Source organism: Kitasatospora sp. MAA4 (assembly GCF_029893355.1).
GTDB lineage: Bacteria > Actinomycetota > Actinomycetes > Streptomycetales > Streptomycetaceae > Kitasatospora.
The window spans coordinates 112,749-168,255 of the sequence record NZ_JARZAI010000018.1 but is presented as its reverse complement, the minus strand read 5'-3'; the positions used below and the strand labels follow the sequence as shown (position 1 = coordinate 168,255).

At 71.3% G+C, this 55,507-nt stretch carries 53 protein-coding genes, 1 tRNA gene and 1 pseudogene (2 of these 55 only partly in view); 17 read left to right on the top strand and 38 right to left on the bottom strand.

All coding sequences use genetic code 11. The features are described from left to right. From P3T37_RS24180 to P3T37_RS24120, 13 genes are all read right to left on the bottom strand, one after another. Positions 1-553, bottom strand: the 5' portion of a protein-coding gene (locus P3T37_RS24180; protein WP_280725916.1) for a helix-turn-helix transcriptional regulator. Its footprint begins 263 nt before the window's first position; the window shows 553 of its 816 coding nt (coding positions 1-553); the start codon lies at positions 551-553; the stop codon falls past the left edge of the window. A gap of 114 nt (positions 554-667) precedes the next feature. Then, on the bottom strand, positions 668-2,239 hold the full coding sequence (locus tag P3T37_RS24175) for a long-chain-fatty-acid--CoA ligase (protein WP_280725915.1): 1,572 nt from the start codon (positions 2,237-2,239) through the stop codon (positions 668-670). After that, a complete protein-coding gene (locus tag P3T37_RS24170) occupies positions 2,175-2,342 on the bottom strand; it encodes a hypothetical protein (protein ID WP_280725914.1) in 168 nt (55 codons plus the stop codon). The genes P3T37_RS24175 and P3T37_RS24170 overlap by 65 nt, the downstream gene beginning before the upstream one ends. A gap of 2 nt (positions 2,343-2,344) precedes the next feature. Further along, a complete protein-coding gene (locus P3T37_RS24165) occupies positions 2,345-3,841 on the bottom strand; it encodes an APC family permease (RefSeq protein ID WP_280725913.1) in 1,497 nt (498 codons plus the stop codon). Positions 3,842-3,910: 69 nt separating this feature from the next. Further along, on the bottom strand, positions 3,911-4,141 hold the full coding sequence (locus P3T37_RS24160) for an acyl carrier protein (protein ID WP_280725912.1): 231 nt from the start codon (positions 4,139-4,141) through the stop codon (positions 3,911-3,913). Positions 4,142-4,171: 30 nt separating this feature from the next. Further along, on the bottom strand, positions 4,172-5,200 hold the full coding sequence (locus P3T37_RS24155) for a beta-ketoacyl-ACP synthase III (RefSeq protein WP_280725911.1): 1,029 nt from the start codon (positions 5,198-5,200) through the stop codon (positions 4,172-4,174). A gap of 10 nt (positions 5,201-5,210) precedes the next feature. Further along, on the bottom strand, positions 5,211-6,182 hold the full coding sequence (locus P3T37_RS24150) for a VlmB-like protein (protein WP_280725910.1): 972 nt from the start codon (positions 6,180-6,182) through the stop codon (positions 5,211-5,213). Positions 6,183-6,219: 37 nt separating this feature from the next. Then, positions 6,220-6,771, bottom strand: a complete 552-nt coding sequence (locus tag P3T37_RS24145) for a flavin reductase family protein (RefSeq protein WP_280725909.1) — start codon at positions 6,769-6,771, stop codon at positions 6,220-6,222. After that, the gene (locus tag P3T37_RS24140; protein ID WP_280725908.1) at positions 6,768-7,265 is read right to left on the bottom strand and encodes a hypothetical protein; all 498 of its coding nucleotides are present in this window, start codon (positions 7,263-7,265) and stop codon (positions 6,768-6,770) included. The genes P3T37_RS24145 and P3T37_RS24140 overlap by 4 nt, the downstream gene beginning before the upstream one ends. Positions 7,266-7,276: 11 nt before the next feature. Beyond that, positions 7,277-7,768: an SRPBCC family protein gene (locus P3T37_RS24135; RefSeq protein ID WP_280725907.1), complete on the bottom strand. Its 492-nt coding sequence runs from the start codon at positions 7,766-7,768 to the stop codon at positions 7,277-7,279. A gap of 1 nt (position 7,769) precedes the next feature. Further along, entirely contained in the window at positions 7,770-9,059 is a 1,290-nt protein-coding gene (locus tag P3T37_RS24130) for an aminotransferase class III-fold pyridoxal phosphate-dependent enzyme (protein ID WP_280725906.1), read from the bottom strand. A gap of 43 nt (positions 9,060-9,102) precedes the next feature. Beyond that, on the bottom strand, positions 9,103-10,242 hold the full coding sequence (locus tag P3T37_RS24125) for an acyl-CoA dehydrogenase family protein (RefSeq protein ID WP_280725905.1): 1,140 nt from the start codon (positions 10,240-10,242) through the stop codon (positions 9,103-9,105). A gap of 43 nt (positions 10,243-10,285) precedes the next feature. Beyond that, a complete protein-coding gene (locus P3T37_RS24120) occupies positions 10,286-11,899 on the bottom strand; it encodes an aldehyde dehydrogenase (protein WP_280725904.1) in 1,614 nt (537 codons plus the stop codon). Positions 11,900-12,175: 276 nt separating this feature from the next. On the opposite strand from P3T37_RS24120, the gene P3T37_RS24115 reads away from it, so the two are divergent. Together P3T37_RS24115 and P3T37_RS24110 are read left to right on the top strand one after the other, a co-directional pair. After that, the gene (locus tag P3T37_RS24115; RefSeq protein ID WP_280725903.1) at positions 12,176-13,174 is read left to right on the top strand and encodes a DUF2156 domain-containing protein; all 999 of its coding nucleotides are present in this window, start codon (positions 12,176-12,178) and stop codon (positions 13,172-13,174) included. Positions 13,175-13,192: 18 nt separating this feature from the next. After that, on the top strand, positions 13,193-13,339 hold the full coding sequence (locus P3T37_RS24110) for a hypothetical protein (protein ID WP_280725902.1): 147 nt from the start codon (positions 13,193-13,195) through the stop codon (positions 13,337-13,339). Between the two features lie 52 nt (positions 13,340-13,391). Here the strand turns inward: P3T37_RS24110 and P3T37_RS24105 are convergent, their stop codons facing one another. From P3T37_RS24105 to P3T37_RS24055, 11 genes are all read right to left on the bottom strand, one after another. Next, positions 13,392-14,273: an AfsR/SARP family transcriptional regulator gene (locus P3T37_RS24105; protein WP_280725935.1), complete on the bottom strand. Its 882-nt coding sequence runs from the start codon at positions 14,271-14,273 to the stop codon at positions 13,392-13,394. Positions 14,274-14,389: 116 nt separating this feature from the next. Beyond that, the gene (locus P3T37_RS24100) at positions 14,390-15,208 is read right to left on the bottom strand and encodes a helix-turn-helix domain-containing protein (protein ID WP_280725901.1); all 819 of its coding nucleotides are present in this window, start codon (positions 15,206-15,208) and stop codon (positions 14,390-14,392) included. Between the two features lie 195 nt (positions 15,209-15,403). Next, positions 15,404-15,489 (bottom strand) — tRNA-OTHER (locus tag P3T37_RS24095). Positions 15,490-15,596: 107 nt separating this feature from the next. After that, positions 15,597-16,571 carry a carbohydrate kinase family protein gene (locus P3T37_RS24090; protein ID WP_280725900.1) on the bottom strand — a complete coding sequence of 325 codons (975 nt, stop codon included), beginning with the start codon at positions 16,569-16,571 and terminating at the stop codon, positions 15,597-15,599. 31 nt (positions 16,572-16,602) lie between these two features. Then, positions 16,603-17,796, bottom strand: a complete 1,194-nt coding sequence (metK, locus tag P3T37_RS24085; protein ID WP_280725899.1) for a methionine adenosyltransferase — start codon at positions 17,794-17,796, stop codon at positions 16,603-16,605. Positions 17,797-17,834: 38 nt separating this feature from the next. After that, positions 17,835-18,854 carry a methyltransferase gene (locus P3T37_RS24080; RefSeq protein WP_280725898.1) on the bottom strand — a complete coding sequence of 340 codons (1,020 nt, stop codon included), beginning with the start codon at positions 18,852-18,854 and terminating at the stop codon, positions 17,835-17,837. Between the two features lie 26 nt (positions 18,855-18,880). Next, entirely contained in the window at positions 18,881-20,821 is a 1,941-nt protein-coding gene (locus tag P3T37_RS24075) for an FAD/NAD(P)-binding protein (protein ID WP_280725897.1), read from the bottom strand. A gap of 35 nt (positions 20,822-20,856) precedes the next feature. Beyond that, on the bottom strand, positions 20,857-22,263 hold the full coding sequence (locus P3T37_RS24070) for a methylaspartate mutase (RefSeq protein WP_280725896.1): 1,407 nt from the start codon (positions 22,261-22,263) through the stop codon (positions 20,857-20,859). Beyond that, positions 22,260-22,763 carry a cobalamin-dependent protein gene (locus P3T37_RS24065; RefSeq protein ID WP_280725895.1) on the bottom strand — a complete coding sequence of 168 codons (504 nt, stop codon included), beginning with the start codon at positions 22,761-22,763 and terminating at the stop codon, positions 22,260-22,262. The genes P3T37_RS24070 and P3T37_RS24065 overlap by 4 nt, the downstream gene beginning before the upstream one ends. A 70-nt stretch (positions 22,764-22,833) precedes the next feature. Beyond that, positions 22,834-23,979 (bottom strand): fatty acid desaturase, encoded by a 1,146-nt coding sequence (locus P3T37_RS24060; RefSeq protein WP_280725894.1) that lies wholly within the window; start codon positions 23,977-23,979, stop codon positions 22,834-22,836. Between the two features lie 723 nt (positions 23,980-24,702). Then, the gene (locus P3T37_RS24055; RefSeq protein WP_280725893.1) at positions 24,703-25,968 is read right to left on the bottom strand and encodes a helix-turn-helix domain-containing protein; all 1,266 of its coding nucleotides are present in this window, start codon (positions 25,966-25,968) and stop codon (positions 24,703-24,705) included. A gap of 593 nt (positions 25,969-26,561) precedes the next feature. Here P3T37_RS24055 and P3T37_RS24050 point away from each other — a divergent pair. Both P3T37_RS24050 and P3T37_RS24045 read left to right on the top strand, forming a co-directional pair. Then, positions 26,562-27,953, top strand: a complete 1,392-nt coding sequence (locus P3T37_RS24050) for an MFS transporter (protein ID WP_280725892.1) — start codon at positions 26,562-26,564, stop codon at positions 27,951-27,953. Positions 27,954-27,997: 44 nt separating this feature from the next. Next, a complete protein-coding gene (locus tag P3T37_RS24045; protein ID WP_280725891.1) occupies positions 27,998-28,972 on the top strand; it encodes a quinone oxidoreductase in 975 nt (324 codons plus the stop codon). Between the two features lie 11 nt (positions 28,973-28,983). Here the strand turns inward: P3T37_RS24045 and P3T37_RS24040 are convergent, their stop codons facing one another. Beyond that, positions 28,984-29,550, bottom strand: coding sequence for a helix-turn-helix domain-containing protein (locus tag P3T37_RS24040; protein ID WP_280725890.1), 567 nt, complete (start codon positions 29,548-29,550; stop codon positions 28,984-28,986). A 92-nt stretch (positions 29,551-29,642) separates the two neighbouring features. Here P3T37_RS24040 and P3T37_RS24035 point away from each other — a divergent pair, with 92 nt between their 5' ends. The 3 genes from P3T37_RS24035 to P3T37_RS24025 all read left to right on the top strand — a co-directional run bounded on the left by P3T37_RS24035 (position 29,643) and on the right by P3T37_RS24025 (position 33,358). Then, complete coding sequence (locus tag P3T37_RS24035; protein ID WP_280725889.1) at positions 29,643-31,100, top strand: MFS transporter; 1,458 nt, start codon at positions 29,643-29,645, stop codon at positions 31,098-31,100. A gap of 31 nt (positions 31,101-31,131) precedes the next feature. After that, on the top strand, positions 31,132-31,509 hold the full coding sequence (locus P3T37_RS24030; protein ID WP_280725888.1) for a DUF427 domain-containing protein: 378 nt from the start codon (positions 31,132-31,134) through the stop codon (positions 31,507-31,509). Positions 31,510-31,642: 133 nt separating this feature from the next. Then, the gene (locus tag P3T37_RS24025; RefSeq protein ID WP_280725887.1) at positions 31,643-33,358 is read left to right on the top strand and encodes a proline--tRNA ligase; all 1,716 of its coding nucleotides are present in this window, start codon (positions 31,643-31,645) and stop codon (positions 33,356-33,358) included. 66 nt (positions 33,359-33,424) lie between these two features. On the opposite strand, the gene P3T37_RS24020 is transcribed toward P3T37_RS24025, so the two are convergent. Beyond that, positions 33,425-34,372 (bottom strand): alpha/beta fold hydrolase, encoded by a 948-nt coding sequence (locus tag P3T37_RS24020; RefSeq protein ID WP_280725886.1) that lies wholly within the window; start codon positions 34,370-34,372, stop codon positions 33,425-33,427. A 168-nt stretch (positions 34,373-34,540) separates the two neighbouring features. After that, a complete protein-coding gene (locus tag P3T37_RS24015) occupies positions 34,541-35,473 on the bottom strand; it encodes a MarR family transcriptional regulator (RefSeq protein ID WP_280725885.1) in 933 nt (310 codons plus the stop codon). Between the two features lie 292 nt (positions 35,474-35,765). Between P3T37_RS24015 and P3T37_RS24010 the strand changes: the two genes are divergently transcribed. Next, positions 35,766-36,326 carry an AAA family ATPase gene (locus P3T37_RS24010; RefSeq protein WP_280725884.1) on the top strand — a complete coding sequence of 187 codons (561 nt, stop codon included), beginning with the start codon at positions 35,766-35,768 and terminating at the stop codon, positions 36,324-36,326. A gap of 130 nt (positions 36,327-36,456) precedes the next feature. Continuing rightward, complete coding sequence (locus P3T37_RS24005) at positions 36,457-37,089, top strand: flavin reductase family protein (RefSeq protein WP_280725934.1); 633 nt, start codon at positions 36,457-36,459, stop codon at positions 37,087-37,089. On the opposite strand, the gene P3T37_RS24000 is transcribed toward P3T37_RS24005, so the two are convergent. After that, positions 37,086-37,277, bottom strand: coding sequence for a DUF397 domain-containing protein (locus tag P3T37_RS24000; protein ID WP_280725883.1), 192 nt, complete (start codon positions 37,275-37,277; stop codon positions 37,086-37,088). The two genes, P3T37_RS24005 and P3T37_RS24000, sit on opposite strands and share 4 nt — an antisense overlap. Positions 37,278-37,690: 413 nt before the next feature. Between P3T37_RS24000 and P3T37_RS23995 the strand changes: the two genes are divergently transcribed. Further along, complete coding sequence (locus P3T37_RS23995; RefSeq protein ID WP_280725882.1) at positions 37,691-38,110, top strand: ATP-binding protein; 420 nt, start codon at positions 37,691-37,693, stop codon at positions 38,108-38,110. Positions 38,111-38,288: 178 nt separating this feature from the next. Here the strand turns inward: P3T37_RS23995 and P3T37_RS23990 are convergent. Further along, positions 38,289-38,387 (bottom strand): annotated as a pseudogene (locus tag P3T37_RS23990) (DNA-binding response regulator); the annotation flags it as partial. Between the two features lie 212 nt (positions 38,388-38,599). Here P3T37_RS23990 and P3T37_RS23985 point away from each other — a divergent pair. After that, positions 38,600-41,332, top strand: a complete 2,733-nt coding sequence (locus P3T37_RS23985; RefSeq protein ID WP_280725881.1) for a right-handed parallel beta-helix repeat-containing protein — start codon at positions 38,600-38,602, stop codon at positions 41,330-41,332. Between the two features lie 752 nt (positions 41,333-42,084). On the opposite strand, the gene P3T37_RS23980 is transcribed toward P3T37_RS23985, so the two are convergent. The 3 genes from P3T37_RS23980 to P3T37_RS23970 are packed head-to-tail and all read right to left on the bottom strand — an operon-like array spanning position 42,085 to position 43,768. Beyond that, entirely contained in the window at positions 42,085-42,615 is a 531-nt protein-coding gene (locus tag P3T37_RS23980; RefSeq protein WP_280725880.1) for a GNAT family N-acetyltransferase, read from the bottom strand. Next, the gene (locus tag P3T37_RS23975) at positions 42,612-43,181 is read right to left on the bottom strand and encodes a Uma2 family endonuclease (RefSeq protein ID WP_280725879.1); all 570 of its coding nucleotides are present in this window, start codon (positions 43,179-43,181) and stop codon (positions 42,612-42,614) included. The genes P3T37_RS23980 and P3T37_RS23975 overlap by 4 nt, the downstream gene beginning before the upstream one ends. Positions 43,182-43,201: 20 nt before the next feature. Further along, positions 43,202-43,768, bottom strand: a complete 567-nt coding sequence (locus tag P3T37_RS23970) for a Uma2 family endonuclease (RefSeq protein WP_280725878.1) — start codon at positions 43,766-43,768, stop codon at positions 43,202-43,204. Positions 43,769-44,099: 331 nt separating this feature from the next. On the opposite strand from P3T37_RS23970, the gene P3T37_RS23965 reads away from it, so the two are divergent. Then, positions 44,100-45,692, top strand: a complete 1,593-nt coding sequence (locus P3T37_RS23965) for a protein kinase (RefSeq protein WP_280725877.1) — start codon at positions 44,100-44,102, stop codon at positions 45,690-45,692. Here P3T37_RS23965 and P3T37_RS23960 read toward each other — a convergent pair. Continuing rightward, complete coding sequence (locus P3T37_RS23960) at positions 45,668-46,348, bottom strand: MerR family transcriptional regulator (RefSeq protein WP_280725876.1); 681 nt, start codon at positions 46,346-46,348, stop codon at positions 45,668-45,670. The genes P3T37_RS23965 and P3T37_RS23960 overlap by 25 nt on opposite strands. Before the next feature lie 123 nt (positions 46,349-46,471). On the opposite strand from P3T37_RS23960, the gene P3T37_RS23955 reads away from it, so the two are divergent. Next, on the top strand, positions 46,472-47,467 hold the full coding sequence (locus P3T37_RS23955; protein ID WP_280725875.1) for an MmcQ/YjbR family DNA-binding protein: 996 nt from the start codon (positions 46,472-46,474) through the stop codon (positions 47,465-47,467). A gap of 6 nt (positions 47,468-47,473) precedes the next feature. On the opposite strand, the gene P3T37_RS23950 is transcribed toward P3T37_RS23955, so the two are convergent. Beyond that, on the bottom strand, positions 47,474-48,133 hold the full coding sequence (locus P3T37_RS23950) for a zinc ribbon domain-containing protein (RefSeq protein ID WP_280725874.1): 660 nt from the start codon (positions 48,131-48,133) through the stop codon (positions 47,474-47,476). A 286-nt stretch (positions 48,134-48,419) separates the two neighbouring features. On the opposite strand from P3T37_RS23950, the gene P3T37_RS23945 reads away from it, so the two are divergent. Continuing rightward, on the top strand, positions 48,420-49,730 hold the full coding sequence (locus tag P3T37_RS23945) for a histidine kinase (RefSeq protein ID WP_280725873.1): 1,311 nt from the start codon (positions 48,420-48,422) through the stop codon (positions 49,728-49,730). Between the two features lie 41 nt (positions 49,731-49,771). Further along, on the top strand, positions 49,772-50,464 hold the full coding sequence (locus tag P3T37_RS23940) for a response regulator transcription factor (RefSeq protein ID WP_280725933.1): 693 nt from the start codon (positions 49,772-49,774) through the stop codon (positions 50,462-50,464). On the opposite strand, the gene P3T37_RS23935 is transcribed toward P3T37_RS23940, so the two are convergent. The 3 genes from P3T37_RS23935 to P3T37_RS23925 form a co-directional block, all read right to left on the bottom strand. Beyond that, positions 50,428-51,768: a hypothetical protein gene (locus P3T37_RS23935; protein WP_280725872.1), complete on the bottom strand. Its 1,341-nt coding sequence runs from the start codon at positions 51,766-51,768 to the stop codon at positions 50,428-50,430. The two genes, P3T37_RS23940 and P3T37_RS23935, sit on opposite strands and share 37 nt — an antisense overlap. Before the next feature lie 176 nt (positions 51,769-51,944). Next, positions 51,945-52,226: a Sec-independent protein translocase subunit TatA gene (tatA, locus tag P3T37_RS23930; RefSeq protein WP_280725871.1), complete on the bottom strand. Its 282-nt coding sequence runs from the start codon at positions 52,224-52,226 to the stop codon at positions 51,945-51,947. A 191-nt stretch (positions 52,227-52,417) separates the two neighbouring features. After that, the gene (locus P3T37_RS23925; protein WP_280725870.1) at positions 52,418-53,995 is read right to left on the bottom strand and encodes an MFS transporter; all 1,578 of its coding nucleotides are present in this window, start codon (positions 53,993-53,995) and stop codon (positions 52,418-52,420) included. Positions 53,996-54,091: 96 nt separating this feature from the next. Between P3T37_RS23925 and P3T37_RS23920 the strand changes: the two genes are divergently transcribed. Both P3T37_RS23920 and P3T37_RS23915 read left to right on the top strand, forming a co-directional pair. Further along, positions 54,092-54,676 (top strand): helix-turn-helix domain-containing protein, encoded by a 585-nt coding sequence (locus tag P3T37_RS23920; RefSeq protein ID WP_280725869.1) that lies wholly within the window; start codon positions 54,092-54,094, stop codon positions 54,674-54,676. Between the two features lie 77 nt (positions 54,677-54,753). Beyond that, positions 54,754-55,017, top strand: coding sequence for a hypothetical protein (locus P3T37_RS23915; protein ID WP_280725868.1), 264 nt, complete (start codon positions 54,754-54,756; stop codon positions 55,015-55,017). Here the strand turns inward: P3T37_RS23915 and P3T37_RS23910 are convergent. Further along, positions 55,014-55,507, bottom strand: partial view of a class I adenylate-forming enzyme family protein gene (locus P3T37_RS23910; RefSeq protein WP_280725867.1) — the final stretch only. It continues 1,213 nt past the right edge of the window; 494 of the gene's 1,707 nt are visible here — the last part of the coding sequence; its start codon lies off the right edge, out of view; its stop codon occupies positions 55,014-55,016. The two genes, P3T37_RS23915 and P3T37_RS23910, sit on opposite strands and share 4 nt — an antisense overlap.

Below are 55,507 nucleotides of genomic sequence, written 5' to 3'. Positions count from 1 at the left end.
GCAGCCGGATGTCGGCGGCCGCGCGCCGGCGCAGTCGGCCCAGCAACTTCGCGCGCCACACACCGTGGTTGATGATCCGGGGGGCCATGCCGTCCGGGTGCAGCACCAGGCGCAGCGCGTTCACCGGCGGCTCCAGCAGCTCGGCGGAGACCCCTTCGGTGAACAGCGCGAAGCTGGCGTTGGTGTCGACCAGGTTCCAGTCGCCGTCGACGACCAGCGCGGGGTACGGATCGTGGCCGTGCAGGATCTGCCGGACGGCATCGAGCACCGGGCTCATCACGGGCTCTGCCAAAGGGGTTTCGGCATACACGGGGGCGTAACCGGCCGCGAGCAGCAGGGGGTTGCGGTCGCGCATGGGGACGTCCAGCTGCTCGGCCAGGCGCAGCACCATGGCCCGGCTGGGCTTGGCCCGGCCGGTCTCCAGGAAGCTGACATGCCGGGCCGACACCCCTGCCTGCAGGGCGAGTTCGAGCTGGCTCAGTCGGCGCCGCTCACGCCACTCCCGCAGCAGCGGGCCCACCTGGGACTGCACGCGGGGCTCCGACACGGTCATCCGCGGCACTCTCTCCCCCTGAGTGAGACGACTTCTGCCGTCAAGTATGGCAGCTCGACGGCCGGAACGGGCCGCCGAGCTGTCACAGCGTCAGATTGTCGCGGGGTCGGATCCTCACGAACTCGGCGTGAGGTCGGGGCGGATCGGGTCGCGCAGTTCGCGGCGCAGCACCTTCCCGGTGGGGTTGCGCGGCAGGCTCTCCACGAACTCGTACTTCGTCGGGATCTTGAAGTCGGCGATCCGGCCGCGCAGCGCCACCATGATCTCGCGTCCGGTCAGTTCGTGCCCCGGGCGCAGCACCACGACGGCCTTGGCGATCTCGCCCCAGCGCTCGTCGGTGACGCCGACGACCGCGACGTCCGCCACCGCCGGGGCGGCGGCGCGGACGGCGTTCTCGACCTCGACGGGGTAGATGTTCTGCCCGGCCACGATGATCATGTCGTTGATCCGGTCGCAGACGAAGAGGTAGCCGTCCTCGTCGAGGTAGCCGGCGTCCGGCATGTCCAGCCAACCGTCGTGCAGGACCTGCTCGGTGGCCTTCGGGTTGCCCCAGTACTCCACGAAGTGCGCGGGGCTGCGGACCGAGATCTGGCCGATCTCGCCCTGCGGCAGCGGGCGTCCCTCGCCGTCCAGGATCCGCACCTCGTTGCCGGGGCAGACCCGGCCCGCCGACATGGCCTTGGGCCCGCCCGGCACGTGCTCGGCCGAGGTGAGGCAGGTGACCACGCTCCCGGTCTCCGCCGAGGCGTACATCTGCGCGAGCTCGCAGCCGAACTCGGCGATGAAGCGGCGCATCAGCAGGGCCGGCATGGGCGCGCCGCCGTAGGTGACCTTGCGCAGCGAGGCGAAGGCCTCCGGGCCGGCAGCGGGTTCGTCGAGCATCATCTGCAGCATGGCGGGGGCGCAGAAGGTGGTGGTGACCCGGTGCTCCCTGATCAGCCGGACCGCCTCCTCGGGGATGAACATCGGCATCACCACGTTGGTGGACCCGGCGACCAGGCCGAACATGAACCAGGCCATCCCGCCGGAGTGCAGACCGGGGAAGGTGACCAGCGCGACGTCCTGCGGCAGCCAGTCGATCCAGTCGAGGCCGGCCCGCGCCATGTTCGCCTGGAAGGTGAAGTAGGTGCGGTGGGCCAGCACCACGCCCTTGGGCAGCCCGGTGGTGCCGCTGGTGTACATCTGCAGGATGGCGTCGTCGGTGTGGGCCGCGAGCTCGGGATCGGTGTCCGAGGCGCCCGCCTTCCAGGCCAGGAACCCGGCCACCGGGCCCTCGGCCGCGTCCAGTTGGACGATCTCGGCGAGCCCGGGCAGCTCCTCCCGGATCCGGTCCACGGCTGCCCGGAACCTGGACTCCACGAAGAGCAGCCGGGCACCCGAGTCGCGCAGCACATGGTCGATCTCGCGTGCGGTGAGCCGCCAGTTGATCGGGACCAGCACCACCCCGGCCTTCAGCGCCCCGAGGACGATGTCGTAGTAGTGCTCGGACTCCCGGCCGAGATAGGCGACCCGGGTGCCGGGAGTCAGCCCGGCGGCGCGCAGCGCCTGGGCGGTGCGGTTGCTCGCCCGGTGCAGCTGGGCGTACGTCACCTGGCGGCCCTCGCAGATGATCGCGGGGTGCTCAGGCCGCTCGGCGGCGTGCCGGCGCAGCCTCGCGGTGATGGTGGCGCTGTCCTGAATGGCCATCGGGAACTTCCTCACCCTTCTGTTCGATTTCCTTGAGCCGGAGCCGGACCGCCTCGTTGAGCAGCGTCAGCAGGTCGCCGACGCTGCAGACCATGGCGTCCACCGCTATCTCCGCACCGGGGTACCCGGCACCGGAGCGTCTGCCTGGGCCTGCCACTGGCTCTGGACGTCCCTGGTCTCCACACCGGCGAGCAGCGCGTAGCGCTCCGGGCGGGCGGCGCGCAGCCAGTACGCGTAGCCGACGCCGCCGACCGCGCAGGCCAGCACCAGCCACGGCAGCGCGGCGACCACGGGGTTCCTGGTGCCGGTCATGGTGTCGAAGTTGACCACCACCAGGACGGTGGCTGCGGCCAGGCCGGCGAAGCCCAGCGCCGGTGCGAGCGCGGTGCGCCACCAGTGCCCGTCGGACCGCCGCCGGAAGAAGCCGATGACGGAGAGGCAGGCCAGCGCCTGGAGCACGACGATGCCCAGGGTGCCCACGCCGAGCATGCTGGTGGTCAGCCCCAGGTAGGGGTCGAGGCCGGCGACGGCGAAGGCGGCCGCCATCACCAGGCTGAACACGGTCTGGGTGATGCTCGCCCGGTGCGGAGCGGCGTGGCGCGGGTGCACGGCGTCCAGCCAGCGCGGCAGTACCCGCTCGCGACCGAGCACGAACATGTAGCGGTTGGCCGCGTTGTGCAGGGCCAGCCAGCCGGCGAACAGGCTGAGGCAGAGCAGGATCTGCATGACCGTGGTGAGCGCACTGGTGAGGTAGTCGTCGCTGAGCCGGAAGAAGAGGTCGCCGAGCTCGTTGGTGGCCACCGCCTGCACCTTGTCGGGCCCGATCGCGCCGACCGCGACCCAGCTGATGAAGCCGTAGAAGAGCGCGATCAGCGAGACCGCGATGTAGGTCGCGCGGGGGACGCTGCGCTCGGGGTCGCGGGCCTCCTCGCCGTAGAGGGCGGCCGACTCGATGCCGATGAAGGAGATGAAGGCGAACATCACCGACACCCCGGTGCCGGCGCCGGTGAGGGTGTGCGGCGCGAACGAGGTGCTGGGCAGCACCGAGCTGCCGTGCCGCAGCAGGATCGCCCCGGCGAGCAGCAGCAGGATGCCCACCTCGCAGCTCATGGCCACGGACAGCACCTTGGCGCTGACGTCGATCTGCCGGTATCCCAGCACGCCGACCGCCAGCAGGCCCAGTGCCGCCCAGACCTCCCAGGGCCAGCTCAACCCGTGGGAGGCAGCGACCAGTTGGGCGAAGTAGGCAAAGGCGCCGAGCAGGCCGACCGAGGCGGTGTTGTACGCCACGACGGCGATCAGCCCGCCGCCGACGGCCGGTGGCCGGCCCAGGCCGCTGGAGATGTAGGTGTAGAAGCCGCCGGCGTTGACGATCCGTCGGCTGATCGCCGCATAGCCGACGCAGAAGCAGATCAGGGTGAGCCCGGCGAACACGAACATGGCCGGAACGCCGGCGCCGTTGCCCAGTGCGAAGGCGAGCGGCACCGTGCAGACCATGGCGGCCAGGGGCGCGGCTGCGGCGATGATCAAAAAGACGATCTTCGGAGTGGTGAGGCTGCGGGACAGCCGCCCGTCCGAGGGCGGCGACGATGACTCGCTCATGCTTCCTCCAGAGCAGGAGGGCGCGGCCGGACAGCGTCCGGCCGCGCCGGGATGGTCAGGGCGCCCCGGTCAGGACGCCTTGGTCAGGCGGGTCTCCAGCAGGCCGACGATGGCGTCCAGACGCCCCACCTCGGCCAGTTCGTCGTCGGTGACGCTCGCACCGAACTCCGCCAACTGCATGGAGAGTTCGACCAGGTCGAGTGAGTCGAGGCCGAGTTCCTCCAACGTCACCTCGTCGTGGAAGTCCTCCTCGGCAACCTGGAAGGAGGAGATCAGGATCTGCTTGATGTCTTGGTACACGCTGTCTCCCAGTGGTCGGGTGTGATGTGGTCAGCCGAGCAGGGCCGGTACGTCCGGCCAGACGACGGTGGTCGCGCCCCAGGTCACCCCGCCGCCGAAGGCGGCGATCAGGGTGCGGTCGCCGGGCCGCAGCCGGCCGGACGCGACCGACTCGGCGAGCAGCAGCGGCACCGAGGCGGCGGCGGTGTTGCCCACCCGGTCGATGTTCGCCAGCCGCCGCTCGCCCGCCGGGATGCCGAGCCGATCGGCGACGGCGTTGACGATGCGGGCGTTGGCCTGGTGCGCGGCGAAGCGGTCGACCTGCTCGGGCAGCCAGCCGGCCCGCTCCAGCGCGGTGCGCGCCACCGCGGTGGTGCGCTCCACGGCGTGCCGGTAGGTGTCGGAGCCGTTCATCCGGAAGAAGTGGTCCTCCGGCGGCGGGGGGACGGTCGAGTTGCGGGTCCGTGCGCCGCCGGCCGGGATCTGGATCAGATCGCTCTGAGTGCCGTCGCTGCCCAGCAGCAGCGGCCCGATCGCCCCGGGCTCCTGCGGATCGCCGGCCCGCAGCACGACCGCTGCCGCGCCGTCGCCGAAGATGGCGGCGGTGGTCCGGTCCCGCGGGTCGAGGATCGAGGTGAACGTCTCCGCGCCGATCAGCAGCACCCGCTCGGCCATCCCGGCCGCGATCAGCCCGACGGAGGCGCCCAGCCCGTACAGGAAACTGGTGCACACCGCCGAGATGTCGAAGGCCGGCACGTCCACCAGGCCCAGCCGGGAGGCCACTTCGGGCGCGGTGGCGGGGCAGAGCCGGTCGGGGGTGGTGGTGCCGAGCACCACCGCGTCGACCCCGATCCCGCCGGCCGCCTTCAGGGCGAGTTCACCGGCCGCGACCGCGAGGTCCCCGGTGGAGGTGCCGGGGTCGACCCGGTACCGGGTGCTGATCCCGGTGCGGGAGCGGATCCACTCGTCCGAGGTGTCCAGGTAGGCGGCGAGATCGTCGTTGGTCACCTGCTGCGGAGGCAGCCACGCACCGAGTCCGGCGATGACGCTCGCGCGACGGCCGCTGGCCGTGTCGGTCATCCCCCGCTCCTCAGACGATCCGCATGACGGCCGGGTCGATGCCCATATACGCGAACCGGCTGTCCGCCATCTGGTCGGTCCAGCGCTCGGCCAGCGCGTAGCGCTCCTCCGGCGTGGTGTCCAGCAGCCGGCGGCCCGGGAACACCTCGTACTCCTGGATCAGCGCGGCGTGCTGGCGCATGCCGGCCTGGAAGAGCTCCTCGCGCTCCAGCACGTAGCGGCGGTCCGGGATGCCCTCCCAGAGCTTGCGTCCGCGCTCCAGGATGTCCATCAGCCGCGGCCGGTACTCGGGGTGCTTCAGCAGGTGGTCGCGGACGATGGTGCTGCCCACCGACAGGTGCCGGATCTCGTCGATCGAGGCGCCGCGCGCGATCGCGCCGGCCGCCGGGTCCAGCACGTTCCACTTGCGCTCGCTGAGCTCGGCGGCCGGCGCCAGCACACCCTCGATGACGATGGTGAACACGGCCACGCCGCCGATGAAGTCGCCCTCGTCCCGCACCGCGCGCAGCGCGAAGTCGAGGATCGGGTCCACCACCTCGCGGGTGTAGTCGGCGGAGACCCGCTCGATGACGGCGGGCAGTTCGGCCTCCGGCACCGCGAGCTCCAGCAGGTGCTTGCGGAAGACCATGGCGTGCCGCGCCTCGTCGATCAGCTGGGTGGCGAAGAACTCCAGCTCGGGCGCGCCCGGGGCGGCGGCCACGTAGTGCGCCAGCACCTTGGTGGCCTCGGTCTCGGCGACCGAACGGCAGGCCAACTCCATGACCAGCGCGTCCCGCAGGGGGCCGGGTTCGCGCATGTGGTCCGGGGTGGGCTCCGCCGCGCTGTGGCCCGTCTCCACCCGGCCGAGCAGTGTGCCCTGGGCGACGCCGCGCAGCCAGTACGCCAGGTCGCACTGCTCGGGAGTGAGGTTCAGGTTCATCGCACCGTCGAGCAGGCCCGGCGCGGTGTCCCAACCGGTCTCGACAGGAATCTCGGTGGTCATCAGCAGTCCTCTTCTGTGTGGCGCCAGTCGGGTGGCGCTAGTCCAGGGCGACGGCGGCGGCCGTGGTCAGGCTGCGGCTCCGGCGCCGCCGTACGACGTCGCGCAGTTCGGCGCTGTACAGGGCGCCCTGATGGCTGATCAGCGGGCTGCCGGAGCCCGAGCGGCCGCGCACCACCTCGGCGAGCAGCAGGTCGTCGTGGTCTCCGATCGGGATCCGGTTCAGGACCCGGCAGATCAGCTGGGCGGGCGCCTGGCGCAGCAGCGGCAGTCCGGTCTGCGGGTCGGGCTCCCAGTCGAGCGGCTCGAACTGGGCCAGGCCCCGGGGCCGTTCGGGATCGGCGAACCAGTCCGCCACCATGGCCTGCCGCCCGGCGAGCACGTTCACCGCGAACCAGCCGCTGCGCCAGGCCAGTTCCGACAGTTCGGAGCCCTGGCGCAGTCCGGCCGCGACGGTCATCGGGTCGCGCGAGACCAGGCTGGTCGAGCTGATCGTCGAGCCGTGCATCCGGCCCTCGTGGCAACTGGTCAGCACGGTCACGCCGGTGGTCAGCCGCAGGACGGCGGCGCGCAGGCCGTCCGGGTCGCTCACCGCTGCCCGGCCGCGAGGGCGGCCTCAGCGGTCGCCCGCTGCTGCTGGCGGTGCCGGTAGCGCAGTTCGCCCGCCAGCCGGGTGTAGGCCGGGTTGGGCTCGGGCTCGAAGGCCAGCGTGAAGGGCTTGTAGAAGTTCCCGAACACCCCCCGGTCGGCGAACAGGTGCAGCGGCAGCACCAGCAGCGCCCATTCCGGCCCGTGGACCAGCATCCAGATCCCGGCCACGGCCATCTGGGTGATCAGGCTGTGCATGATGTTGTAGGCGATGTAGTAGCCCTTCGGCACCCGGTGGTCCGGGCTGCGCCGGTAGGCGATCGCCCCCGGGATGTAGCCGATCAGGTCGATGTAGACGAACAGGACGACCGCCGGGATCCAGCGGACCTGTCCGATGTGCGCGATCAGCAGACCGGCCACGACCACCAGACCGACCAGGTACTCGGCCCGATGGAGGCGGTAGGTGTTGGGCGTCTCGAACGGGTTGGCCATGTCCATGGTCCGGCTCCTCAGCTCGGGGTGGTCGCGCCGTCGGCGGTCGGCACCAGTTCCAGGTCGCCGGCCAGTCGGACGCGCTCGTGCAGGCCGACCACCGCCCAGGCCACGGTTTCCTTGATCACTCGCTCCGCGATCGGGTCGAGGATGCCCTCCAGGCTCTCGATGCCGAAGTCGAAGTCGCACTCGAAGTGCACCTCGGTGTCCGCGCCCTGCTGGACCAGTGCCCAGTGGCCGGTGAAGGTGTCGAAGTCGCCCTCGGTCTGCTCGAACTCGATCCGCAGCCGGTCCTTGAGGAAGCGCTCGGTCTCCGACCACTGCAGCAGGCCGCTGCGGAACAGCAGCTCCCAGCTGGACGCGCCGGTGGCGCTGGGCCGGGTCTCGGTGACCTCCGTCGCCTGCACGTGCGGGGAGAGTTCGACGTAGCGCTTGAACTGCGCCACGTTCTCGAAGACGGTGCCGGCGTCCGTGTCGAACACCACCGCGTCCAGGATGACCTTGCGCATCTCAGTGACCGCCTTCCGGCATACGGGCGCGCTGGTCCAGGACGTCGCGCGTGGCCTTGTCGAAGGAATCGAGGAGGAAGTTCACATCGCCGTCGGTGAGGACGGCCGGCGGGGTGAGCCGGGCCACCGCGCTGCCGTTCATCGAGTGGTTGCCGACCACGCCGTGGTTGAACAGCTCGATCAGCAGCTCGCCGGCCAGACCGGCCTCGACCAGCTCGATGCCGATCAGCAGGCCCTGGCCGCGCACCTCCTTCACCAGACCGGGGAGGTTCTGGTGGGCGATCCGGTTGAGCTCGGGGAGCAGCCGGTCACCGAGCTCGGCGGCCCGGCTGACCAGCTTCTCCTCCTTGATCGCGGCGATCGCGCCCTGCACCGCGGCCATCAGGACCGGCGCGCCGGTGAAGGTCCCGGTGTGCAGGTAGGGGTCCTTGTCGAACGGCGAGAAGGTCTTGCGGTTCGCCAGCGCGGCGGAGACCGGCATCACGCCGCCGCCCAGCGCCTTGCCCGCCAGCAGCACGTCCGGGGTGATCCCGTACAGGTCGGCGCCCCACCACTCGCCGAGCCGGCCCATGCCGGTCTGCACCTCGTCGAGGATCAGGAAGTCGTCGTACGTGCGCACCAGGCGTTCGACGCCCTGCAGGTAGCCGGGCGGCGGCAGGATCACTCCGCCCTCGCCCTGCACCGGCTCCACGATCACCGCGGTCTCGCCCGGGTGCAGGCGCAGCACCTCCTCCAGGGCGTCCAGGTCGCCGAACGGGACGTGGGTGACGTCCTGGAGCAGCGGGCGGAACGGCTTCTGGTAGACCTCCTTGGCGGTCGCCGAGAGGGCGCCCAGGGTCTTGCCGTGGTAGCCCATGTGCATCGAGACCAGGCGCTTCTTGCCGTTGGCCCGGGCCAGCTTCAGCCCGGTCTCCACCGCCTCGGCGCCGGAGAGCGCGAAGTGGATGCGGTTGAGGTGCCCGGGGACGACCGAGGACAGCGCCTCGGCGGCCCGGCCGACGGTGGGCTCCAGCAGGATGCGGGTGGCGATCGGGTGGGTCTCCAGCTGGCGGCGGACCAGCTCCATCACCCGCGGGTGCCGCGCGCCCATCAGGAACACGCCGTAGCCGCTGCAGTTGAGGTACTCCTTGCCGTCGCTGGTGCGCAGCCAGGCGCCGGAGGACTCGACCTCCATGTGGCTGCCGAACAGCTCCGCCACCGTGGCGCGGCCCTTGCTCAGGTGCTTGCGGTAGAGGGCGAGGATCTCGGACTCGGTGTCGGCCGACTGCTCGGCCGCCACGTGTGTGGTCATGCTTGCCCCTCCTCGGGCTGGAACAACGGAATATGACGAATCGTCAGGAAAGGAGAAGCGGGCCGCCGGCGGCGTGGTCGACCAGCGCCTCCGCGGTGCTGCTCCGGGACGGCGGGTGGAAGGCGAGCGGGCGCACCGCCGAGGACAGGTAGGCGATCTCGGAGGAGCGGATGAAGGCGATGCCGCCGAGCAGTTCGACGGCCAGCTCGCTGACCGCGGCCAGCGCCTTCTGGACGGCGAACCTGGTCACCAGCACAGCAGCGACCGCCTCGTCGCCCGAGACGCCCTCGTCCACCGCGCGGGCCATTCCCTCGGTGAGCGCCACCGCCGACTCCAACTGGACGACCAGGGCGGCGCGGTCGCTCACACTGCCGCGCCTGTTCTCCAGCACCCGCTCGGTCAGCTCGGCCGCCACCCCGACGTACGCCGAGGTCACCAGCAGCTCGAACCAGACGAAGGCGGCCGTCTGGAGGTCGTCTAGGCGCCCCGGGTCGTCGGGGGTGGCCCGGATCACCAGGTGGTCCGGGACGAAGACGTTCTCCAGGCGCACCTCGTCGCTCTGCGCGGCGGCGAGGATGTCGGTGCCCCAGAACGGGTGCCGCGACACTCCGTCGGCGTCGGCCGGCACGAGCAGGATGACCAGCTGCGAGTTCCCGTTCTCGTCGGGGAGGAACGCGCTGGCGGTGAGCAGGTTCATGGAGTTCGAGAGGCTGCACGGCTTCTTGGCGCCGTTCACCAGGAAGCCGCCGTCGGTGCGGGTGGCCACCACGGTCGGGGCGAGGATGTTCTGCTCGGTCCGGCCCTCCGCCCAGCCCGAGGCCAGCAGTTGTCCGTCCGGGGCGATCCGCGACAGCAGCTCGATCTGCGCCTCGGTGGGCGCGCCGACCCGGTCGGCCAGCGCGAAGAGCATGGCGGCGGTGAAGTTGTGCATGGTCGCGCCGGCCGCCAGCGACGGGGAGTAGGAGCCGATCGCCCGGGTGACCCGGACCGCCTCCAGCGCGCAGACGCCGAGGCCGCCGTAGCTGGTCGGCACCAGCAGCGCCGGGCCGCCGTGTGTGCGGAACAGGTCGATCACGGGGCTGCCGGGGGCCTCCCGCTCGGCCAGCGGCAGGTCGGCCAGTTTCTTGATGAGCCCTGGGTGGTTGCGCTCGCAGGCGTCGCGCGCCACGTCGAGGGACCGCATGGGGGTACTCCTTCGGTCGGTCGTCTGTCAGTCCGTCAGTCCGTCAGTCCGCCAGGCCCTCGAACATCGCCACCCGCGGGGAGACCCCGGTGCCGATGCTGACCCCCTGCACGTGGGAGGTCTTGAGCATGGGGTAGTTGCCCTCGCCGAACGCGCCGCCGGTCATCCCGGTGCCGCCGTGGGTGGGGACCACCGGCAGGAAGCCGATGTGCGAGTCGTTGATCTTCAGCAGGCCCGAGTTGCGCACCCGGGTGACGTACCGGTCGATCACCTCGCGGGAGCCGGCCCACAGCGAGTTGCGCAGGCCGTACGCGTTGGCGTTGACGAAGTCGATGATCTGCTCCAGCAGCACGTCGTCGGGCGTCGGTGCGGGGACCACGACCGGCAGCAGCGGGAAGAAGGTCTCCTCGCGGACCATCTGGTAGTTCTGCGACTCGGCCAGGCCGTCCACCCGCACCACGGTCGGCTCCAGGAACTGCCCCGCCTGCGAGGGCGAGCCGTCCAGTTCCACCCGGTGGCCGCCGGCGATCAACTGCCCGCCCTGCTCGGTGGCCTGCTTCAGCAGGTTGAAGAAGCGCTCGCTGCGGCGGACCGGGGAGAGCAGCACCTCGGGGTCGTCCGGGTAGCCGGGCTTGACGGCCTCCGCGGCGACCTTGAGCGCCGCGATCAGCTCGTCGGCGATCTCGGGGTGCACCACCACGCAGTTGGGCACCATGCAGATCTGCCCGGAGCCGTAGAACGACTCGGTGATCGCCTCCACCGCCGACGGGATGTCGGCGTCCTTCCAGACCACCAGGCTGTCGTTGCCCGCGAGTTCGAGGATGGGCTTCTTGCCGCGGGCCACGCACTCCTGCTCGAAGCGCAGGCCGGCGTCGCTGGCGCCGAAGTAGATGATGTCGTTGACCCGGGGGTCGTCCAACCAGTGGTCGATGATCTTCTGCGGAGTCCCGCAGACGATGTTCAGCGTCCCGGCGGGCGCCCCCATCTCCTCCAGCAGCGGGACGGCGAGCTCGCGCAGGATGTAGAGGGTGCTCAGCGCGATGCTGCGCGGCGCGCGGACCACCACCGCGTTGCCGGCCATCAACGCCAGTACCGCGAGGCCCGAGTTGGGCACGGGGGCGTTCTGCGGCGGGTTGATGGCCACCACGCCGTCCGCCTGGCGGCGCACGATCAGCTTGCGGCCGCGGTACTCCCGCTCGGCGTACATCTGCTGCTCGTACCAGGCGAGGCTCTCGTCGCTGTAGGCCTGGATCAGGCAGGTCAACTCCCAGCGCGCCAGCGTGATCGGGTGCGCCTCGGCGACCATGATCTCAAGGATGGTGTCCTGGTGCTCGATCAGCTTCTGGCGGTAGCGGGCGCCGAGTTGCAGGCGCTCCGCGAGCGGGACGGCGGACCAGGCGTCCACGGCGCCGGCGGCCGCCTCGGTGGCCGCGGTGACGTCGTCCATGCCGATCACCGCGCAGCGGCCCACCACATAGGGGTGCTGCGCCGCGGCGGACCGCGGATCGGGGTCCTTCTCCAGGGCCCGCTTCAGGCTCACACTGGTGAACACGTCCTCAAGCAGGGATTTCGAGCTGACCGTGTAGACCCAGCTGATTCCCTCGATGTCCTTGCCGCCGACATACGATGGATAACTGAGCAGGGGCTTGCTGCGCATTTCCAGAACCGGATTCGCGCTGCCAGGGATTTCACGCACTGCCACGATCCCTCTCTCTTGCGCCGAGAATCATTTTCCCGCCTCCCGGAGCTTGCCAGGGCCGCCCTGATCAGCCGCTGACACGGGACTGACCGCAGCGGCGCCACTGACCTCCCGTTGACGTCGCGCTGACAGGTCGGAGGTATTGTCCGGAATTCCCTTGTCGGTGCCTTGCGGGGCCGTTCGACGCATGCCATAGTCGCCATTCCGTACCCGGTCCCAGAGCGAGGGGCAGATATGACTGGCAATGCGGTCTCATTCGATTCCGTGCGGCACGCGATCGAGGAGTACTCGGAATCCGACAATCCCAGCTCGTTCCTGGCGGTCAGCCTGGGGAACTCCTACTTCACGCTCCCCGGCCGCCCGGGAGTCGTGGTCTACCGCAGCGCCGGGCCGTACTTCGTCCAGTTCGGCGGCCCGTTCGCCCCGGACGAGTCCTACCGTGAACTGCTCACCGCCTTCCTGGAGTTCGCGAAGAGCGAGGGACGGCAGGTGGTCTCGGTGCAGTTGCAGGAGCGGGACGCCCGGATCTACACCGAGCACGGCTTCACGGTGAACCAGATCGGCGCCTCCTACGCCGTCGACCTGGACACCTTCTCGTTGCAGGGCACGCGGTTCATGCAGCTGCGCAACAAGATCTCCCGGGCCTTCCGCAACGGCCTGACCGTCGTCGAGGCCGACTACGACGAGTGGCAGCACGCGATCGAGGACATCGACCGGCTCTGGCTCCCGCTCAAGGGCGAGGGCGCAAAGGAGTTGGAGTTCCTGGTCGGCCAGTGCGGCGGCCCGGGGCAGAAGTACCGCCGGCTGTTCCTCGGCCTGGTGGACGGGGTGCCGGCCGGCTACATCCTCTACTCGCCGGTGCACGGCAGCCGTCCCGGCTGGATGCACGACCTGTCACGCCGGCGGCCCGACCTCTCGCCCGGTGTCATGGAGGCCATCAACAAGACCGCCATCGACACGTTCCGGGAGGAGGGCGAGCACTGGCTGCACTTCGGCTTCACGCCCTTCACCAGCCTGGACGAGAAGGTGGAGATGCCCGGAAGCAGCCCCGCCTTCCGCTGGTTCATGCACTTCCTGTGGGAGCACGGCAAGGACGTCTACCCCGCCGCCACCCAGCTGGCCTACAAGGAGAAGTGGAACCAGAGCCTGGTGCTCACCGAGTACGTGGCCTTCCAGGGACCCGCCAGCGTCAACGCGTTCGTCCACATCTTCCGCGCCGCAGGGGCGCTGTAGCCAGAGAGGGGAGCAGCCATGAGCGCAAGCGTCTCCAGCATCCAGGAGGAGATCGTCGCCCGGTTCACCGAGCTGTGCGGCAATCCCGACGACGCGGCCGTCGCCGCTGCCGTCGACCGGGCGCTGCACGACCTGGACGCCCTGCTGGCGGCCGAAGGGAGTTGAGCGCGCCGGGAGGGGCAGGTCCGCGGACCTGCCCCTCCCGCGTGTGCGGGCGTTATCGGCCGAGCGCGAGGGCCGAGACGTTCAGGCTGGTGTCGCGCTCCAGGATGGCGCGCTCGTACTCCTGCATCGCGGGCGTCGGTTCCAGGCCGAACTCGTCGGTGAGCCGCTTCCAGAGCTCGCGGTACACGACCAGCGCCTCGGTCTGCCGGCCGCAGCGGTACAGCGCGGTGATGAGCTGCTGCCAGAAGCGCTCGTGGAACGGGTACTTGGTCAGCAGCTGGCGTAACTCGGGTACCAGTAAGGCATGGTGACCGACCTGGAGCTCCAGGTCGAAGAGCAGCTCCAGGGCGCAGAGGCGCAACTCCTCGTAGCGCACCGCCGCCGCCTCGAAGATCGGCCCGCCTCCCACACCGCCGAGCACCGGCCCGCGCCACTCGTCCAGGCAGGACCGCAGCTCCTGGACCGCGACCTCGGGGGCGTAGTCCCGCGACTCCCGGATCCGCTCCAGGTTGCGGCTGAACACCTCGCTGTCCAACTCCTCAGGCGCGACCAGCAGTTGGTACCCCGAGGTGTGGGTCACCAGTCGCGGCGCGGCGCGGTCCGGCTCCAGGGTGGCCAACCTGCTTCTGAGTCTGCTGACATGGGCTTGCAGGGCGTTCTCCACGCGGTCGGGCTGAGTGTCCGGCCACAGCTCGCCGATGAGGTCGTCGGTCATGACGAGCTGACCCGAGTTGATCAGGAGGGTCAGCAGCAGGCGACTCTGCAGCGCCCCCCGGAGCCTGACGCTCCGCTCTTCGGTCTGGATCTCGAGTACCCCAAGAATACGGATATACAACACATTTCCCCCGTCGAAGTGGTAACCACGACTGTGCCCGGCTGTAACTGACTGCCGTAGGTCTCGATCCGGTCGATCGTGGAGCCGGTTCCCTCCCATTGGTTCACTGGGCAGCAATCGAATACCTTCTCGTAACGCTGACATCCTAAGGCTGCCTGGCTCCACTGATGAGGCGCTGACACGCTCCTGACGGAGCGTCGGATCGGCCAGGAGTGTCAGTGGGAGCGCCGCTGCGCGGCGGCTGCGCGGCGCCTCAGCGCGTCGGCCGTCGCGGCGTCCGCGGGGAGGAAGGCCTGGACGCTGATCTCGTCCGAGGTGACGTCCAACGGCAGCGCGAAGGTCATCTCGACGTTCACCAGGGCGAGTTCCTCGCCCTCGCGGTTGATCCGGAGCAGCGAGAAGCGCCGGGGCGGCGTGGCGGGCGGCGGGTGCGGCCCGGGGTGGTAGGCGCAGAGCTCCTGGTAGAGGGCTGCCAGGTCCTGGTCCTGGGTCTCCTCGGCCTTGCGCAGGACCCGGCCGAGCAGGTCTCCGGCCCACTCGGCGCTGTTGACGGTCCACCGCGCGAGGCAGTCCGGGTGCACGCTGGTGCGCAGCACGTTGATCTGCGGGAAGCGCAGCGCCTGCGGCACCGCGTCGGTGATCAGGCCGGCGGCCTCGTTGGCGGCGACCAGGTTCCACATCCGGTCCACCGCCATCGCCGGGCAGTCACCGTAGCCGCGCAGCACGTGGTCGAGCATCGCCCGCAGCCCGGCCATCCGGGGTTCCTGGACGGCGGTCTCCGCATACGGCGCGGGGTGTCCGGCGCTTGTCAGCAGTTCGTTGCAGGTGCGCAGCGGGAGGTCGAGCTGCTCCGCCAGTCGCATCAGGGTGTCCCGGTCCGGCAGCCATTGGCCGGTCTCCAGGCGTTCCAGGTCGGGCACCGAGATGCCGACCCGGGCGGCGAGTTCGGCTCGGCCGACTCCGCGACGGTTCCGCAGCCGGACCACCAGCCGCCCGGTCCCGGGCTCGCGCGCGGCATCGCCGTCCGACTGCATCGTGCCCAGCCCTCACTCGTGCGGCACCCGATGTTCCCCCGTGGGTTGTTGCGATCCACTATCTGCCGCGGCCCGGCGGGTGTCGATTACCCAGGAGGTAAGCCGGTCGGTCGCCGCCGGCGCACCCGAAGAGGTCGTCGTCCGCACACACGAAGACTGCGGCGCCCGCAGGAGCGGACGCCGCAGTCTCACCGGCGGAGAGGGCAGGATTCGAACCTGCGCGGGCCACAAGGACCCTCCCGGAGATCCGGAACCCGTTCGGCCGCTTCGGGTACCTCTCCCGTGCGGCACCGCGAGCATGCCCGCTGCTCCCGGTGCCGCCTTCCTTCTGGACTCCATCCTGCCGTGCCCCGATGACCTCGCTCTGACGCCTTGCTGACGGCTTCGGTCAGGCCAGGACGGGGGCGATGGCGCGGGCCGCTTCGGGGCCGTAGGCGGCTTCGAGGGCGGCGAGCAGGGTGGCCGGGGTGAGGGTGTACTCCTGGGGGCCCACGGTTTCCAGGGCCCTGGTGGCCAGCACGCAACCGAGGCGGGCCGCGTCCTGGGCGGGGAGCCGGTGGCTGATGCCGGCGAGGAAGCCCGCGCGGAACGCGTCGCCGACGCCGGTGGGTTCGACGACGGCGCCGGTGGGGACGGCCGGGATCCGCAGCGGGTCCTGGTCGTGGTGTTCGATGCGGACGCCGTCCGCGCCGAGGGTGGTGACCCAGGCCCCGACCCGGGCCAGCACGTCCGCCCGTTCCCAGTCGGCCCGTTCCAGCAGCAGGGCCGACTCGTACGCGTTGGTGAACAGCCAGTCGGCCCCCTCCACCAGGTCGCGCACCTCCGCCTTGTCGAGGCGGGCGAGCTGCTGGGAGGGGTCGGCGGCGAACGGGATGCCCAGCTCGCGGCAGTCCGCGGTGTGCCGCAGCATCGCGGCGGGGTCGTTCGGTGAGACGAGGACCAGGTCGAGCGGTCCCGCGTGCTCGACCACCTGGTGGAGGCTGATCTCGCGCGCTTCCGACATCGCCCCCGCGTAGAAGGAGGCGATCTGGTTCATGTCCTCGTCGGTGGTGCACATGAAGCGGGCGGTCTGCCGCAGGGCGGAGACGTGCACTTCGTCGGTGTTGACGCCGTGCTCGGTGAGCCAGCTGCGGTACTCGGCGAAGTCGCTTCCCACCGCCCCGACGAGCAGGGGGTCGAGGCCGAGGCTGCCGAGGCCGAAGGCGATGTTGGCCGCCACTCCGCCTCGGCGGACTTCCAGGTCGTCGACCAGGAAGGAGAGCGAGACCTTGTCCAGTTGGTCCGTGATCAGTTGCTCGGTGAACCGTCCGGGGAAGTTCATCAGATGATCGGTGGCGATGGATCCGGTGACCGCGATGCGCACGCGTTCGCTCCTGTTCGGCTTCGGGGGCTGATCAGAGACCGGCGGCCTTCTTCAGCTGCTCGGCGCGGTCGGTGCGCTCCCAGGTGAAGTCGGCGTCCTCGCGGCCGAAGTGGCCGTAGGCGGCGGTCTTGGCGTAGATCGGGCGCAGCAGGTCCAGGTCGCGGATGATGGCGGCCGGGCGCAGGTCGAAGACCTCGGTGACGGCCTTCTGGATGTCCAGGACCGGGACGGCCTCGGTGCCGAAGGTCTCCACGAACAGGCCGACCGGCTCGGCCTTGCCGATCGCGTACGCGACCTGCACCTCGGCGCGCCGGGCCAGGCCCGCGGCGACGATGGTCTTGGCGACCCAGCGCATCGCGTAGGCGGCCGAGCGGTCGACCTTGGACGGGTCCTTGCCGGAGAAGGCGCCGCCGCCGTGGCGGGCCATGCCGCCGTAGGTGTCGATGATGATCTTGCGGCCGGTCAGCCCGGCGTCGCCCATCGGGCCGCCGACCTCGAAGCGGCCGGTCGGGTTGACCAGCAGCCGGTAGTCGGAGGTGTCGATCGAAAGGCCGGCGAGCTCCGGCTCCACGACGAACTCGCGGATGTCGGGCGCGAGCAGCGTGTCGAGGTCGATGTCCGAGGCGTGCTGCGAGGAGACCACCACGGTGTCCAGGCGGACCGCCTTGTCGCCGTCGTACTCGATGGTGACCTGGGTCTTGCCGTCGGGGCGCAGGTACGGGATGGTCCCGTTCTTGCGGACCTCGGAGAGCCGGCGGGCGAGGCGGTGGGCCAGCGTGATCGGCAGCGGCATCAGCTCGGGGGTCTCGTCGCTGGCGTAGCCGAACATCAGGCCCTGGTCGCCGGCGCCCTGCTTGTCGAGGTCGTCCTCAACACCCTCGACGCGCGACTCGTACGCGGTGTCGACGCCCTGCGCGATGTCCGGGGACTGCGCGCCGATGGAGACCGAGACGCCGCAGGAGGCGCCGTCGAAGCCCTTCTTCGAGCTGTCGTAGCCGATCTCCAGGATCTTCTGCCGGACGAGCTGCGCGATCGGCGCGTACGCCTTCGTGGTCACCTCGCCGGCGATGTGCACCAGGCCGGTGGTGATCAGCGTCTCCACGGCGACGCGCGAGGTCGGGTCCTCGCTCAGCAGGGCGTCGAGGATGGTGTCGCTGATCTGGTCGGCGATCTTGTCGGGGTGTCCCTCGGTGACGGATTCCGAGGTGAACAGGCGGCGGGACATCGGTTCTCCTGGCGACTGGAGTGCGACTGGGACGGTGGTCAGTTGGCGTTGCGCGACTGCGGCTCGGCGACGAGGAGCTGGGTGTCCAGCGGCAGGCCGTGGACGGCGGTGAGGTCGAAGCCGGCCTGCTCCAGCAGGTCGCGGTACTGCGAGGTGGTGCGCTCGGTGCCGCCGGCGATGGTCAGCATGTGGACGTCGAACCACGCGGCCAGCGAGGCGGAGCCGTCGTCGGGGATGACCCGCTCGACGATCAGCAGCGCGCCGTCGTTCGGCATCGCCTCGCGGATCCGCGCCAGCACGTCCACGCACCTGGCGTCGTCGCGGCCGTGCAGGACCCGGGAGAGCAGGTAGACGTCGCCGCCGGCGGGGACCTTCTCGTAGTAGTCGCCCCAGGCGTAGTCGACGCGGTCGCCGACGCTGGTGGCCGCCAGCTCGGTGCGGGCCGCCTCGACCACGTGCTGGGCGTCGAAGAGGATGCCGCGCGCCTCGGGGTGGGCGCGGAGCACGGTGGCGAGCAGTGCGCCGTTGCCGCCCGCGATGTCCACCACGGTGCGGGCCCGGCTGAAGTCGTGCAGCACGGGGATCGGCTCGAAGAAGGCCGAGCTCGCGGCCATCGCGCGGTCGAACTTGGCGGTCAGCTCGGGGGACTGGGCGAAGTACGGGTACATCGGCGCGCCGTGCAGCGCTTCGAATCCGTTCTGCCCGGTCCGCACGGTGTGCAGCAGGTTCCCCCAGCCCGCGTAGAACTCCTCGCCGTAGAGCAGGGCGAGGTCGCGCATCGAGCCCTGCTCCTCGGTGCGCAGCTCGGCGCCGGCCTCGGTGGTCCGGTAGGCGCCCTCGGCGTCGGCGGTGACGATGCCGAGCTCGGAGAGGAAGCGCAGCAGGCGGGCCAGCGACGGCTCGTCGGCGGCGGTGCGGGCGGCCAGTTCGGTGGCGGTCAGCGGGCCGGTCGCCAGGTGGTCGGCGAGCTCCAACTTGGCGGCGACGTAGACGGCCTGGGAGGCCCAGTAGCCGGTCATCAGATCCAGGACCCGGCGTGCGGGGGCGTTCTCGCTCATTGCTGCTCTCTCTCTTCGGGTAGGTGTCAGGCCAGCGCGAGGGTGCGCCGGTTCAGGTTGTCCACTCCGGTGCGCAGGCAGCCGCGGGCGATGGCGTCGCCCTGGATCAGCGTGCGCGAGCCGACGTGCGGGCGGGCGCCGATGGCGGTGACCCACTGGACGGACTCCACCGGCGGACCGTACGAGAAGCGGCCGCGGTGTGCGGTCCCCGAGGCGTCCAGCAGGCGGAAGCTGGTCTCGGCGACGTCGATGCCGCCGGTCTCGTAGCCGGGGCCGTCGGCGTTCGGGATGGTGTGCGGACGGCAGGCGCCGGCGGCGAGCAGCCGGCTCAGCAGCGGGTCGGTGGCCCGGCGGATGTCGGTCAGCGCGAGGTGGGCCTCGATCAACCCGGAGACCACCAGCGGCGCTTCGTCGATGTCGGCGGAGGAGACCACGAAGCGGCCGGCCGCCCGGTCGGCCTCGACCCGCATCCGCGGGCCGACCATCCGGACCACCCCGGCGGTGACCAGGGCTTCCAGCTCCTCGACCCGGGAGGCCGGCGGGCCGCTGGCGAGGAAGTTGTTCAGACCGCTGAACCAGCGGTCGACGTGGTCGCGGTAGGACGCGCCCCGGATGCCCTGGTGGGAGACCACCTGGCGGATCTCGTCGCGCAGGTCGCGCATGATCGCCGCCGTCGCCTTGAACGGGCTCCCGGCCGGTCCGACCTGGGACTGCTCCATGTCCCAGCGCAGCCGCTCGGCCACCCACTCCTGGTACTCGGCCCGGTCGGCGAACCGCCGGTCGAGGTTGGGGTGGTCGACCCTCTCCCAGCTCCAGTGCGTGGAGCTGTCGGGGAACTGCCCGGATATCAGCGCGGTCATCTCCGGGCTGTCCCACTCCAGGTCGCAGTACGCGGCCAGGAACTCCTCGCGCTGGGCCTGCGGCGCTCCGCTCAGCAGGCTGCGGTAGTAGACGAAGCCGACCTCCTTGGCCACGTACGGCCACAGGTCGCGCTTGAAGTCGGTCTCGCCGCGTCCGGCGTTGCGGCGCAGCACGGCGATCACCTCGGCGGTCAGGAAGCGCGGCTCGTAGCGCGGGACGATCTCCAGGTGCACCTCGGCCCGCGCGGTGTACGGCAGCCCGCGCCCGGACCCCGCGTACAGGATCGGCTCCCGGCCGGAGGGCAGGTAGCGCAGTGCCCCGGCCGCGTCCCGCTCGAAGCGGCCGCCGCGATCCGAGGTCAGCAGCGTCACGTAGTCGAAGAAGCTGAGGCCCAGGCCCCGCACCGCGACGGGCTCGCCCGCGGGGAACGCGGACAGGTCGGTCTCGGCGGGGCTGGCGGGCGCCTGGTAGAGCAGCCCGTGCTCGGCGGCGAACCGCTCGAACTCCTGCTGCCCCTTGGTGGGCGCGACGTCGAAGTGCCCCTGGGAGAGCACCACCGAGTCGACCACCAGCGGCTCGCCGCCGTCCTCCAGCCGCAGCCGCTGGGTGCCGTCCTCCAGGTCCTCCAGCTCCACCGCGCGGGTGCGGTGGAAGCGAACGGTGATCTCGGACGGCGCGTTGCGGATGATGTGGCCCAGCGCCCAGCCCAGGTAGGCGCCGTTGAAGGCCCGGCTGCCGTAGGACCACGGGAGCATCCCGCGGGCCTCCTCGCGGTCCGCCTCGTCGACGTCCGCGATGTGGCCCTCGGTCACCATCCGGGCCCACTGGTACTGGGTCGGACCGGTGACGATCGGGCCCTCGCAGGGGACGGACTCGTCGGTGAACACGGTGACGTCGGAGGCCACCGTGTTCATCAGCAGCGAGCGGTTCTGCTGCTGCTTCCACACCCGGCCGCCGCCCGCCGGGTAGGGGTCGATCAGGTGGACCTCGACCGGCACCCCGGGTGCCAGCAGCGGTGCGTTGACGCAGAGGCGTTCGAGCGCGACGACGCCTCGCGGGCCTGCGCCCACGATGCCCACACGGATGACCGGTCGGTCGACTGCCACTGGTGCGTCCTTTCCTTCGGGGGTGTGCTCTGCCTTCACTGCAGGAGTCCGCTCGCGCCGGCTTCGCCGAAGAGCTGCGGGAAGTAGTCGATGTCCAGCTGGAGCGCCGCGAAGAGGTCCTCCGAGCTGGTTCCGCCCGGGCGCCCCACGGCGAGCAGGCGCTGGTTGCGCGCCACGCTCTGCGCCGACAACGGCAGGTTGCCGTGGGACTGGTAGCGGATCGCGCCCTCGGAGTCCCGCCGCGGGATGATCGCGGAGCGGGCGTGCCGGCTGGCGCTGAACGGGATGTCGAGGCGGCCCTCGGCGAAGGCCGTGACGATGCCGCTGTGCAGGTTGCGCGAGGCGAGGACCGGCTCGACGATCTCGGCGACCTCGCGGCAGATCCACTCCTGCTCCTCGGCCACCGCCTCCTCGTCCACCGGGATGAACTCCAGCAGCGGGGAGTTGGCGATGTCGGCCAGCCGCAGTCCGGCGGCGTTGGCCTCCGCGTCGGGGATGCCGAAGGCCTCCTGGTAGGTCTTGGTGATCATCTTCGAGGCGCCGCCCAGCCGCGCGGTCAGCGCACCGAAGAAGATCAGCTGCTCGGCGTGGTGGCGCTCGCGGGGGAAGACCCCCATGAACTCGTGCAGCACCGCGTGCGTCTGCACCCCGGCCGGGAGGTAGCGGGCGGCGAGCTCGTGGACGGCCCGCAACGCGGCCACGTCCTGGGTGAGATGGCCGCTCTGCGGGTACGAGACCGAGATGCACCGCACGCCCTCGGCGGCCGCCGCGACGGCCTCCAGCACGCTCACCGCGAGGCTGATCGACGGCGGCACCAGGACGGCGGTGAGGGTGCCGAACAGCTCCCGGTCCACCACCGTGCCGAGTTCGGCCAACTCGCCGCACACCGCGTCGACTTCGGACCACGCGGCGAGCGAGTGGGCCAGCGGCACGTCCTTGGAGTACGGCAGGTTGTAGGAGATCCCGCCGCCCTCGAAGGAGGTGATGCCGGAGGCGACCGAGACCTGGAACAGCGCGCGCGGGTCAGGAGAGCCGTGCCGGATCTCCAGCGGGGACGCCACCGATTCGTTCAACTCCCGTCCGCGCTCCCAGCCGTGGGTGACCAGCGGGTAGCCGTTGAGGGTGCGCGGGTCGGTGCTCAGGGCCCGGGCGGCGTTGTCGAACCGGCAGAGCCGGGTGTGCGAGTCGATCGTCAGGGTCAGGATGTCCGGGCGTCCCTCGCGTTCGAGGTGGGCCAGCAGAGCCGCCATCTCCTGGTGGCCGCCCACGCCGCAGCGCGGTTGCAGCGCGACCCGCCCGGCGAGCCGGGCGCCCTGCAGCACCTCGGCCGCCGTGGGCTTGTCCAACTGTGCGATGTAGTCGGCCGATTCCCGTAAGGACGGCAGCCCCGGCACGGTCGGCACCTCGGCCTGGCGGCCGTGCGCGTCGAGTTCGGTCGTCATCGCGCCACGGAGGTGGCGAGCGGACGGACGGACCGTGCGGGCAGCAGGCTGTCGAGCAGCGGGGCCAGGTCGGCCGGCCGGCGCAGCACGTGGTCCACGCCGAGTTCGAACAGCCGGGTGATCGCCGACTCGTCCTTGGTGCTGCCGACCGAGAGGTTGCCGCCGACGATGACGGGGCACGGGATCCGGCCCTCCTGCTTGGCCTCGGCCAGGTCGTGCAGATCCTCGTGGATGTGGCCGTTGAGGCTGCCCACGATGACGGCCTCCGCGTCGGGGTGCCGCTCGCAGGCGTCGGCGAACTCCGAAACCGGCGTGCAGGTACCGAGGTTGACGACGGTCAGACCCTGGGCGCGCAGCGCGTGCGCGATCAGGTGGTTGGCGACGGCGTGGCTGTCGCTGGCCGCGACTCCCAGGATCACCGTGCGGCCGGTCCGGTCCGCTGGACCGAAGACGGCCGAGGGGAGGGAAGTCTCGCTCTGGAGAGGGGTCTTGGACGTCACCGCAGGTGCCTTTCTGGAAGCGCTCAGGGATCGGACGGGTATCTGGTCGGCTGGTCGTCTGGTCGTCGAATTAGTCGTCGAAGGCGGCGAAGAGCTCGCGGCGGCTCACCGAGGTGATCCGCGCGACGTCGAACTCCTCGGCGTCCGCGATGGAGAGGGAGTCGAAGACCCGGTCGACGGCGGCCTTCAGACCCCACTCCGCGGTGTACGAGGGCCAGCCGCGGTGACCGTCCACCAGGTCGTCCTGGCGGGCGAAGATGTAGTTGTGCCACTGCCGGCTGGCGGGGTAGCGGTGGTGGTAGTCGTGGACCACGGTGTCCCCGGTGAGCACCAGGTAGCGGCAGGGGAAGTGCACCAGCGCCATCCGCAGGCCCCAGCGCAGCCAGGCGGCCGCGGCGCGCAGCAGCGGCAGGCCCGGGGCGGGTGCCTGTTCGCCGATGAAGATGGCGTTGGTCAGGCTCGCGAAGTACTCCTTGCCGCGCCGCACGGTGGTGTCGGGGGCGGGGAAGGTGTGCTTGACGCAGAGCCGCAGGGTGTTGCTGACCTGGTAGAAGTACACCAGCGGGAGGAACCAGGCGACCAGGACCACCGGGTACAGGCCCGACCAGCCGGCGGCGAGCGCTCCACCGCCGTAGAGCACCAGGGCGATCGCCTTCTCGGTGGGCGCCGAGTTGTGCGAGAAGGAGCGGATGCGCGACACCGCGAAGGCGAGGTGGAAGCGCGGCGACACGAGCTTCAGCAGGACCCTGGTCCACATGTGACGGCGTGTCATACCGGGGTGCAGGTCCAGGCTGATCAGGAACGCCTGGACGGTGGGGTCGCGCAGCGTCATGTGGTGGACGGCGTGGTGGTCCGCCACGTGCTCCTTGCTGTACCGCTCGAAGTTCTGGATGACCAGCAGTCCGGAGATGGAGTAGCCGATCATCGCGTCCAGCCGGCGGCGGCCGTACATGTTCCGGTGCGAGCACTGGTGGTAGACCATCATGCGCAGGTTGCGCTGGCCGTGCAGGGTCATCGCCCAACCGGGCAGCAGCAGAAGCAGATACGGGCCACCGAGGGTGAATCCGGTGCAGGAGAGGACGACGCCGGTCAGCAGGCTCAGCCAGGCGGTCGCCAGGTGGAACCCGGGGGAGAGGTTGACCGGCCGCTGGCCCTGAAGGGGCCTGCCGGTGAGGAAGGTGAGGGCCGGCTGGACCGCGTTGGGCAGGGCCCGCATGGACTCGCGGACCGGGTCCGCCGCCGGGTCTGTGGTGGAGGTAACTCCGTTTGCTAATAGGCCGGTTGCTGCATCTGGCGCGCAGGGTGTTGCCGGGCCCTGCGCAGTCGAGTTGCTCGTGCTCACGGTGGACAGGCCCTCTCTGTAATGCGGTTGACCAGCCCGGCGCCCGCGGTGCGCCGTGGGTGGCGGCACGCGGGCAGGCGGGCATCGCGATGGGGAGCGGGAGACTGCGACGGGCCCCGAAGGCGGACAGCCCGCATCCACGGGTGGCTGTGCTGAGGCTCGCCGTCACGGTGCACCGACCAGCGGTCGGCATCGGGGCAGGGCTGAACGGACGCGGCGAGTGAGGTGGTGCCATGGCGGTTGGGCGGATGACACGGCACTCCGTCGATCTGAGGCCTCCGCCACGCTACCCAGGACTGTCAGAGTCAGTCAAGTGACGTTAGAACAATGTCATGCCTAGTCAATTCTCATGCGAATAAGTTAATCTTGGTAGGACTGTTGACCGAACCGACTTGCTAGGCTCGGCCACAACACGGGCTGCGGCGGGGGCTCCGAGACCGCCGGTCCGTGGCGCCAAGTTCCTTGTGGGGGGAGAGTGGTGGAGATGGCTTCGGCACCGCACGGTGGGGTGCACTCAGCCTGCGCGGACACCCGTCGGCCCGGCCGGCCCGCGTTTCAGGGCCGTCCTGGTGGTCAAGCCGGACGCTGTCCTGCTGGTCACGCCGGGTCGAGAGTGGAGGCCAGCGCCTTCCACGCCTCGGTCGCCAGATCCAGGTACCCGGCCTCCTCGGCCTCCACCGCCACGGCCCGCATGGCGCGCAGCGCGTCGGCCTGCCGGTCCATGTGCAGCAGGCAGCGACTCTGCAGCAGTCGGGCGCGCAGCCGGTCATGAAAAGCGAGCAGCCCCGTGTCATCGGCCTGACGTGCCGCCGTGAACGCGTCCTCGTAGCAGTCCTCGGCCCAGAACAGCCAGGCCTTCAGGAAGAGCAGTGCCGCGGCCTGGGCGGGCACCCCCACCAGGTCGACGGCCCGGCCGGCCTCCTCGATCCACCGGCCGACGTCGTCCACCCGGCCGCACCGCAGCCGCAGCGCGCCGGCGGCCATCCGCAGCCGCGCCCAGGCGAGCAGGTCGTCCCGGCTGTCCAGGGTGTCCAGCGCGCGGCTCATCAGCTCGTCGGACGCCTCGCTGTCCCCCTGGCGAGCGCTGACCCCGGCGCAGCTCCAGTAGATCTGAGCGGCCCTCAGCGGCGGTACGGCCTCGACCAGGGCGAGCAGTTCGGGCACCCGTTCGGCGGCCCGGGCCGCGCCGCCGGCCTCGGTCTCCGCGGCCGCCAGGGCCATCAGGGCCAGCGCCCGTTCGGGGGCCCGGGACTCGCGGGTGGCCGCCACCGCCTGCTTGGCCGAGTCCAGCGCGGACTCGATGCGGCCGAGCGCGCGCTCGTCGTTCGAGAGTTCGGCCAGGATGTCGCCGCGGACCGGTCCGGCGTCATGCCAGTCCGTGCTGATCTCCAGCATCAGGCGCAGCACGTCGACGCGGGCCGGGAGTTCCTGCGCGCGGCCGTACGCCTCGGCCAGCGTCCCCAGCAGGTGCCAGCCCCAGCCGAACGGCTCCAGATCGGGCGCCGCGAGCTCGGATTCGAGGAGTTCGACGGCGTACCGGGTGTCACCGCCGCGCAGGGCGGTCGTCGCGCGGGCCAGCAGGGCGCTGCGGACCGAGTCGGTGCTGCCGGCTCGGTCCGGTGCGGGGGCGGCGGTGCCGCGGCCCTCGTGTTCGTGGCGCGTGATCAGGTCGTCGACGGTGACGCCCAGGGTCGCGGCCAGGTAGCTCAGCGCGTTGGGAGACGGGAGGCGGTTACCCATCTCAAGACGTGAGATGTAGCTGGCCGACACCGGACCGCCGGCGAGTTCGGTCTGCTTGATCCCCCGATCCAGTCTGAGTTCTCTTAGCCGCTGGCCGAACTCGGGCTGGCTGACCTGTGCCATGGCAAACCCACCATTTCCCACGGAGGGACCCGCCCCGTGTTTCAACTTCTTGGCGCACTGCTCATAGCCCCGATGGCCGCGCTCGGAGTGGCCGAGCCGATGCCGGCCGCAACTGGTGCAGACCGGACCCGACCGGCCCGGTCCGCGTCCAGACCGCGGCCGTTCCGCACGCACTTCTCCGACCTCGAGTGGCCGTAGCAAGCAGACTCACGATAAACCTACTCTGACAAATCTATGACACCACCAGTCAACTGGCAATTGGAACGTCACCAATGGCTTCTCGCAGTTTGCCCAGAGGGGTCTCCCTATTCAGGGTGGCCCCCGGGCATCCGCCGCTCTGTCGGTTCGGGACTGCCGTCGAGCTCACATGTGGGACAAGCCCGTGGCCATTCAGCTCAGTTGACGGATCATCGTCAGTGGAGTGGTGGTGCCCGCGGTGCGAGACCCGCTGTGGGGCCTTCGGGTGAACAGCACTTGACGTAACACCAGGCCGGAGACTTTCATGCATAGTGATCGACCTCCGTCGAACAGTATAGGCGGTCGGGCCCCGATAGTCTCCCGTTGGTATCTCCCGGTTGGATGCGAGCTGTCAGATGAATGAAGCCACAGATACCGCGAACCTCGCCGGCACGTCAGCTCCGTACCGACCGGCCGCCGGTCCACTGGCGCTCGGGGCGGTCTGCCTGGGCTTCTTCATGGTGCTGATGGACAGCAGCGCGCTCAACGTCGCCCTGCCCCGGATCCGCAGCGATTTCGCAGGCGGCCTGGCGCAGTTGGAGTGGACGGTCAACGCCTACACCATTGCCATGGCCGCCTGCTTACTCGGCGGCGGGACCCTGGCGGACCTGCTGGGGGCCCGCAGGCTCTTCCGGGTCTCGCTCCTGCTCTTCGTCCTCTCCTCGGCGGCCTGTGCGCTGAGCCCTGACGTCGGCGCTCTGATCGCCGCCCGCGCCGTGCAGGGGGTGTCGGCCGGCGGACTGCTGCCGGCCTCGCTGGCCCTGATGGCCCACATGTACGCCGAACCGGCGCGGCGCGCCCGGGCGTTCACGGTCTGGGGCGGTGTCAGCTCGCTCGCGCTGGTGCTCGGACCGGTGCTCGGCGGCGCGCTGACCGCCGCGGTCGGCTGGCGGTCGATCTTCCTGATCAACGTGCCGATCGGCCTGGCTGTCGTGGTGGTCTGCGGCCGGGCCGTGGCGGCGTCCCCAGCGCGCCGGGTGCCGTTCGACGTCAGCGGCCAGCTCGCCGCGATCGCCCTGGTCGGCTGCGGGATCGGCGCGCTGGTCGAGGGCGGGACCCGCGGCTGGGCCGCGCCGGTGACCATCGCCCTGCTGGCCGGCACGGCGGTGGCGGGAGTCGCCCTGGTGGCCGTGGAGCGCGCCGTCGCCCATCCGATGCTGCCGCCGACGCTGCTGACCCGGCCCGGGTTCCTGGCCGGGCTGGGCGTCGGAGCGCTGTTCCAGTTCGGCGCATACGGCAGTCAGTACGCCATCTCGGCCTTCCTCCAGAAGAGTTGGGGCCTGGACGCGCTGGGAGCCGGACTGGCCTTCATCCCGTTCGCCTCGTTCTGGACCTTCGCCTCCTTCGTACTGGCCCGCGCGGTGACCCGCACCGGCCCCCGCCTGCTGCTGATCGCCGGGTCGGCCCTGGCGGCCCTGGGCGCGCTCGCGCTGCTGCCGGTCGGGACCGGACGGGACTGGTGGGTCTTCGGCCTGGGCAGCTGCCTGCTCGGCCTCGGCGCCGGCCTGATGGGACCGAGCCTGCCCACCGTCGTCCTGCGGGCCCTGCCGGTGCACCAGTCCGGGCTGGCGTCCGGAGCGCTCAACGCCCTGCGGCAGGTCGGCGGGGCGGTCGGGCTCGCGCTGTTCGGACCGCTGCTGGACCGCTCGTCCGACGCCGGCGGGCTGCGGGTCTGCCTGTCCCTGGTGGCCTGCGGCTTCCTCGTCATCGTCCTGGTGGTCCGCCGCACCATGCCCGCCCGTTCCTAGCCGTCCCCGAAGTACCCGTGACACCGATGATGAGGAGAAGCGCGATGCGCGCAGTGGTAGTCGAGCAGTCAGGTGGCCCCGAGGTCCTGACCGAGGCCGAGCGGCCGGATCCGACGGCCGGGCCCGGCCAGGTGGTGGTGCAACTCGCCTACGCCGGAGTCAACTTCAAGGACGTCTACGAGCGCGAGGGGCGCACGAAGCTCGCGCCGCCGTTCGTCCCGGGCTGCGAGGGTGCGGGGACCGTCGTGGAGCTCGGGCCCGAGGTCTCCGGCGTCGCGGTCGGCGACCGGGTGGCCTGGTGGGCGGCGCCGGGCAGTTACGCGGAGCGGGTGGTCGTCGCGGCCGACGCCACCGTGCCGCTCCCCGCGGACATCACCGAGGCGGACGCCGCCGCCGTCCTGCTCCAGGGCCTCACCGCGCACTACCTCACCACCTCGACCTACCGCGCGGGGGAGGGCGAGAGCGCGCTCGTGCACGCGGCAGCCGGCGGCCTCGGGCAGCACCTCACCCGGCTGCTGGCCGGGCGCGGGGTGCAGGTGCTGGCGACCGTCTCGACGCAGGCGAAGGCCGAGGTGGCCCGGGCGGCGGGCGCCCACGAGGTGATCGTGGGCGCCGACCCGGCCGATCTGGCGCCGCTGGTACGGAAGTTGACGGGCGGCCGGGGCGTCGACGTGGTGTACGACGGGATCGGCCTGGACACCTTCAGGGCCGGCCTGGACTCGCTGCGCCCGCGCGGCACCTTCGTCCTGGCCGGAGCCGCCTCCGGCCCGGCGCCGGCCCTCGACCCGCAGTCCCTGGCGGCCCTGGGCTCGCTCTTCCTGACCCGTCCGACGCTGGTCGACCACGCCACCGACCCGGCCGAACTGCGTTCCCGGGCAGCCGAGTTGTTCGACTGGATGCGGACCGGGGCGATCCAGGTCGCGATCGGTGGACGCTACACCTTCGCCCAGGCGCACCAGGCCCACGCGGATCTCCAGTCCCGGCGGACCACCGGCAAGCTCCTGCTCACCCCGGCCTGACCCACCCCGGCCTAGCCGACCGGCTCGGCCGCCTGCTCGCCGACCGTTTCGCTCAGCGGCTCGATCGGCGCCAGCAGCCGGTGCGGCCGGCCGAGCGCACGCGACACCGGGTCCTGGCGCAGCTCCGTGAGCGCGCCGGGGCCCGGCCGCATCATCACGTCCTCGGGCGCCACCAGCACGCAGCAGGTCGGGCAGCTGCCGACGATGTCCAGCCGGGTCCCGCAGGTGGCATGGCTGAAGACCGTCCGCGCCCCGCCGTCCGAGGCGTGCCGCTCGCCCCACCGCGCCAGCGCGTAGATCGGCAGCCACAGCTCCCGGCCGGCACTGGTCAGGCCGTAGCCGTAGCGCACCGGCGACTGCTGGTACGGCTCCTTGTCGAGCACCCCGGCCGCCACCAGCGAGCGCAGCCGCCCGGTCAGGACGGCCCGCGGGATGTCGAGGTGCGCCAGGAAGTCGTTGAACCGCCGCACGCCGTAGAAGGCGTCGCGCACGATCAGCATGCTCCAGCGTTCCCCGACCACTTCCAGCGCGCGCGCCAGTGAGCAGTCCTGCTGTGCGTAATCCGTTCCTAGCGCCATGGCGCCAGCTTAGTTCAGTTCAGTGAACAGACCTGCCATGGTAGCTTGTCAGTTGAGTGAGTTCGTTCACCAGACCTAGGAACAGGACTGCCATGACCCCCAACCCGCCCGGCGGCCAGTCGCGCAGCCCCGGCATCACCTTGCTCACCGCGGCCTGCGGCACACTGCTGGTACTGATCGACTACACCTCCCCTCTGACGACCCTCTCGCCCACCGCCGCGGCCCTGCACATCGGCGCGTCCGCCCAGACCTGGGTGCTCACCGGCACCCTGGTCGGCCTGGCCGCCCTGCTGCTCACCGCCGGCAGCGCCGCCGACGACTACGGCCGCAAGCGCGTCTTCGGCGGCGGCGCGGTCCTCCTGCTGATCTCGACCGTGCTCTCGGCGGCCGCCCCGAACACCGGGCTCTTCCTCACCGGCCGCGTCCTGCAGGGCTGCGCCGCGGCGGCGATCCTGGCACCGACCCTGGGCCTGATCAGCAACGTCTACCCCGTGGGCCCCGCCCGCATCCGGGCGCTCGGCATGTGGGGCGCCTCGGTCGGCCTCGGCATCGCGCTGGGCCCGATCTACGCCGCGCTCATGGAGCAGGCCGGCGGTTGGCGCTCGGTCTACTGGGTGCTGGCCCTGCTCTCGGCGGGCCTGGTGCTGCTCACCGCCCTCGGACTGGACGAGTCGAAGAACGAACGGCCCCGCAAGCTCGACCCGCTCGGCGTCCTGGCGCTCGCCAGCGGCTCCTCCTGCCTGATCGCGGGCCTCGCCGAGGGGCGGCACGGCTGGGGCCGCGGCATCGTGATCGAGCTGCTCGCCGCGGGCCTGGTGCTGCTGATCGCCTTCGCGGTCGTGGAGTCCAAGGTCGCCGAGCCGATGCTCGACCTCGCGCTGTTCCGCAACCCGGGCTTCATCGCCTCCAGCAGCGGCGCGCTCTTCACCGGCCTGTCGATCGTCGGTCTGATGAGCTACCTGCCCACCGTGCTGCAGAAGTCGCTCGGTGAGACCCCGCTGGCCGCCTCCGGCGTCCTCGCCATCTGGTCCGGCCTCTCGGTGGTCTCCGCCCTGCAAGCTCGCCGGCTGGTCAACAAGATGGCGGCCACCACGCAGGTCGCCGCCTCCCTGCTGATCTGCGGCCTCGGCGAGGCGGCGCTGTACGGGCTGCACGCCGGCGGTTCCTGGGGCCACCTGGCCCCCGGCCTGATCGTCGCCGGTATCGGCAGCGGAGTCCTGAACGCGGCGCTCGCCCGCCTCGCGGTCAGCAGCGTGCCGCCGCACCGGGCCGCGATGGGCTCCGGCGCCAACAACAGCGCGCGCTACCTCGGCTCCGCGCTCGGCGTCGCCGTCACCGCGACCTTGGTGAGCCAGGCGAAGTCGGACGCCGGCCCGGCCCACGCGATGGCCGACGGCGCCAACAACGCGGTCCTGGTCGCCGCGGCCATCTGCCTGGTCGGCGCGGCCATCGCGCTGTGGGCCCGCACGGCCGAGGCCCGGGCGGCCCGTACCGCCGCCCCGGCCGAGCCCCTGCTCCAGGCCGAGCCGCCGGTCCGCTCGGCGAGCTGACCTGTCCCATCCCGTCTCCAGGAGGCCACCGATGTCGAGCATTCCCAACTCCCCGCAGCACGTCGAAAACCCCGTCCGACTGGAGCAGGGACGCGGCCGGGTGACCGTGTGGTCCGGCGACACGCTGCTCGCCAACAGCCACCGCGTGGTCGTCGTCCACGAGGGCCGGCACCCGGTGCGCTACTACCTCCCCCCGGAGGACGTCCGCACCGATCTGCTCGGCGTCGCACAGACCGACAGCTACTGCCCCTACAAGGGCGCCGCCGTCCACCACGCGCTGGTGGCCGACGGCCCGCTCGCCGACGCCGTCGCCTGGTCGTACCCGACCCCGCTGCCCGGCATGGAGCCGCTCGCCGGACTGATCGCCTTCTACCAGGAGCGGACCAGGCTGGTGGCGGAGGACTTCTGAGCACCTGCGGATCAGGGCCCGGGTCACCCCTCAGGTGGCCCGGGCCCGCTATATCCCGGGAGGGCGCGGAGCACGCTGTACTACGATTCGTCACCGCTCCGTGCCTGTGCCGCTCGACAGAAGGACACCTCAGATGCGCTGGTCCCAGATGTACGCCCCGACCCTGCGCGACGACCCGGCGGACGCGGACGCGGTGAGCCACCGCCTGCTGGTCCGGGCCGGGTTCGCCCGCCAGTTGATGGCCGGCCACTACTCGCTGCTGCCGCTGGCCGTCCGGGTCCGGGCGAAGGTCGTGGAGATCGTCCGCGAGGAGATGGCGCGGATCGGCTCGCAGGAGTGGATCCTGCCGGCCATGCACCCGGCCGAGATCTGGCAGAAGTCCGGCCGCTGGGAGGTCATGGGCGACGAGATGTTCCGCCTCAAGGACCGCAAGGGCGCCGACCTCGCGCTGGGCATGACGCACGAGGAGATCTTCACGACGCTCGCCCAGGAGCTGTCCTCCTACAAGCAGTTGCCGCAGATGTGGTACCAGTTCCAGACCAAGTTCCGGGACGAGCCGCGCCCCAAGAGCGGTCTGCTGCGGGTGCGCGAGTTCACCATGAAGGACTCCTACAGCTTCGACCTCGACCAGGCCGGCCTGGACCGCTCCTTCGACCTGCACCGCGCCGCCTACGTGCGGATCTTCGAGCGCCTGGGCATCCCGGCGATCGCGGTGCAGGCGTCCAGCGGTGCGATGGGCGGCTCGGCCTCCGTCGAGTTCATGTCGCCGACCGAGGCGGGCGAGGACCTGGTCGCGCACTGCCCCGGCTGCGGCTACGCGGCCAACGTCGAGAAGGCGACCTCCGCGCTGCCCGTGATCGAGGACCCGGCGAGCCTGCCCGCGCCGGAGCGCTTCGACACCCCCGACGCCCGCACCATCGAGCAGCTGGCCACCCTGCACGGGGTACCGGCCGAGCGCCAGATCAAGACCCTGGTGTTCGTGGTCGACGACCAGCTCACCCTGGTCCTGATCCGCGGCGACCACAGCCTGGTCGAGCAGAAGCTGATCGACGCCACCGGCGCCCGCAACGTCCGCCCGGCCCAGCCGGAGGAGATCAAGGCGGCGCTGAACGCCTCCCCCGGCAGCCTGGGCGCCGTCGGCGTGAGCGGGTTGACCGTGCTGGCCGACGAGGCGCTGCGCGGGCGCCGCGCGATGAGCACCGGCGCCAACGAGGACGGCGTGCATCTGCGCGGCGTCGACGTCGAGCGCGACATCGCCGTCACCCGCTGGGCCGACTTCCGCGAGGTCGTCGCGGGCGAGGCCTGCCCGACCTGCGCGCAGCCGCTCGCGGTGGTCCGCACGGTCGAGGTCGGCCACATCTTCAAGCTGGGCTACAAGTACACCGAGTCGCTGGACGTCAGCGTGCTCGGCCCCGACGGCACCCGGATCAAGCCGATCATGGGCAGCTACGGCATCGGCATCGAGCGCTCGATCGCCGCGGTGGTCGAGTCGCACAACGACGAGAAGGGCATCCTCTGGCCGGTCTCGGTCGCGCCCTTCGAGGTCGTCGTCGTGCCGATCGGCAAGAACGACGAGGAGACCACCAAGGTCGTCGACGGCCTCTACGAGCAGCTGCGCGCCGCCCGGGTCGACGTGATCCTGGACGACCGCGACGAGCGCCCCGGCGTGAAGTTCGCCGACATCGAGCTGATCGGCATCCCGTACCGGATCACGGTGGGCCCGCGCGGCCTCAAGGAGGGCGTCGTCGAGCTGGTCACCCGCGCCACCGGCGAGACCGTCCAGGTCCCGATCGCCGACGCGGCCACCGCCGTCACCACCCTCATCGCCAACGCCCGCCTGGCCGGCTGAGCGACGGACGATGGCCCGGCTCCCGGTTCTCCGGGGCCGGGCCATCGCCGTAAGGTCCCGCTCCGGTCAGCCGGTGAGGTTGGCCAGGCAGGTGGCGTCGTCGACGTGGGCGGGGTCGAGGGCGTGGCGGACCTCGTGCTCCACGACCGGGTCGACGGCCATCAGCACGTGGTCGGGGAGGTTGGCCGGGCAGAGGTCCTGGACGAGGACGTTGTGGACGTTCGGGCCGTTGAGGAACTGCGACTGGTACGGCGTGACCACCTCGTCGAGGCGAGAGGCGATCACCCAGTACGTGACGCCGGGCAGGGTGTCGCCGCCCGCGTTGAGCCGGGTGAGGGTGTCCGATCCGACGAGCTGGTCGGTGCAGGCCGGGCAGAGCGAGCCGACCACGTCCGCCGCGCCGGGGAAGGACTGGGCGAGCGTGTTGAGGCCGTCCAGGGTGGTCCCGTGGTTGCTGGGCGCCAGCCCGACCAGCGTGTGCACCTTGGCCGCGCCGCCGTCGAACTTCATGTAGTAGCGCGGCATCATGCCGCCCTGGCTGTGGCCGACCATGTCGACCTGGTTGGTCCCGGTCGCCGCCAGCACCCCGTCAACGAAGGTGGACAGCTGCTGCGCGGAGTCCGCGACCGGCGCGATCGCCCGCAGCACCGGGACGTTGGCCTCCTCGCCGTAGGTGAGGGCGAAGACGCAGTACCCGTTGGCGGCCAGCGCCGGGGCGATGGTCAGCCAGTTCACCGAGCCGTTCGCGAAGGTGCCGTGCACCAGTACGACCGGTCGGGGGTGGGCGGAACTCGGCTTGCACGACCAGTCGTTGGCGCCGGGAACGCCCGGCGCGGCCAGCGCCTGGGCGGCGGCGACCGGGTCCGCCTGGGCCGCGCGGCCGGCGTCGGCCTGGGCGGGTGCGGCGACACCGACCAGGGCCGCGCCGAGCAGCGTGCAGCCGGCGGCGAGCGCGGTGAGGCGGCGGCGACGCAGGGTTCTCGGGGCTCTCGCGGGCAGGGTGGATGCGGTCATGGCAGTCCTCCAGGGTGGGGGGAGGTGCGAGAAGGGTGGGGTGCGGCGGTGTGATGGGGGCCACACCGCGGTACTCGCGGGTAAGTTACTGCTGGGTCCACACCTTGGCCAGACGACGCGCGCGAAGTGGCACCCCATCGGGTGAACCGTGCCGACGACTGCTGACGGCTACTGACGCCGGATGAGATTGCGCAGGTGGGCGACGTGGGCTTGGACGTCGACCAGCGGCTCGCGGGCGAACGTGGCGGGCAGCGGATCGCCCTTGCAGGTCCGGCAGAGCCCTCCGGGCAGCGACTCGGGGCGTCCGGGGACGCGGCACTCCGTGCACTCCATGATGCGGCGGGGAGGCGGCTGGTCATCCACAGGCTGTGGAGCGGGGGACGGCAGAGGAGGCGCCGGCGGGAGCTTGTCGACCAGCCGCCTGCGGGCGAACCCGCCCGGGCTGTGCACTTCCGGGGGCAGCCCGGCGGTCAGGGCGGCATGCAACTGGTGCACGGTGGACCCGAGTTCCAGCCAGGCGGCGGCCAACGGCTCCAGCTCGGCGCAGTCACGCGCGGAGAGCGCGAGCCGGGAGTCGACCAGCGCGAGCGAGGAGAGTGCCTCGTAGGCGTCCGAGCGGGGCGGGGCGGGCGGGCGGTAGGGCCCGTACCCCTTCGAGCGAAGCACCTCGTACTGACGCGGCGCCACCGGTTCCGGTGAAGGTGCGGGCGGCTCGTCGTCGGGCTCAACGGGCTCAACGGTCTCGACTGTGGGCGACGCGCCCGGGGGCTCCTTCAGGAATTTCTCCCACCAGGCGTCGTCGCGCGGGGTCCGCGAGAAGTACGTCCGGTGGACCCAGCGGGTGCGCCCGTTGCCCACGTTCTCCCGGATCCGGCGTAGGTAGCCGCCCTCCGAGAGTGTCCGCAGTGCGGTCCCGACGCCCTGCTGGCCGTAGCGGGGTTGGGACTTGGCGAGGGTCTTGGTGTCCATCGCGGCGCCGTCCGGCAGCTCGTCGATGAACCTGGCGAGGTACGCCTCCCGTTCGGCCAGCTGTGCGAAGTCGCGCTTGCGACGGCGGCGTTGGCCCGGCGCGGACCGCTTTCCGTAGCCCGGAGAGGCCATCGGGGGGTGCTTCGGGGAGGGGGCGGCGCTAGAGTTGGCAGTAGCCACAGGATCGACCTTGATCTCGATCTAGTAGGTCAAACCCCCGTCAGGTGTTCCACCACCGGCGGGGGTTGTTCGTTGTGGCGAACCGTACGCAGAAAACTCATAGCGTGTCCAGTCGGTCACAAATAGTCATATCCCGTGGTGCGCGCGGGTCTTGGGTGGGTGGGTGGATTGAGTTACCTACCGTTCGTCTAAAGCAGGGCTGGGCTCCCGCGTCTCGGATCTAGGCCGGTTGTACGATCAGTCCATGGCCATGATCATTTTCCTGAACGGGACATCGAGTTCGGGCAAGTCGACGCTCGCAGCGGAGTTGCTGCAGACGCTCGACGGCCCGTTCTTCCACCTCGCCGTGGACGCCTTCGGCGCGATGCGGGCCAAGGTGGAGATCGCCCCGGAGGACCTGGACGACGTGCTGCGGCGGACCCGGATGGGCTTCCACCGCGCCATCGCCGGCATGGCGGCGGGCGGCAACGACATCGTCGTCGACCACATCCTCAGCGAGCCCTGGCGGCTCTCCGACCTGCTGGACGTCCTCGCGGACCACGAGGTTGTCCTGGTGGGCGTGCGCTGCCCGCTGGAGGAGCTCGAGCGCCGCGAACTGGCGCGCGGCGACCGGCCCTCGGGTCTCGCCGCGATGCAGTACGACCGCGTCCACGCCCACGGCATCTACGACATCGAGGTCGACACGTACGCGAGCAGCGCGGCGGAGTGCGCGCAGCAGATCAAGGCATACCTGAACAGCGGCCCGGCACTGACAGCCTTCGACCGCCTGCGCAAGGAAGCCGCCGCCGACGCCTCGAACAGCTAGGCAACCCCACCGGCCGGAACGCTACGTCCGATTGCCGCCAGCAGCCTGCGCTCGGTTCACGGAGAGTCGGTGACGGCTCGTGCACCGCATGGCGAGTCTCTTCAGCCCACATCCTGCGAGAGGCGAACGAATGCATGTGGTCCCCGGGCTCAAGGTGCTGTACTTCGGGACACCGGTGGTGCTGATCAGCACACGCAACGAGGACGGCACCGCGAACCTCGCGCCGATGTCCTCCGCCTGGTGGCTGGGCCAGTCCTGCATGCTCGGTCTCGGTAACAGCGGCCAGACGACCGCGAACCTGCTGCGCGAACGCGAATGCGTGCTCAACCTGCCGTCATCGGCGATGGTCGACGCCGTTGACCGGCTCGCGCTCACCACCGGGAAATCGCCCGTGCCGGACCACAAGGTGAAGCAGGGCTACCGATACGAGCCGGACAAGTTCTCAGTCGCGCAGCTGACCGAGCAGGCATCGGAGCTGGTCCTGGCACCCCGGGTCGCGGAATGCCCGGTCCAGCTGGAGTGCAGGGTCGTCTCGGCGTCCCCCTTCGGCAGTCCCACGCCTCATGCCACCGCCTTCCAGGTCGAGGTCCTTCGCGCCCACGTCGAGGAGGCTCTGGTCATCCCGGGGACGCACCACGTGGATCCGCTCGGATGGGACCCGCTCATCATGAAGTTCTGCGAGTTCTTCGGCGGTGGACAGAACATCCATCCGTCAAAGCTCGCCGAAGGCTGGAACATGCCGCATCAACTCCAGGCGACCTAGCCCGCCGTGTGCGAGGCGGCGAAGGAGACAAAGTCGGCCCAGGAGGCGGCCGAGAAGGCGAGTTGGGGCCCGGCCTGGTCCTTGGAGTCCCGGACGTGGACGGTGTCTGTGGTGGGGGCGACCTCGATGCAGTCGCCTCCCCGATCGTCGCTGTAGCTGGACTTGGACCACGGCAGTTCCGAGTTCATAGCTCCTCCGCCAGTTTGCCGATGAATCGAGCCGACTCCTGGGTGCTGAGGGCCTGCATCCGGATCAAGCCGTGACGCTGCGCGATGGTGCTCACCCTGACTTGATGGTCTCGTACTCGTAGTTGGCCTCCTTGCACAGCTGCTCGCGGGTGACCCCCGTCCGATCGCGCCAGAGCTTGATCTGGTTGCCGCAGTATCGCTATGCCATTGGCGACTGGGAGGCCTCGTTAGTCACCGCACAACCCCTGCCCTCTCCGGGTACGACGTGCGTACTGCCGTATTTCGTACGCGCGCCGTGGCTTCCGAGGCTACGTCCCGACCAGCACCGTTGGAGTCACGATCGGCGGAATCCCCCCTTCAGGGCGAACACCTGACGCCCAAACATCCGCCTTGCACTCCAAGGACGCGCGCCCATGGCCGCCTACTCCACCGCCCCAATCTCCGACGGCGTCGAGTGGCACCTGACCAGCCATCCGCGCAGCGTCGGCCGTTCCCGCAAGCTCCTCCGCGGGCAGGCCAAGGTGTGGAATCTGTCCGACGACGCCACCGAGACCGCCGCGCTCCTGCTCAGCGAGCTGATGACCAACGCCTGCTGCCACGCCCGAGTCCCGGCCGACCGCTACATCGCCGCCCGCTGCCTCCTGCGCGACGGAACCGTCCGTGTCGAGGTCTCCGACTCCGACGCCCAACTCCCGCACCCGCGCCACGCGTCCACCGGCGACGAGTGCGGCCGCGGCCTCGCCCTCGTCGCCGCCCTCGCCGACGCCTGGGGCGCCCACCCCCGCCCCGGCGGAATCGGCAAGACCGTCTGGTTCGAACTGGGTCGGCTCTAGGGTCCGGCCTGGCGACAACCACCGGACTTTGCCGCACTGGTGACGGAGAATCATGAATCGCTCAAAAAAGAATCCTGCCTCTGCGCGCGGCCGACGACTATCTTGGTTGGCGCCCTGTAGAGATCTTGGAAGGAGCGCCCAGTACTCCAGCCGTAGATCGTGATCACGGATGGGACGGTCAGGCCCGGGACGCTCCGAGGAACCGCAGCACGGCCAGGACGCGGCGGTGGTCCGCGTCGAGCACGGGCAGGTCAAGCTTGGCGAAGATGTTGACAAGCAGCGGCAGGCCCTCTCCATGAACACCTGGTCAGGGGTGCGGCTTTCGCAGACCGTGACCAGTGGGGAGCCGGGCTGAGTGACCCTCTCCCGCAGCGAGCCGAATTGCCTTTGGTGATCATTCCAGCGATGAGTACGCTGAGCCGGGCCATCAGTCCCAATCATCATCGAAGAGAATCTGGGGGGCCTGTGGCTCACCGCCGTCTCGTAACGATGGCTGCCGTCATCGCGGTCAGCGTTGCCCTGATACCGAGTCTGGCCCAGGCGGCTGACTCACCTTCCACTGCCGCCGGTACCAGTGCGGCGGTCACCGCCGACCTGACGAAGGCCGGGGCGTCGAACTTCCACACCTTCAGCAGCCCCGAGAGCAAGGCGATCAGGGCGCAGAAGCAGAGCACTGCGCCGAAGAGCCGTGCGGCGACGACCGGGAAGACGATCTACGCGAGCACCTCCTACCCCAGCTGCCAGACCGAGATCGGTACGGGCACTCAGAACAGCCCGTTCTGCAAGGTCCAGGACGCGGTGGACGCGGCGCAGTCCGGTGACACCGTCGACGTCTTCGGCTACACCGGGTACTTCAGCTCGGATCCGGTGACGGTCAGGACGTCGGGCATCTCGATCGTCGGGACCAGCGACCAGTCGTGGATCCAGCCGACCAACGGCAAGCCCGCACTCGTCCTGGACCATGTCACCGGAGTGACGGTCAGCAACATGATGCTGACCACATGGAACTCGTCCGCGGTCCAGATCATCGGGTCGTCCGGCATCACGCTGGACTCCTCCTACCTGACCACCGTCGTGAGCCCCAGCGGTACCGCGTTCACCGGCCTCACCATCGACGGTGCCTCCAGCAACATCACGGTGAGCCGGACCTTCGTCGCCGCGGGAAACTGGGCCCCGGGCACCAAGGCCATCTCGGTCGCCGCCGGCGCGAGCCAGATCACGCTGGCCAGCGACGTGCTGGCGGCCGGGATCAGCGCCACCGGCGTGAACGGCCTCAACGTGGTGGGCAACACCATCCAGCGCGACTGCGACTCCGGCATCGACGTCGAGGGCACGTCCACCGGCGTCCACCTCGAGAACAACCTGCTGGAGGACACCGACCCGGCCGGGAGCACCTCCAGCGGCTCCAGCGCCAAGTGCGCGGCGGCAGGGCAGACCTGGGCGCCGCACATCACCGTGTCCGCCGGGTCGGGCGCGGGCACCACGGCCGACTACAACGACTTCTCCACCAAGGCCGCCAACGCCACCGCACCGTACAGCTGGGCGGGCACGGCGTACCCGACGCTCGCCGGGTTCCTGAGCGGCACCACCCAGGGCGCGCACGACACGGTCGACACCGTCCAGCCCACCCCGGTCGTCTTCCGGATGAACGGACCCACCCCCGGGGCCGACGCCCGGCTCGTCACCGGTTCGGCCGCAATCGGTTCGGCGAACCCGAACGCACCCGGCGCACTGAGCACCGACTTCTACGGCTACGGCCAGTACACCAGCCGGGGCGCGATCCAGTTCCTCGGCGGCAACCCCACGATGGCGCTGTCCGTCACCGGCGAGGACACCAGCGCGTACGGCGTCTCGATCACCGCGAACGTGACCAGTGCCGCCGTCCCACTGATCGTCACCTTCGACTGGGGTGACGGCCTGTCGGACTTCACGAGGTCGACCGGCAGCGGCAAGGTCCCCTGGTCGCACCACTACGCGAAGCTGGGGAAGTACACGGTCACGGTGACCGTCAGCGACAGCACCAACGACGTGCTGGTCAACACCGTCACGGTGCAGACCGCAGGCTCGGACTACACGGCATACGGGCCGACGCGCCTGCTCGACACCCGCACCGGCGGCGTGGCCCAGGTCAAGGCCGGTGCCACCACCCGGCTGCAGATCGCCGGGACCGGCGGCGCCGGCGGCGTTCCGGTCGGGGTCGATGCCGCGGTGCTCAACATCACCGTCACCAACCCCACCACCAGCGGTTTCATCAGTGCCTTCCCCGAGGGCGCCGCCAGGCCGAGCACCTCGAACGTCAACTTCACGGCCGGGCAGACCGTCCCGAACCTGTCGATCGTGCCGGTCGGCGCGAACGGCTACGTGGACCTGTACAACAGCGGTATCGCCGACGTCGACCTCGTCGTCGACATCGACGGGTACTTCACTCCGAGCGCGTCCAGCGGCTACACCCCGGTGGCCCCCACGCGCCTGGTCGACACCCGTGACGGCACCGGCTTCGCCGGCGGCCAGATCGGTGGGCGCACCCACTTCAACGTGAAGATCGCCGGCGGCCTCGGCGGCAACCTGCCGCCGTCCGGCATCACCGCCGTCGCGCTCAACATCACCTCCACCGGCTCCTGGAGCCCCGGCTTCCTGACCGCCTACCCGGACGGCGTCGCCACCCCGACCGCCTCCAACGTCAACTACAGCGCCTGGCAGACCGTCGCGAACTCGGTGATCGCGCCGGTCGGCGCGAACGGACTGGTCGACATCTTCAACGGCGGCGTCGCCCCCACCGACGTCGTGGTGGACGTCGTGGGCTACTACAGCCTCGCGGGACCCAGCGCCTACCTGCCGGTCACCCCGCAGCGGCTGCTCGACACCCGCGCACCGTCCTGGAGCAGCGGGCCGCTGGCCGCCGGCGACTACATCTACATGCCGCTGGGCGCCGGCGACACCTCCATCACCGGCTTCGTGCTCAACACCACCGTCACCGAGACCCAGGGCGGCGGCTTCCTCACCGTCTCCCCCGACCCCAACACCCTGGCCTCCTACCAGGGCAACTACGCCAGCTGGCCCAACCGGCCGACCGGCTCGTCGCTGAACTGGCTGCCCGGACAGACGGTCGCCAACCTGGTCCAGGCGACCCCGGGCTACTCCGGCATCATCGATGTCTGGAACACCGGCTCCGGCAGCACCCAGCTCGTCGTCGACGCCTTCGGGTACTACCAGAACTACTGACCCACCAGCGGTACCCGACACACCACCGGGGCCCCTGCAGCGGCGATCCACGCCACCGCAGGGGCCCCGGGCCGTCCGCCGGCGCCAGGACAGGGCATGCCTGCGGGTGATCGTCGGCGCTCGCGCCTCGCTGCTGCGCCGTCCAGCAGCCAAGCCAAATGGCCCGCCAACCGGTCGGGTTGACCATCAGCTCGGTCGAGCAAACTGCACGAGGAGCGGCCACAGCGCCGCAGAAGCACATCTACTCCGACATTGATCTCACAACTCCCTTACCTCACACAGCATTTGGCCACTAACCCAACCGACCCGTGCCAACGGCGGGGCGCGTCCAGTAGGACAGCCCTGCCGTTGGGCATGTCGCCAGTGCGGCAGCGGCCGCGTGAGGCCGGCGGCCGGTCAGTCCGCCGAGAACCAGCAGACGTCCCCGGAATCGGGCGACTTCCCAGCGCTTCCAGCTTCGCTCGGATCCGGACCAGAGAACCGGCGGCAGTCGACTCCCACGGCACGAACGGGTGGTCCGGGTCCGCGCTCAGATCCCCCGCCTGGGCACCCTCGCTCAGCAGATCGCGGATCAGCCGCAGGCACAACTCCCGCTCCGCCGGGCGCGAGTAATCGTCGCCGAGCAGCTCGGAGAGCTGCCAGACCTCGATGTCGCCCTTCGGCATGCGCACGCCTGTCGCGTCCTCCTGGCCGATCCTCGGTGGGAGTTCAATCCGGTGTTCCCGAGGGGGAGTTGTGCATCGTCCGGCCGGCTACCAGCAGTCGCCGTCGCGCCAGTCGCAGGTGAGCTCGCCGGACAGGTCCAGCGGGGCGCTGCCCGGGAGGACGTAGATGTAGCCGTCCTCCTCCGCCGTGCGCACCACACCCTCTGGGGTGAGGGCCGAGGTCGGGCCCTGCCAGAGCTGCCAGCCGCGCGCCGCGTAGAAGTCGCCGGCCGCGTCGGCGGCGCCGAGCGCGCCCAGGTCGTACGCGCGCCGGATCATCCGCTCCAGCGCCTGCATCATGGCGGCGCCGTGCCCTCGCCCGCGCCGGTCCGCCCGCACGCCGACGCCCTCGACGTAGCCCGCACGCAGCGCCCGTCCGCCGTGCAGCAGCCGCCGCTGAATCACCGACGCGTGCCCGACGACCTCGCCGCTCTCCCATACCAGCGCGTGCACGCCGCCCAGCGCGTGCTCCCAGTCGGGGTCGGTCATGTCGTCGAAGACGTCGTAGAGCAGGGCGCGCGCCGCACCGAGCGCGGCGGTGTCCAGATCCGCGGTGTGAGCGATCTGCAGCTCGATCATGCCTTCAGTGTGGCAGTGGCCCAGTTCTTCAGCGGCTCAGTGTCCAGGGTGACGCTGACAGGGCTGGGCAGACTGACCGTCCGGCCGAACGGGAGGGTCTGGGTCCACTCGTACCGGACGCCGCCCGGTTGGCTGCGGACGGTGATCTCGCAGGCGTCCCGGTCGATCAGCAGGTAGACGGGGATGTTGGTCTCGGCGTACGCCCGGGGCTTCTCCACGCGGTCGCGCTGGTTGGTGTCGGAGTCGTAGGAGGTGACCTCGACGACCATCAGCACCTCGTCGCTGTCGGCCCATTCCCCGTGGCCGACGAAGGCATCAGCATGGGCGAGCGCGCCGTCGGGGAGGGCGCGGCCAGTGCGAGCCGCCTGGACCTTCAACCCCTGCCGGTGCAACCACAGTTCGGGCCGGGACCGGAGACAGCTTCGGGTCAGCCACTCCATGATGCAGCCGTGGTTGCCGTCCGGCTGCTGCTTGACCCCGAGCCTCCCGTTGAGGAACTCAAGGCGCAGGCCCTCGACGGCGCGGGGAGCGACGCGTGCAAGCTCCTCGAACTCCTCAGCCAGCATGGGTGGGTCTCCATGGAGGGTCAGCTCAGGCTGAGGTCGATCTCTGCCGGGAAGGGCACGACCGCCTTCACCGTCCCCGTGAACATCGGGCCGTCGCGGTAGGTGTTGTCCGCCGGATCGAGCACGTAGGTGTACACCAGCGGAACGCGGGTGGCGGACTGCTCGATCCGCCAGTAGAACGGGATCCCGGCCCTGGCGTACTGCTCCACCTTCACGATCCGGTCGGTGGTCTCCGAGCCGGGTGAGACGACCTCCACCACCAGCAGCACGTGCTCGGGGCGCGTCGGTGTGACGTCGATAGTGTCCGCGCGATAGACGACGACATCGGGGCGGCGGTTGTTGAGCGGGACGTCCTGCAGGCGGACGTCGAAGTCGGTGTCGGCGTTCCACTCGGTGCCCGCGGCGGCGTCCAGGGCGTTCGCGAGGATGCGCGCGAGGCGATTGTGCCTCTTGGAAGCACTGGGGCTCACGACGATCATCCCGTCCACGATCTCGATGCCTGCGCACTGCTCCTCGGACCAGGAGTCGTACTGCTCGGCGGTGATCTGGGCGTGCATCCACGCCGGCGCGACCATTTCGGCGGTCATGGCGTACCTCCCTGGACCTGCTCCGCGGGCCTGATGCTGCTCTCGGCTCAGCGTACTGCCCGGGCAGTACATCAACGGGTTCCCCCGAACAGAGGCAGTTGGACGCCGAGCGGTTGCGGTTGCGGCTGGGCAGGGCGCAGGGGTGTCCGGCAGGATGGTCCGGGCCGCCGCTGTGCCGGGGGCGGTTCGAACACTGGGACCCCGCGCTCTCGGTGGCTTCGGCGGCGACCCGCTGACGGGGCGCCATGGGCCATGCCGGATCATGGCGCGGGTGTCGGGGGCGAGGCCCGGCCGACGGAACTGGCCGACGGAATACGAGGAGCGGGACCACGTGATCGGACGGGCGCTGAACGGCCGCTACGAACTCGTCGGCACGCTGGGCGTCGGCGGCATGGCCACCGTGTACCACGGCGTCGACCGGGTGCTCGGGCGGCCGGTGGCGGTCAAGGTGCTCAACGGCGGGCTGGCGGAGGACCCGCGGTTCGCCGAGCGGTTCAGCCGCGAGGCGCAGCACGCCGCGATGCTCGCGCACCCGCGGATCGCCATGGTCTTCGACTCCGGCATGGACGCGGGCTCGGCGTACATCGTCATGGAGCTGATCCGCGGCCGCTCGCTCAGCTCGCTGCTGGCGGAGGGCGGACGGCTGCCGGTCGAGCGCGCGGTGGGCATCGCGGCGGCGGTCTGCGAGGCGCTGGAGGTGGCGCACACGGCGGGGCTGGTGCACCGGGACATCAAGCCCGGGAACATCATGATCACGGACGACGGCGGCGTGAAGGTCGTCGACTTCGGCATCGCCCGGGCCAGCGCGTCCGGCCAGCAGCTGACCCAGACCGCCTCCGTGCTCGGCACCGCCGCCTACCTCTCGCCCGAGCAGGCCACGGCGGCCGAGGTGGACGGCCGGACCGACCTGTACGCGCTGGGGTGCGTACTGGTGGAGATGCTCACCGGCGAGCCGCCGTTCAGCGCGGAGACGCCGGTCGGCATCGCGTTCAAGCAGGTGACCGAGGAGGCCTCGCCAACCGCCTTCCGCCGGCCCGAGGTGCCGCCCGCGCTTGATGCGGTGGTGCTGCGGATGCTGGCCAAGCGGCCCGCGGACCGCCCGGCGAACGCGGCGATGGCCCGGGCCGAGCTGCTCGCCGCGATACCGGTGCCGGGTGCGCAGGACCGCACGTCAGAGCTGCTGAGCGGCCCGATCACGGACCCGGTTGGCGCTCGGACGACCGTCCTGCCCGCCACGCCGTTCCCGGGGTACGACGCACCTCCGCAGCCCCCGTACCGGCCCGCCGCCGGTGCGCCCACCTCCGTGATGGCACCGCTGCCGGCTCACTTCGACGAGGAACCCGTACCGCGCAGATCGCGCCGCGGCCTCGCCCTGGGGCTCGGCGTGGCGGGCCTGGCCGGCGCCGGGCTGCTGGCCGCCCTCGCCTTCTCCGGACCGGCCAGCAGCAGCCCGCAGCCGGCCAAGCCCCCGGCCTCCGCCTCGACCGCCGCTCAGCAGGCGCCGACGACCCCGCCCGCCTCCACGCCCCCGCCCGCCCCGTCTGCCTCCGCCGCCAGGCAGGCGCCGCCGGCCGCGCTCACCGCGCTGCGGGACGAGGTCGCGCAGGAGCCGCTGCCGCCCGACCGGCAGGCGGCGCTGCTGAAGACCCTCGACGCGGCCTCGGCGGCCTGCTCCGCCGGCCATCAGCCGGAGGCGATCACGCAGCTCAAGTCGGCCCAGCGCCAGGTCCGCGACCTGTCGAAGAAGCACGGCGTGGACGGCGGTACGGCAGCCTCCTGGCAGCGCCAGCTCAGCTCGATCATCACCACCCTGGGCGGCGGAAACGCGCCGGCAGCACCCACGGACAACAGCAACAGCAGCAACTCCGGCTACGACAACTCCGGATATGACAACTCCGGCTACGGCAGCGGCGACAACGGCTGAGTCTGAGCCTGATCCGAGGCTCCCGACGCGCCCCCGAACACCCGCCGCGAGGCGTCCTCGCACGCCAGCCGGTGCATCGTGGCGAGCAGCGCGTCGCCCAGCACGGTGCCCAGGACCGCGCCCTCGACCAGGTGGTCGGGGTCGCCGGTCCGGCTGCCCAGTACGGCCAACTCGGCCGCCGCCAGGCGTTCCGCGGCCGTCGCGTACTCGTCCAGCAGGCCTATCAGCTCGTCCTGGCCCAGATCGCGCAGGGTGAGCAGCAGGTGGGCCAGCGCGGCGCCGGCGGGGCTGCCGGGCCGCACCTGCCAGCCGCGCTGCCGCACCCAGGCGTCGGCCTCGGCCAGCGCCAGCTGCCACCGCGGGTCGGCGCAGCCGCTGGACGGCGGGGTGACGGCCTGCTGGGCGACGCCGAGGGTCTCGTGCAGCGACACGTCGGGCGCGTCGATCGAGGCCAGCACGGATCGGGCCGAGGCGATCGAGAGGCCCCCGGTGTCCAGCAGCGCCCGGACCAGTTTCAGCCGGTGGAGGTGCCGTTCGCCGTACTGCGCCTGGTTGGGGCTGGTCAGCTCGCCGGCCGGGAGCAGGCCCTCGCGGAGGTAGTACTTGATCGTGGGCACCGGAATGCCGGCCCGGTTGCTCAGTTCCCCGATGCGCATGGTCCCGGTGCTCCTCTCCCACCCGTGATCGGCGGTGGCCGACAGCCTAGGGCGCCCGGGCCGCGGCCTCCAGTGTGGAAGCATGGCCGCCGAGGGTTTTCCGGGCGGACTGGGGGAGTCGGTATGGGAACGGTCGCGGACGTCCGGGCGGTGGCGCTCTCGCTGCCGCGCACCGAGGAGCACCTGATCCGGGACCAGGTGAAGTTCCGGGTCGGCCGGATCGTCTACCTGGGGTTCTCCCGCGACGAGAGCGTCCTCGGGTTCGCCTTCCCCAAGGAGGAGCGGGACGCGCTGGTGGCGTCCGACCCGGACAGGTTCCTGCCGCCGCGGCCCTCCGACGCGCGCTACAACTGGGTCCAGCTTCGGATGGCGGCGTTCGACGCCGACGAGCTGCGCGAGATCGTCACGGACGCCTGGCGGATGGTGGTGCCGAAGAAGGTCGCCGCCGCGTACGAGGCGGCCCAGTACGGTGAGTTGCCCGACGGACCGTCCTTCGCCCAACTGCGCGCCGCAGCCGAGGTCTTCAACGGGTACGGGAGCGTGGACGCGGGCTGGGAGCGCTGGTCGGCGGCGACCGCCGGCGCGCCCGACCTGTCGCTCCCGGAGCACCGCGAGGCGCTGCACCGCTGGCTCAACTCCTGGGGCTGCCGCCTCCGTTACCCGCGCGAGGGTGAGCCGGACCTGCTCTCGGCCGGCCTCGCCTCCTGGTGGCAGCGCCGCGGCGCGCACCTCCCGGCCGTCCCGCTGTCCAAATTGACGGACCATCAGATCACGGACCTGGCCGACGGATACGCCGAGTTGGCCGCAGTCCCGGTCGCCGGCGGCCGGTCCGCCCGCACGCTCGGACCGACCGCCGCGGCCAAGGCCCTGTACGCGCTGCGCCCGGCCGCCGTGATGCCCTGGGATGCGGCGATCGCCGTCCACCTGCACGGCGCCCGGGACGGCGAGGCCTTCGCGCGGCATCTGCGCTGCGGCCGCGCCTGGGCCCGGGCGGTGCTGGCGGAGTCCGGGCTCGGCGAGCGGGAGTTGCCGGCGGCGGTCGGCCGCCCGAGCGTCCCGCTGGCGAAGGTGCTGGACGACTACCTCTACGTCACCATCACCGCGGGACAGACCCTCTGAACTGCCCTACTGCCGGGTGCCGCAGCCCGGGCAGAACGCGGCGCCGGCCGGCACCACCGCCTGGCAGCCCGTGCACTTGGCCGGGTCGGTGAGCCGGAACCCGCAGCCGGGGCAGAAGGCCGAGCCGTGCGTCTCGTGGCTGCACTGCGGGCAGACCAGCTGCCGCGGCGTCTCCACGTCGTAGCTCTGCGCGTTGCGCTGCCCGGCGGAGTAAGCGCGCTCGCTGACCGCGTCGTTGAGGCCGCGCCGGCGAGCGACCTCCGCCTCGGCGGCGGTGTCGGGCGCGCACCCCAGGCAGAGGCCCTGGGCGCCGTTCCAGCACTTGTCGCAGACGTGCTGGGTGCAGCGGGCGCAGCGGTGGAAGTGCCCCTGCGCGTTGGCTATCGCCCGCTCGAAGGCGGCGTCGCGCGAGCTGCCCCAGGTCGCACCGGCCAGGCCGTCGGCGGCGCTGGTGATGGTGCCGCCGTTGCCCCCCAGCATGCTCCAGGCCGCACCCACCCCCTTGCTGACCCAGCCGGCCGCCCGACCGGTGGTGAACCGCTCGAACGGCGAGCGCCAGGTGTCCTGGCAGCGTGTGCAGTTGAACTCGAACTGGAAGCCCGCACCGGTCCCGTACTGCTCGCACAGGTCCCGGTGGTTGTTGGTGAAGTAGATCTCGCTGCTCACGGGTGTACCCCCACGCGTCCTTTAGGTTCTGCCCAGCCGTACGACGCCGGGTTCGGGCGAGTGGTTCTGGGCTTGGGAAGGGTGACATGAAACGGCGTCGGATGGGAAGCTTCGGCCGGGCTCCACCCACGGGTTGACGGCGCGGGTCAACCCGCAGCTCAACCCCTGTGTCGACGCCGTCACGCAGGGTCCGCAGGATCCTGGGGGCATGGACACCACGATGCTCCGGGCCGCCGCGGCCGGTCGGGCTGGCCGGGGCCGCTCCCGCCTCCCTATGCTGCACAGCATGGCGAGCACAGCGCAGCAGCCGGGCCACGGCCCCGGCCGGTCCCACGCACCGGCCGGACCGATCGCCACCCCGACCCCCGCCACCCCGGTCGGCACCGCGCAGCCCGCCGCCGGCGACAGCGTCCGGCTGGCCGACGCCAGGCTGCGCGTCCAGGAGCGGTACGAGCGCCAGATCCACCGGCTGCGCCCGCTCACCTGGCTGATGCTCGCGGTGATAGCGCTCTGCGCGTGGACCGGCAGCCCGCGCCCCGGCCTGTCCGGCACCGGACTCGCCCTCAGCGTCGGACTGGCCTGCTACGCCGTCCCGCTGATCCTCGCAGCCGCCGGCCGCTGGCCCGCCGACGCGGCCTGGCGGCAGGCGCTGGCCGTGCTGGTCTCGGTCGCGGGTCTCGGGGTCTCCGCGCTGGCGCCATTGGCCGCACTCGGGGACATCCCGGTCTCCGCCGCGGTGATGCTGACCTTCATCTGGCTGGAGTTCCGCCAGGCCGTGGTGATCGGCGGGACGACCACGGCGCTGCTCGCGGTGGTGCTCGTGCTGACCGTCCACAACCCGGTGGCGTCCGTCACCGCGGCCGTGCTGCTCTGCGTGGTGCTGGCCGTCACGGCCGAGCTGATGCGCCGCAGCCGGGAGAGCTCGGCCCGCGCCGAACTGCTGCTGGCCGAGCTGGAGGACGCCCGGGAGGCCGAGACCAGGGCCGCCGCCGGGGCCGAGCGGGCGCGGATCGCCCGCGAGCTGCACGACGTGCTGGCGCAGTCGCTGTCGGCGCTGTCGATCCAGCTGGAGGGCGCGCGCCGACTGGGCGAGCGCGAGCAGGTGTCCGCGCTGCTGCAAGGGGTCATCGACCGCAGCGTCGAGCTGACCCGGGAGGGGCTGAACGAGGCCCGGCAGGCCGTCGGCGCGCTGCGCGGCGACCGGCTCCCAGCGCTGGACGACCTGGCGCAGCTGGTCGAGCGCAGCCGGCGCGATCTGGAACTGGCCATCGGGTTCTCGGTGCTGGGCACGCGGCGGCCCTGCGACCCGGACGCCGGCTTCGCGCTCTACCGCGGGGTGCAGGAGGCGCTGACCAACGCGGCCCGCTACGCGCTCGGCGCGGCCGTCGAGATCGTCCTGGACTACCGTGCGGACGGCATCCTGGTCACGGTCGCCAACGGCCCGGGCGCCGGCGCACCGCCGTCGGCTGCCTCCGGCGGCGGGGGCAACGGGCTGCGCGGGATGCGCGAGCGGATCGAGCGGGTCGGCGGCAGCGCCGAGGCCGGACCGGCGGCCGGGCCCGGCGGCTGGCGGGTCATCATGGCGGTCCCGGCGTGAGCCGGGAACTACAGGACGGGGATGACGAGATGGGCGGGGAGATGGGCGGGGACATGATCCGAGTGGTGATCGCCGACGACCAGCGGGTGACCCGGGACGGGCTCGCCCTCCTGGTGGGCCTCAACGAGGGCATGGCGGTGGTCGCGCTGGCCGGGAACGGCGAGGAGGCGGTCGCCGCCGCGCTGGAACACCGACCGGACGTCGTCCTGATGGACCTGTCGATGCCCGTGATGGACGGCATCGCCGCCACCGCCGCGCTGGCCGAGCAGCTGCCGGGCACCCCCGTCCTGGTGCTGAGCACCTACGCGGACGACGCCTCGATCTTCCCCGCCCTGCGCGCGGGCGCCAAGGGCTACCTGACCAAGGACGTCGGTTCGGAGCGGATCGAGGCCGGCATCCGTGCCGTGCACGCGGGGGAGACCTGGATGGACCCGGTGGTCCAGCAGCGCCTGGTGGCCGCCCTCGCCGGCGGACCCCCGGCCGTGCCGGCCCCCGCCCCCGCCCCTGCTTCGCCCGTCCCCGTGGACGACGGCCTGACGGACCGTGAGCGCGAGGTGCTGCTGCTGATCGCCGAGGGCCTGTCCAACGCCGAGATCGCCCAGCGCCTCTTCCTCGGCCAGGCGACCGTCAAGACCCACATCAACCGGCTCTTCGCCAAGACCGGCGCCCGCGACCGCGCCCAGGCGGTGCGCTACGCCTACCGCGCCGGGATCGTGCCCAGCGACGGCGGCTGACCGGGCCTACGGCCGAGCCCGCCAGGATCGTCCAGGAACTCCAGCACGCCGAGCGCCGCCAGCAGCCCGACCCCGAGCCAGAACACCACCAGATCGGTCGGATAGCTCCAGGTCAGGAACAGCCCGACCACCACGGCCAACGCGGCCCAGCAGAGCCACAGCTTGAACCGGTGGACGAACCGGCCGAGCGGGCCGAGCCGCAGGCCCAGCTGCTGCGCCGTCTGCCGGACCGCGCCGAAGCCCGCCCGCCACAGGCTGCGCACCTGCATGGCGTGCCGGCCGGGGCCGGTCACCCAGCCGCCGAGCGCGGTCAGTACGCCCAGCGCGACCACCGCCCGGACCGTCCCGCGCAGGAAGTGCACGAGCGCGTCGTAGACCGCCCCCGCGGCGGCCTGGTCCACCGTGCTCGGCAGCTTGTCGAGGTAGAGCGCGCGGAAGACGGTCAGCCCGACGGTCAGCAGCCCGGCGCCGACCGCCATCGCGAGCGCGGCGGTGACCAGCGCCCGGCGCCGCCGGACCGACAGCAGCACCCCGGCCGCCGCGCACAGCACGGCCGCCACCGGCAGCCAGTCCCCGGCCAGTTGCAGCACCCGCAGATAGGTCCGGGCCTTGCCGACGGCCGACGACTCGGTCAGCACGAAGCTGGTGTGGATGGTCGGGATCCGCCCGGCGACCGAGAGCCCGCCCGCCACCAGGCGGCTCTTCGCCTGGTCGATCAGCGGCGCCAGGTCGAGGGTGACCGTGTTGCCCTGGATCTGCACGGCACCGCCGCCCTCGCCGGTCAGCGCCTTGTCGACGGCTGCGTGCGCCGCCCGGTTGGCCTGCGTCCAGAGGGCCGCGAACGAGTCGCTGCCCACCACCGAGGCCACCTGGGTGTGCACGAAGCCGGTGAGGCCGTCGGTGACCGCGCTGCCGACCGTGCCGAGCAGCGAGCTGAGCAGTGGCCGGTCGGTCGGCGCCACCTGGTCCAGGAGTGAGCTGATCGGCAGGTAGCCCATGATCGCGGTGGTCGCCCGGTCGGTCACGGCCGCCTGGACAGCCGGGTTCCGGGCCAGCGGGGCCACCGTGGCGACGTACCGGTCGGTGTCGGTGACCTGCGAGTTGACCCAGACGGACAGCACGCCGAGCGGGGTGAGCAGGAAGGCCAGCAGGATCAGCACGGCGGCGAGCAGCGACTGAAGCCGACGCCCGGGGCCGGTCCTGGAGGGGGGCTGCTCCAGGCGCTCGACCCGCTTGCGCAGTTCGACCAGTTCGACCGGTTCGGCCGCCGCCGCGTCGTCCGGCTCGGGACTGGCGCTGCCCATGGGTACCTCCGGTCACGGGTCGATCCGTGCGGGAGCCCGAAGGGTGCCCTGGGACGGATGCGTTTCCGATCAGGAGATACCAGAACAAATCGGACGGCCACTCGAACGACAGAACCCCCGGCCCGTCAGCTGACGGACCGGGGGTTCCGGTCGAGACTGTGCCGCCCGGCAGAAACTCAGGCGGTGGTGTGCGGCTTCGGGACCTCGTCGACCTTGGTGACGGTGACGGGGGCCACGGCCGGGCGGGGCTGCTCGGTCGCGGTCGACTCGGCGGTCGTCGCGTCCGTGCCGTCGGCCGGTGAGCCGTCCTCACGCATGGCCTTGGTCTCGGCCTTCAGGATCCGCATCGACTTGCCGAGGCCGCGTGCCATCTCGGGCAGCTTCTTCGAGCCGAACAGCAGGATGATGACAGCCAGGACCACCAGGAGGTGCCAGGGCTCCAGACCGTTGCGGAACATCCCTGACCACCGGTCCCTTCGGTTTACTCGCCGTTGCATAGCCGGACGGGACCGCCCGACCACGTCAGTATGCCTGGCTCGGCGGGCGAACGTATACACCCGCTGGGAAACGATGGTCAAAGAGCCGGTGAAGTGCGCCGATTCTGCGGATTTCGGTGTTGTGTGGTCTAAACCACTTTCACCCGTACGGGTCAGTGGATCTGCGCTGCCGGGACACCGGTCCGCGTCTCATCTGTCTTCCGGGCTGCCGGTACCGCCGACGTCGGCAGATGACCCATCAGGCGGTTGGCCGTGAACGCGGCGCCGACCATGAAGAGCAGCCCGACCACCGCCGCCACGTGCATGCCATCCGCGAAGGCCGCACGCGTCAGGGTCAGCAGCTCGCCGCCGGCCCGGGCCGGGAGCTGCGCGGCGACGGTGACCGCACCGCCCAGCGTGTCGTGGGCGGCGCGCGCCGCGCCGTCCGGCAGTGCAGCGGGGAGCGAGCCGTTCAGCTGCGAGCGGTAGACCGCGGCGCCGGCCGCGCCGAGCACGGCGATGCCCAGCGAGCTGCCCAGTTCGGAGGCCGTCTCCGACATGGCGGCGGCGGCGCCGGCCCGCTCGGGCGGTGCGGCCGAGACGACCAGGTCGGCGGTGAGCATCATGGTGCCGACGGTCCCGGCGGCGAGCACGCCGGCCGCGACGAGCACCAGGGCGAGCGGGGAGGCCGGGGTCACCAGGGTCATCAGCGCGAAGCCGGCCGCGCCGATCAGGAACCCGCCCGCCATCTGCCGGGCCGGCCGCACCCGGCCGGCCAGCGCCCCGGAGAGCCCGACCGCCGCACCGACCCCCAGGCTCGGCAGCAGCGCCCAGAGCGAGGCGCTGAGCGGGCTCATGCCCTTGACCAGCTGAAGGTACTGGGAGGTGAAGAGGGAGAAGCCCATCATGGCGAACATCGCGACGGTGTTCACCGCGATGGATCCGGAGTAGCTGCGGATGCGGAACAGCTCCAGGTCGATCAGCGGGTGGGCGGCCGTCCGCTGGCGCCGGACGAAGAGCGCGCCGAGGCCGAGGCCGGCGGCCAGCACCAGGGCGGGCGCCGGGCTCCAGCCGTCGACGGCCAGCGTCTTGATGCCGTAGACCACGGGCAGCACGGTCGCGATCGACAGCGCGGCGCCCGGCAGATCAAAGGCACCGCTCTGCGGCGAGCGGTGCTCGGGCAGCAGGAGTGGTCCGACGAGCAGCAGCAGGGCCATCACCGGGACCGAGACCAGGAAGACCGAGCCCCACCAGAAGTGCGCGAGCAGCAGCCCGCCGACCACCGGACCGAGCGTGGCGCCGCCGGTCATCGCGCCGGTCCAGGCGCCGACGGCGAGTTGACGCTGCTTCGGGTCGGGGAACATGTTCCGGATCAGCGCGAGGGTTGAGGGCATCAGGGTGGACCCGGCGACCCCGAGCAGCGCCCGGGCCGCGATCAGCTGCGCGGCGCCGTCGGCGTAGGCGGTCAGCAACGACGCCCCCGTGAAGCCGGCCGCGCCGATCAGCAGCAGGCGCCGTCGGCCGATCCGGTCGCCCAGCGCGCCCATCGGGATCAGCAGCCCGGCCAGCAGGAACGAGTAGATGTCCATGATCCACAGCTGCTGGGTGGCGCTCGGCCGCAGATCGGTGCTGATGAACGGCACGGCGAAGAAGAGCACACCCATGTCCATCGCGAGGACCAGGGTCGGAAGCAGGAGGACGGCGAGGCCCGTCCAGGCGCGGCGGCCGGCGAGGCCGGTGGTTGCGGTCATGGGGGGAACGGTACGGACGTTTGAGACGCTTGTCTAGGACGTCTGTACAAGACGGGTGTCCAAGACGCTTGTGCGGATCTGCCGTAGCATCGGCGCATGGGAAACCGAGAAGCCCTGCTCGCCGGGGCCAAGCGCTGTCTGTACGAGAAGGGCTACGGGCGGACCACCGCGCGGGACATCGCGACCGCCTCGGGCGTCAGCCTGGCCGCGATCGGCTATCACTTCGGGTCCAAGGACGCGCTGATGAACACCGCGCTGATGGACGCGATCGGCGAGTGGGGTGACGCGCTCGGCGCGGCGCTCGCGGACGCCGCGTACGTCCACGCCACACCGGAGGAGCGCTTCGTCGCCAGCTGGGACCGGGTGCTGGAGACCTTCGTGGAGCACCGCGGGCTCTGGGTCGCGCAGTTCGAGATGATGACGCTGCTGGACCAGGCGCCGGAGCTCAGGGAGGCCCTGTCCGGGGTGCAGAAGATGGCCCGGCTGTCCCTCGCCGCGCTCTTCCAGGGCAAGGACGAGGTGCCCGACAACGAGACCGAGCTGAGCCGGGGCATCTTCTACCAGGCGATGCTGGCCGGGCTGGCGGCGCAGTGGCTGGTCGCGCCGGAGCAGGTGCCGAGCGGGCGCGACCTGTTCCGCGGGCTGCAGACCGTCTCGGCGAGCGTGCTGGGCGGCGCCTGACCGACCGCCCTCGCCGAGCGGCCCGGTTCGGACCAGCCCGGGATGCGGGTGGTGCGCCGCTCGCCGATGGTGGACCCATGGCGATCAATCAGAAGTCCTTCGGCGGATTCCAGCCCAACCGCAAGCTGATCGGTGCCGGTCTGCTGCTCGGCGGCGTCGGCGCGGTGGCGGGGCTGCTGGGCACGGTCATGGTCGGTGTCGCGCTGGCCACCGCCGGCCGCGGATGGGTCCGGCAGCTGGAAACGCCGCCGACCGAAAGGGCCGCCCGCGCGTTGCAGCAGGCCCGGGCGGCCTCGCAGGCCGGCCTGGACGCCTGGCGCAGCGGCGCACCGGTGAACTAGGAGGCCAGTTCCGCGGCGACCGCGGCCCGCAGGTCGCGCTTCAGCAGCTTCCCGGTCGGGTTGCGCGGCAGCGGCCCGGTGCGGAACAGCACGTGGGCCGGCACCTTGAACGCCGCCAGGCGGCCGGCCACGTGCGCCCGCAGCTCGTCCGCGTCGGCGTGCGCCCCGGGGCGCAGCAGCACCACGGCGGCGACCTCCTCCCCGAGGACCGGGTGCGGGACGCCCAGCACCGCCACGTCCGCCACCGCCGGGTGGTCGTGCAGGACGCCCTCCACCTCCACGCAGTAGACGTTCTCGCCGCCGCGGATCACCAGGTCCTTGATCCGGTCGACGATGTAGAGCTCGCCGTCCCGCAGGCAGGCCAGGTCGCCGGTGCGGAACCAGCCGTCGGCGAACGCCTCGGCGGTGGCCTGCGGGTTGTTCCAGTAGCCGCGGAAGACCGCCTGCCCGCGCAGGCGCAGCTCGCCGACCTCCCCCTCGGGCAGCGCCG

Excerpts from the sequence above, each read along its gene's own strand:
- P3T37_RS24175 (WP_280725915.1), bottom strand. The coding sequence starts at position 2,239 with ATGGCCATTCAGGACAGCGCCACCATCACCGCGAGGCTGCGCCGGCAC.
- P3T37_RS24165 (WP_280725913.1), bottom strand. The coding sequence starts at position 3,841 with ATGAGCGAGTCATCGTCGCCGCCCTCGGACGGGCGGCTGTCCCGCAGC.
- P3T37_RS24155 (WP_280725911.1), bottom strand. The coding sequence starts at position 5,200 with ATGACCGACACGGCCAGCGGCCGTCGCGCGAGCGTCATCGCCGGACTC.
- P3T37_RS24150 (WP_280725910.1), bottom strand. The coding sequence starts at position 6,182 with ATGACCACCGAGATTCCTGTCGAGACCGGTTGGGACACCGCGCCGGGC.
- P3T37_RS24140 (WP_280725908.1), bottom strand. The coding sequence starts at position 7,265 with ATGGACATGGCCAACCCGTTCGAGACGCCCAACACCTACCGCCTCCAT.
- P3T37_RS24135 (WP_280725907.1), bottom strand. The coding sequence starts at position 7,768 with ATGCGCAAGGTCATCCTGGACGCGGTGGTGTTCGACACGGACGCCGGC.
- P3T37_RS24130 (WP_280725906.1), bottom strand. The coding sequence starts at position 9,059 with ATGACCACACACGTGGCGGCCGAGCAGTCGGCCGACACCGAGTCCGAG.
- P3T37_RS24125 (WP_280725905.1), bottom strand. The coding sequence starts at position 10,242 with ATGCGGTCCCTCGACGTGGCGCGCGACGCCTGCGAGCGCAACCACCCA.
- P3T37_RS24120 (WP_280725904.1), bottom strand. The coding sequence starts at position 11,899 with ATGCGCAGCAAGCCCCTGCTCAGTTATCCATCGTATGTCGGCGGCAAG.
- P3T37_RS24115 (WP_280725903.1), top strand. The coding sequence starts at position 12,176 with ATGACTGGCAATGCGGTCTCATTCGATTCCGTGCGGCACGCGATCGAG.
- P3T37_RS24110 (WP_280725902.1), top strand. The coding sequence starts at position 13,193 with ATGAGCGCAAGCGTCTCCAGCATCCAGGAGGAGATCGTCGCCCGGTTC.
- P3T37_RS24105 (WP_280725935.1), bottom strand. The coding sequence starts at position 14,273 with ATGGGAGGGAACCGGCTCCACGATCGACCGGATCGAGACCTACGGCAG.
- P3T37_RS24100 (WP_280725901.1), bottom strand. The coding sequence starts at position 15,208 with ATGCAGTCGGACGGCGATGCCGCGCGCGAGCCCGGGACCGGGCGGCTG.
- metK (WP_280725899.1), bottom strand. The coding sequence starts at position 17,796 with ATGTCCCGCCGCCTGTTCACCTCGGAATCCGTCACCGAGGGACACCCC.
- P3T37_RS24080 (WP_280725898.1), bottom strand. The coding sequence starts at position 18,854 with ATGAGCGAGAACGCCCCCGCACGCCGGGTCCTGGATCTGATGACCGGC.
- P3T37_RS24070 (WP_280725896.1), bottom strand. The coding sequence starts at position 22,263 with ATGACGACCGAACTCGACGCGCACGGCCGCCAGGCCGAGGTGCCGACC.
- P3T37_RS24060 (WP_280725894.1), bottom strand. The coding sequence starts at position 23,979 with ATGCGGGCCCTGCCCAACGCGGTCCAGCCGGCCCTCACCTTCCTCACC.
- P3T37_RS24055 (WP_280725893.1), bottom strand. The coding sequence starts at position 25,968 with ATGGCACAGGTCAGCCAGCCCGAGTTCGGCCAGCGGCTAAGAGAACTC.
- P3T37_RS24050 (WP_280725892.1), top strand. The coding sequence starts at position 26,562 with ATGAATGAAGCCACAGATACCGCGAACCTCGCCGGCACGTCAGCTCCG.
- P3T37_RS24045 (WP_280725891.1), top strand. The coding sequence starts at position 27,998 with ATGCGCGCAGTGGTAGTCGAGCAGTCAGGTGGCCCCGAGGTCCTGACC.
- P3T37_RS24040 (WP_280725890.1), bottom strand. The coding sequence starts at position 29,550 with ATGGCGCTAGGAACGGATTACGCACAGCAGGACTGCTCACTGGCGCGC.
- P3T37_RS24035 (WP_280725889.1), top strand. The coding sequence starts at position 29,643 with ATGACCCCCAACCCGCCCGGCGGCCAGTCGCGCAGCCCCGGCATCACC.
- P3T37_RS24030 (WP_280725888.1), top strand. The coding sequence starts at position 31,132 with ATGTCGAGCATTCCCAACTCCCCGCAGCACGTCGAAAACCCCGTCCGA.
- P3T37_RS24025 (WP_280725887.1), top strand. The coding sequence starts at position 31,643 with ATGCGCTGGTCCCAGATGTACGCCCCGACCCTGCGCGACGACCCGGCG.
- P3T37_RS24020 (WP_280725886.1), bottom strand. The coding sequence starts at position 34,372 with ATGACCGCATCCACCCTGCCCGCGAGAGCCCCGAGAACCCTGCGTCGC.
- P3T37_RS24015 (WP_280725885.1), bottom strand. The coding sequence starts at position 35,473 with ATGGCCTCTCCGGGCTACGGAAAGCGGTCCGCGCCGGGCCAACGCCGC.
- P3T37_RS24010 (WP_280725884.1), top strand. The coding sequence starts at position 35,766 with ATGGCCATGATCATTTTCCTGAACGGGACATCGAGTTCGGGCAAGTCG.
- P3T37_RS24005 (WP_280725934.1), top strand. The coding sequence starts at position 36,457 with ATGCATGTGGTCCCCGGGCTCAAGGTGCTGTACTTCGGGACACCGGTG.
- P3T37_RS24000 (WP_280725883.1), bottom strand. The coding sequence starts at position 37,277 with ATGAACTCGGAACTGCCGTGGTCCAAGTCCAGCTACAGCGACGATCGG.
- P3T37_RS23995 (WP_280725882.1), top strand. The coding sequence starts at position 37,691 with ATGGCCGCCTACTCCACCGCCCCAATCTCCGACGGCGTCGAGTGGCAC.
- P3T37_RS23985 (WP_280725881.1), top strand. The coding sequence starts at position 38,600 with ATGGCTGCCGTCATCGCGGTCAGCGTTGCCCTGATACCGAGTCTGGCC.
- P3T37_RS23980 (WP_280725880.1), bottom strand. The coding sequence starts at position 42,615 with ATGATCGAGCTGCAGATCGCTCACACCGCGGATCTGGACACCGCCGCG.
- P3T37_RS23975 (WP_280725879.1), bottom strand. The coding sequence starts at position 43,181 with ATGCTGGCTGAGGAGTTCGAGGAGCTTGCACGCGTCGCTCCCCGCGCC.
- P3T37_RS23970 (WP_280725878.1), bottom strand. The coding sequence starts at position 43,768 with ATGACCGCCGAAATGGTCGCGCCGGCGTGGATGCACGCCCAGATCACC.
- P3T37_RS23960 (WP_280725876.1), bottom strand. The coding sequence starts at position 46,348 with ATGCGCATCGGGGAACTGAGCAACCGGGCCGGCATTCCGGTGCCCACG.
- P3T37_RS23955 (WP_280725875.1), top strand. The coding sequence starts at position 46,472 with ATGGGAACGGTCGCGGACGTCCGGGCGGTGGCGCTCTCGCTGCCGCGC.
- P3T37_RS23945 (WP_280725873.1), top strand. The coding sequence starts at position 48,420 with ATGGCGAGCACAGCGCAGCAGCCGGGCCACGGCCCCGGCCGGTCCCAC.
- P3T37_RS23940 (WP_280725933.1), top strand. The coding sequence starts at position 49,772 with ATGGGCGGGGACATGATCCGAGTGGTGATCGCCGACGACCAGCGGGTG.
- P3T37_RS23935 (WP_280725872.1), bottom strand. The coding sequence starts at position 51,768 with ATGGGCAGCGCCAGTCCCGAGCCGGACGACGCGGCGGCGGCCGAACCG.
- tatA (WP_280725871.1), bottom strand. The coding sequence starts at position 52,226 with ATGTTCCGCAACGGTCTGGAGCCCTGGCACCTCCTGGTGGTCCTGGCT.
- P3T37_RS23925 (WP_280725870.1), bottom strand. The coding sequence starts at position 53,995 with ATGACCGCAACCACCGGCCTCGCCGGCCGCCGCGCCTGGACGGGCCTC.
- P3T37_RS23920 (WP_280725869.1), top strand. The coding sequence starts at position 54,092 with ATGGGAAACCGAGAAGCCCTGCTCGCCGGGGCCAAGCGCTGTCTGTAC.
- P3T37_RS23915 (WP_280725868.1), top strand. The coding sequence starts at position 54,754 with ATGGCGATCAATCAGAAGTCCTTCGGCGGATTCCAGCCCAACCGCAAG.